The organism is Acidovorax sp. Q11, from assembly GCF_054950075.1.
The window spans coordinates 1-56849 of sequence record NZ_JBUDZG010000005.1; the positions used below are offsets into that span (position 1 = coordinate 1).

At 65.6% G+C, this 56849-nt stretch carries 50 protein-coding genes and 1 pseudogene (1 of these 51 running past the window's edge); 25 read left to right on the plus strand and 26 right to left on the minus strand.

The genetic code is table 11. The annotated features are described in order from the left end of the window. A partial coding sequence (locus ACYZGB_RS05970) for an integrase core domain-containing protein (RefSeq protein WP_462387335.1) occupies positions 1–533 on the plus strand: 533 nt, incomplete at its 5' end. A 759-nt stretch (positions 534–1292) separates the two neighbouring features. On the opposite strand, the gene ACYZGB_RS05975 is transcribed toward ACYZGB_RS05970, so the two are convergent. The 4 genes from ACYZGB_RS05975 to ACYZGB_RS05990 form a co-directional block, all read right to left on the minus strand. After that, the gene (locus ACYZGB_RS05975) at positions 1293–2789 is read right to left on the minus strand and encodes an efflux transporter outer membrane subunit (RefSeq protein ID WP_462387336.1); all 1497 of its coding nucleotides are present in this window, start codon (positions 2787–2789) and stop codon (positions 1293–1295) included. 92 nt (positions 2790–2881) lie between these two features. After that, positions 2882–6115, minus strand: a complete 3234-nt coding sequence (locus ACYZGB_RS05980) for an efflux RND transporter permease subunit (RefSeq protein WP_462387337.1) — start codon at positions 6113–6115, stop codon at positions 2882–2884. 34 nt (positions 6116–6149) lie between these two features. Then, positions 6150–7403 (minus strand): efflux RND transporter periplasmic adaptor subunit, encoded by a 1254-nt coding sequence (locus ACYZGB_RS05985; RefSeq protein ID WP_462387538.1) that lies wholly within the window; start codon positions 7401–7403, stop codon positions 6150–6152. A 491-nt stretch (positions 7404–7894) separates the two neighbouring features. After that, entirely contained in the window at positions 7895–8764 is an 870-nt protein-coding gene (locus ACYZGB_RS05990; protein ID WP_462387338.1) for an alpha/beta hydrolase, read from the minus strand. 460 nt (positions 8765–9224) lie between these two features. Between ACYZGB_RS05990 and ACYZGB_RS05995 the strand changes: the two genes are divergently transcribed. Next, positions 9225–10142, plus strand: coding sequence for a LysR family transcriptional regulator (locus ACYZGB_RS05995; protein WP_462387339.1), 918 nt, complete (start codon positions 9225–9227; stop codon positions 10140–10142). A gap of 138 nt (positions 10143–10280) precedes the next feature. Then, positions 10281–10586, plus strand: a complete 306-nt coding sequence (locus ACYZGB_RS06000) for a VF530 family protein (protein ID WP_462387340.1) — start codon at positions 10281–10283, stop codon at positions 10584–10586. A 36-nt stretch (positions 10587–10622) separates the two neighbouring features. On the opposite strand, the gene ACYZGB_RS06005 is transcribed toward ACYZGB_RS06000, so the two are convergent. The 4 genes and pseudogenes from ACYZGB_RS06005 to ACYZGB_RS06020 all read right to left on the minus strand — a co-directional run bounded on the left by ACYZGB_RS06005 (position 10623) and on the right by ACYZGB_RS06020 (position 15918). Further along, positions 10623–11582, minus strand: a complete 960-nt coding sequence (locus tag ACYZGB_RS06005) for an alpha-E domain-containing protein (protein ID WP_094285797.1) — start codon at positions 11580–11582, stop codon at positions 10623–10625. Between the two features lie 26 nt (positions 11583–11608). Continuing rightward, positions 11609–11722: pseudogene (locus tag ACYZGB_RS06010) on the minus strand (alpha-E domain-containing protein); the annotation flags it as partial. Positions 11723–11724: 2 nt separating this feature from the next. After that, positions 11725–13260 carry a circularly permuted type 2 ATP-grasp protein gene (locus ACYZGB_RS06015; protein ID WP_462387341.1) on the minus strand — a complete coding sequence of 512 codons (1536 nt, stop codon included), beginning with the start codon at positions 13258–13260 and terminating at the stop codon, positions 11725–11727. An 87-nt stretch (positions 13261–13347) separates the two neighbouring features. Beyond that, positions 13348–15918: a DNA internalization-related competence protein ComEC/Rec2 gene (locus ACYZGB_RS06020; protein ID WP_462387342.1), complete on the minus strand. Its 2571-nt coding sequence runs from the start codon at positions 15916–15918 to the stop codon at positions 13348–13350. A 152-nt stretch (positions 15919–16070) separates the two neighbouring features. On the opposite strand from ACYZGB_RS06020, the gene ACYZGB_RS06025 reads away from it, so the two are divergent. Beyond that, positions 16071–16529 carry a RidA family protein gene (locus ACYZGB_RS06025; protein WP_124511912.1) on the plus strand — a complete coding sequence of 153 codons (459 nt, stop codon included), beginning with the start codon at positions 16071–16073 and terminating at the stop codon, positions 16527–16529. A gap of 140 nt (positions 16530–16669) precedes the next feature. Here ACYZGB_RS06025 and ACYZGB_RS06030 read toward each other — a convergent pair whose 3' ends face one another. From ACYZGB_RS06030 to ACYZGB_RS06045, 4 genes are all read right to left on the minus strand, one after another. Beyond that, a complete protein-coding gene (locus ACYZGB_RS06030; protein ID WP_462387343.1) occupies positions 16670–18436 on the minus strand; it encodes a methyl-accepting chemotaxis protein in 1767 nt (588 codons plus the stop codon). A 268-nt stretch (positions 18437–18704) separates the two neighbouring features. Further along, positions 18705–21062 (minus strand): DNA topoisomerase IV subunit A, encoded by a 2358-nt coding sequence (gene parC, locus ACYZGB_RS06035; protein WP_462387344.1) that lies wholly within the window; start codon positions 21060–21062, stop codon positions 18705–18707. Further along, positions 21059–21844, minus strand: coding sequence for a lytic transglycosylase domain-containing protein (locus ACYZGB_RS06040; RefSeq protein WP_462387345.1), 786 nt, complete (start codon positions 21842–21844; stop codon positions 21059–21061). The genes parC and ACYZGB_RS06040 overlap by 4 nt, the downstream gene beginning before the upstream one ends. 103 nt (positions 21845–21947) lie before the next feature. Then, the gene (locus tag ACYZGB_RS06045) at positions 21948–23930 is read right to left on the minus strand and encodes a DNA topoisomerase IV subunit B (RefSeq protein WP_462387346.1); all 1983 of its coding nucleotides are present in this window, start codon (positions 23928–23930) and stop codon (positions 21948–21950) included. 129 nt (positions 23931–24059) lie between these two features. On the opposite strand from ACYZGB_RS06045, the gene ACYZGB_RS06050 reads away from it, so the two are divergent. The 6 genes from ACYZGB_RS06050 to ACYZGB_RS06075 all read left to right on the plus strand — a co-directional run bounded on the left by ACYZGB_RS06050 (position 24060) and on the right by ACYZGB_RS06075 (position 29052). Next, the gene (locus ACYZGB_RS06050; RefSeq protein ID WP_462387347.1) at positions 24060–25277 is read left to right on the plus strand and encodes an MFS transporter; all 1218 of its coding nucleotides are present in this window, start codon (positions 24060–24062) and stop codon (positions 25275–25277) included. 14 nt (positions 25278–25291) lie between these two features. Further along, positions 25292–25447 (plus strand): hypothetical protein, encoded by a 156-nt coding sequence (locus ACYZGB_RS06055; protein WP_462387349.1) that lies wholly within the window; start codon positions 25292–25294, stop codon positions 25445–25447. An 82-nt stretch (positions 25448–25529) separates the two neighbouring features. Then, positions 25530–26084 carry a class I SAM-dependent methyltransferase gene (locus ACYZGB_RS06060; RefSeq protein WP_462387350.1) on the plus strand — a complete coding sequence of 185 codons (555 nt, stop codon included), beginning with the start codon at positions 25530–25532 and terminating at the stop codon, positions 26082–26084. A 30-nt stretch (positions 26085–26114) separates the two neighbouring features. Next, the gene (gene dapA, locus ACYZGB_RS06065) at positions 26115–27014 is read left to right on the plus strand and encodes a 4-hydroxy-tetrahydrodipicolinate synthase (RefSeq protein WP_462387351.1); all 900 of its coding nucleotides are present in this window, start codon (positions 26115–26117) and stop codon (positions 27012–27014) included. A 54-nt stretch (positions 27015–27068) separates the two neighbouring features. Then, complete coding sequence (gene bamC / locus ACYZGB_RS06070; protein ID WP_462387352.1) at positions 27069–28163, plus strand: outer membrane protein assembly factor BamC; 1095 nt, start codon at positions 27069–27071, stop codon at positions 28161–28163. A gap of 91 nt (positions 28164–28254) precedes the next feature. Next, entirely contained in the window at positions 28255–29052 is a 798-nt protein-coding gene (locus ACYZGB_RS06075) for an MBL fold metallo-hydrolase (RefSeq protein WP_462387353.1), read from the plus strand. 114 nt (positions 29053–29166) lie between these two features. Here ACYZGB_RS06075 and ACYZGB_RS06080 read toward each other — a convergent pair whose 3' ends face one another. From ACYZGB_RS06080 to ACYZGB_RS06090, 3 genes are all read right to left on the minus strand, one after another. Next, positions 29167–29448: a hypothetical protein gene (locus tag ACYZGB_RS06080; RefSeq protein WP_462387354.1), complete on the minus strand. Its 282-nt coding sequence runs from the start codon at positions 29446–29448 to the stop codon at positions 29167–29169. A gap of 264 nt (positions 29449–29712) precedes the next feature. Beyond that, entirely contained in the window at positions 29713–30234 is a 522-nt protein-coding gene (locus ACYZGB_RS06085) for a hypothetical protein (RefSeq protein WP_462387355.1), read from the minus strand. Between the two features lie 13 nt (positions 30235–30247). Beyond that, positions 30248–31384, minus strand: coding sequence for a JmjC domain-containing protein (locus tag ACYZGB_RS06090; RefSeq protein WP_462387357.1), 1137 nt, complete (start codon positions 31382–31384; stop codon positions 30248–30250). 53 nt (positions 31385–31437) lie between these two features. Here ACYZGB_RS06090 and ACYZGB_RS06095 point away from each other — a divergent pair, with 53 nt between their 5' ends. Next, positions 31438–31962, plus strand: a complete 525-nt coding sequence (locus ACYZGB_RS06095) for an FKBP-type peptidyl-prolyl cis-trans isomerase (RefSeq protein ID WP_462387358.1) — start codon at positions 31438–31440, stop codon at positions 31960–31962. A gap of 68 nt (positions 31963–32030) precedes the next feature. Here ACYZGB_RS06095 and ACYZGB_RS06100 read toward each other — a convergent pair whose 3' ends face one another. The 4 genes from ACYZGB_RS06100 to coaBC all read right to left on the minus strand — a co-directional run bounded on the left by ACYZGB_RS06100 (position 32031) and on the right by coaBC (position 34909). After that, positions 32031–32537, minus strand: a complete 507-nt coding sequence (locus tag ACYZGB_RS06100) for an outer membrane lipoprotein (RefSeq protein WP_462387359.1) — start codon at positions 32535–32537, stop codon at positions 32031–32033. A gap of 207 nt (positions 32538–32744) precedes the next feature. After that, complete coding sequence (dut, locus tag ACYZGB_RS06105) at positions 32745–33191, minus strand: dUTP diphosphatase (protein ID WP_462387360.1); 447 nt, start codon at positions 33189–33191, stop codon at positions 32745–32747. Positions 33192–33193: 2 nt separating this feature from the next. Then, positions 33194–33664: a hypothetical protein gene (locus tag ACYZGB_RS06110; RefSeq protein ID WP_462387361.1), complete on the minus strand. Its 471-nt coding sequence runs from the start codon at positions 33662–33664 to the stop codon at positions 33194–33196. Positions 33665–33685: 21 nt separating this feature from the next. Next, positions 33686–34909: a bifunctional phosphopantothenoylcysteine decarboxylase/phosphopantothenate--cysteine ligase CoaBC gene (coaBC, locus tag ACYZGB_RS06115; protein ID WP_462387362.1), complete on the minus strand. Its 1224-nt coding sequence runs from the start codon at positions 34907–34909 to the stop codon at positions 33686–33688. A gap of 1117 nt (positions 34910–36026) precedes the next feature. Here coaBC and ltrA point away from each other — a divergent pair. The 7 genes from ltrA (at position 36027) to ACYZGB_RS06150 (ending at position 43216) form a co-directional block, all read left to right on the plus strand. Further along, positions 36027–37721, plus strand: coding sequence for a group II intron reverse transcriptase/maturase (ltrA, locus tag ACYZGB_RS06120; protein ID WP_462387363.1), 1695 nt, complete (start codon positions 36027–36029; stop codon positions 37719–37721). Between the two features lie 170 nt (positions 37722–37891). Continuing rightward, positions 37892–39550, plus strand: coding sequence for a CTP synthase (locus tag ACYZGB_RS06125; protein ID WP_462387364.1), 1659 nt, complete (start codon positions 37892–37894; stop codon positions 39548–39550). Positions 39551–39562: 12 nt separating this feature from the next. Next, positions 39563–40420 carry a 3-deoxy-8-phosphooctulonate synthase gene (gene kdsA / locus ACYZGB_RS06130; protein ID WP_462387365.1) on the plus strand — a complete coding sequence of 286 codons (858 nt, stop codon included), beginning with the start codon at positions 39563–39565 and terminating at the stop codon, positions 40418–40420. Positions 40421–40423: 3 nt separating this feature from the next. After that, positions 40424–40714, plus strand: coding sequence for a DUF1330 domain-containing protein (locus ACYZGB_RS06135; RefSeq protein WP_056173684.1), 291 nt, complete (start codon positions 40424–40426; stop codon positions 40712–40714). A gap of 176 nt (positions 40715–40890) precedes the next feature. Beyond that, entirely contained in the window at positions 40891–42177 is a 1287-nt protein-coding gene (gene eno / locus ACYZGB_RS06140) for a phosphopyruvate hydratase (protein WP_462387366.1), read from the plus strand. Between the two features lie 176 nt (positions 42178–42353). Further along, entirely contained in the window at positions 42354–42632 is a 279-nt protein-coding gene (locus ACYZGB_RS06145; protein ID WP_462387367.1) for a septum formation initiator family protein, read from the plus strand. 80 nt (positions 42633–42712) lie between these two features. After that, entirely contained in the window at positions 42713–43216 is a 504-nt protein-coding gene (locus ACYZGB_RS06150; RefSeq protein ID WP_462387369.1) for a hypothetical protein, read from the plus strand. 4 nt (positions 43217–43220) lie between these two features. Here ACYZGB_RS06150 and ACYZGB_RS06155 read toward each other — a convergent pair whose 3' ends face one another. From ACYZGB_RS06155 to ACYZGB_RS06165, 3 genes are all read right to left on the minus strand, one after another. Then, the gene (locus ACYZGB_RS06155; protein WP_462387370.1) at positions 43221–43733 is read right to left on the minus strand and encodes a CZB domain-containing protein; all 513 of its coding nucleotides are present in this window, start codon (positions 43731–43733) and stop codon (positions 43221–43223) included. A 226-nt stretch (positions 43734–43959) separates the two neighbouring features. Next, positions 43960–44952 carry an Hsp33 family molecular chaperone HslO gene (gene hslO, locus ACYZGB_RS06160; protein WP_462387371.1) on the minus strand — a complete coding sequence of 331 codons (993 nt, stop codon included), beginning with the start codon at positions 44950–44952 and terminating at the stop codon, positions 43960–43962. A 48-nt stretch (positions 44953–45000) separates the two neighbouring features. Further along, on the minus strand, positions 45001–45525 hold the full coding sequence (locus ACYZGB_RS06165; RefSeq protein WP_094285743.1) for a gamma carbonic anhydrase family protein: 525 nt from the start codon (positions 45523–45525) through the stop codon (positions 45001–45003). A 115-nt stretch (positions 45526–45640) separates the two neighbouring features. On the opposite strand from ACYZGB_RS06165, the gene ACYZGB_RS06170 reads away from it, so the two are divergent. From ACYZGB_RS06170 to ACYZGB_RS06180, 3 genes are all read left to right on the plus strand, one after another. Next, positions 45641–46444 carry a ferritin-like domain-containing protein gene (locus tag ACYZGB_RS06170; RefSeq protein WP_462387372.1) on the plus strand — a complete coding sequence of 268 codons (804 nt, stop codon included), beginning with the start codon at positions 45641–45643 and terminating at the stop codon, positions 46442–46444. Positions 46445–46547: 103 nt separating this feature from the next. Then, the gene (locus ACYZGB_RS06175; RefSeq protein WP_462387373.1) at positions 46548–47816 is read left to right on the plus strand and encodes an EAL and HDOD domain-containing protein; all 1269 of its coding nucleotides are present in this window, start codon (positions 46548–46550) and stop codon (positions 47814–47816) included. A 113-nt stretch (positions 47817–47929) separates the two neighbouring features. Next, positions 47930–49210: an EAL and HDOD domain-containing protein gene (locus ACYZGB_RS06180; RefSeq protein WP_462387374.1), complete on the plus strand. Its 1281-nt coding sequence runs from the start codon at positions 47930–47932 to the stop codon at positions 49208–49210. Between the two features lie 93 nt (positions 49211–49303). Here the strand turns inward: ACYZGB_RS06180 and ACYZGB_RS06185 are convergent, their stop codons facing one another. The 3 genes from ACYZGB_RS06185 to ACYZGB_RS06195 all read right to left on the minus strand — a co-directional run bounded on the left by ACYZGB_RS06185 (position 49304) and on the right by ACYZGB_RS06195 (position 52279). After that, positions 49304–50269 carry a Bug family tripartite tricarboxylate transporter substrate binding protein gene (locus tag ACYZGB_RS06185; protein ID WP_462387375.1) on the minus strand — a complete coding sequence of 322 codons (966 nt, stop codon included), beginning with the start codon at positions 50267–50269 and terminating at the stop codon, positions 49304–49306. Positions 50270–50334: 65 nt separating this feature from the next. Next, positions 50335–51234: a site-specific tyrosine recombinase XerD gene (xerD, locus tag ACYZGB_RS06190; RefSeq protein WP_462387376.1), complete on the minus strand. Its 900-nt coding sequence runs from the start codon at positions 51232–51234 to the stop codon at positions 50335–50337. Positions 51235–51313: 79 nt separating this feature from the next. Next, entirely contained in the window at positions 51314–52279 is a 966-nt protein-coding gene (locus ACYZGB_RS06195) for a tripartite tricarboxylate transporter substrate binding protein BugE (protein WP_462387377.1), read from the minus strand. A 126-nt stretch (positions 52280–52405) separates the two neighbouring features. Here ACYZGB_RS06195 and ACYZGB_RS06200 point away from each other — a divergent pair, with 126 nt between their 5' ends. Both ACYZGB_RS06200 and ACYZGB_RS06205 read left to right on the plus strand, forming a co-directional pair. Then, positions 52406–53311 carry an AEC family transporter gene (locus tag ACYZGB_RS06200; RefSeq protein WP_063462097.1) on the plus strand — a complete coding sequence of 302 codons (906 nt, stop codon included), beginning with the start codon at positions 52406–52408 and terminating at the stop codon, positions 53309–53311. Next, positions 53308–53994 carry a GDSL-type esterase/lipase family protein gene (locus ACYZGB_RS06205; RefSeq protein ID WP_462387379.1) on the plus strand — a complete coding sequence of 229 codons (687 nt, stop codon included), beginning with the start codon at positions 53308–53310 and terminating at the stop codon, positions 53992–53994. Before ACYZGB_RS06200 ends, ACYZGB_RS06205 begins: the two co-directional genes overlap by 4 nt. 82 nt (positions 53995–54076) lie before the next feature. Here the strand turns inward: ACYZGB_RS06205 and queG are convergent, their stop codons facing one another. After that, complete coding sequence (gene queG, locus ACYZGB_RS06210; RefSeq protein WP_462387380.1) at positions 54077–55123, minus strand: tRNA epoxyqueuosine(34) reductase QueG; 1047 nt, start codon at positions 55121–55123, stop codon at positions 54077–54079. Between the two features lie 12 nt (positions 55124–55135). On the opposite strand from queG, the gene tsaE reads away from it, so the two are divergent. Further along, a complete protein-coding gene (gene tsaE / locus ACYZGB_RS06215; protein ID WP_462387381.1) occupies positions 55136–55654 on the plus strand; it encodes a tRNA (adenosine(37)-N6)-threonylcarbamoyltransferase complex ATPase subunit type 1 TsaE in 519 nt (172 codons plus the stop codon). Between the two features lie 21 nt (positions 55655–55675). Continuing rightward, positions 55676–56849, plus strand: partial view of an N-acetylmuramoyl-L-alanine amidase gene (locus ACYZGB_RS06220; RefSeq protein WP_462387382.1) — the 5' portion only. Its footprint extends 293 nt past the window's final position; 1174 of the gene's 1467 nt are visible here — the first part of the coding sequence; its start codon is at positions 55676–55678; the stop codon falls past the right edge of the window.

Below are 56849 nucleotides of genomic sequence, written 5' to 3' on the forward strand. Positions count from 1 at the left end.
ACAACGGCTCGCCCTGGGGCTCACCCAGCGCCCCTGGTCACTTGAGTACCCTGGATGTCTGGCTGATCCGCCTGGGCGTGCGCAGCAGCCACAGCAGTCCGTACCATCCGCAGACCAACGGAAAGATCGAGCGCTTTCACCGCTCCTTGAAAGCCGAGGTGCTGCGAGGGCGGACCTTCGACAGCCTGGCCCAGGCGCAGGAGGCGATGCAGCGCTGGCGTGAGATCTACAACCACCACCGGCCTCACGAGGCACTGGCGATGCAGACACCGGTGCAGCACTACCGCATGAGTGCCCGGCCCATGCCAACGACCCTGGCGCCCATCGAGTACGCCGAGCGCGACCATGTGCTCACGGTGGGCTGGAATGGCTTTGTGAAGTTCCGGGGACACAAGCTGCGGTTATCCAGTGCACTGCACAGACTGCCGGTCGCCTTGCGCCCGGACGATCTGCACGACGGGTGCTTTGACCTGTACTTCTGTCACCAGCGATTCATGCGTCTGGACATGAACGCTTTGACGGCTTCCAATTGAGCAGGTGTTACCCATGTCCCCGCACACCTGTTTCCCATGTGACCGGTCTGAACAGCGTCGCCGAAAGAAAGTTACCAAAGAAAGGGCGACCCTACAGGCTGCGTCCCTTCGCTTCGCTGCGGGCAACCTGCGGTGCTCGCGTCCACCGGGGTCTCGCTCGAACTCGCTTCGTTTCACTTCGCTCAAACAATCGCGAGCCCTGATCCGCTGGCCGCTGCGCTCCTCGGCGCATCCTGAAGGGAACCCGGGGTGCGGACATCCACACGGGCCATTGCTGCGCTCGGCCCCCTCTCGCGGGCGCGAGCGCCACGCGCTGCGCAGGCGGGGCCGAGCGAAGCAATGGCCCGTGGGGCTGTTCGGCTGTTGGATGTTCGGCTGTCCACCCCCTGCTGGCTGCGCCTGCGGCGGGGCGGTTGCGGGGTGGCACGCGCGTCGTAGCGCGCGTGCTTCGTGCTCTGACTCGCCGTGGTTGTCCGAGCGGCGCGCGCAGCGCAAAGCGAGTTCCACGGTGCACCCCGCAACCGCCCCGACGCAGGTTTGCCCCACAGCGAAGCGAAGGGGTCGCAGACTGGGGGTCGCCTTTTCTTTGGTGACTTTCTTTTGGCGAAGCAAAAGAAAGTCACTCGCATGCCGGGCGACTCCCGGCCTCCGCCCTCCAAAAAGGCATGCGGCTAAGTCGGCACACGCACTCAAACACTGCAAAATCAATAGCTACCAGCGCATATCCCACTAGCGCAAGCAGGCAAAGTCGCTAGCGAACTACTGCGATGCAGCAGCCATCTTCACAGCAGGTTGATCCCCCCAACCACCACCCAGCGCCCGAATCAACCCCACCGTCGCCACATACTGCGCCGTCCGCACCTGCAGCTCCTGCCGCCGATTGCGCAACTCGCTGCGGCGCGCGTCCAGCAACTCCAGCTGGCTCACCAACCCATTGCGATACCGCACATCCGACAACTGTGTCGCGCGCCGCGCAGCCGTCACCGCCCGCCCCTGCGCCTCAGCCTGGCCAGAGAGCAGACGCAGCGAGGTCAGCTGGTCCTCCACATCACGAAAGGCATTGAGCACCTGCCCCCGGTGGTCCGCCAGCGCAGCCTCCAGGCGCGCCTTCGCCCCCTCGATCTGGGCATTACGCTGGCCGCCGTCAAAGATCGGCAGCGACAGCAGCGCACTCACACCCCAGGCACGGGCCGACCACTTGAACAGATCGCCCAGCTCAGGCGACGCATGCCCCGCATTGCCGGTGAGCGTGACGGCCGGGAACCAGGCCTTCTGCGCCACGCCCACGCGCGCTTGCGCGGCCAGCACGGCCGTCTGGGCGGCCGACACATCGGGACGACGCGCCAGCACCGTGCCGGGCACGCCTGGCGGAATCACCGGCAACGCGGCATCGCCCGTTGCGGGCGGCAACACAAAGCCGCTGGCCACCTCGCCCGCCAGCACGGCCAGCGCGTTGGTCAACAACGCTTGCTGGCGTTGCAGGGCCAATGCTTCGGATTCGGTAGCCGCCACCTCAGCCTGCACACGGGCCACGTCCAGCTCGGCCACATCGCCGGCCTGCAGGCGGCGCTGCGTCAGGCGCAGCGTGTCCTGGTAAGCGGCCAGACTCTCTTGCACCAGCACCTGCTCGGCCTGCACGGCACGCAGCTGCAGATAGGTTTGCGCCACATCGGCTTGCACCATGAGGCGCGTGCTCTGCAGCAAGGCCTCGCGCGCGTCGGCGTCCAGCCGCGCGGCGTCGCTGGTTTGCGAGAGGCGACCGAACAGGTCCAACTCGTACGAGGCGTTGAGCCCCGCCGTGCCCAACGTGGCGGGTGCTGCGCTGCCCGTGGTGGCAGCGCCTGCCTGGCGCGTCACGCCCGCCGATGCGCCTACTTGCACCGAACGGGCAGCGTCGGCAGAGCGCAGCAGCGTGCGAGCCTCAGCCAGCCGCGCAGCGGCCTGCTGGATGCTGGTGTTGGCCTGGCCCGCGCGCTGCACCAGGTCGGCCAGCACCGGGTCTTGAAAGCCCAGCCACCATTCGCCGCGCGGCTGCGCCTCGGCAGGGGCGGCCACCGTCCAGGGGGCTGTTGGCAGCGCGTCGCCGCCTGCGGTGAAGCTGGTGGGCACGGGCACGCCCGCATGCGGCGCGGGGGCCACGGGCTGTGTCATGCAACCGGCCAGCACCAGGGCGGCGGCCAGGGGCGCCAGCAGGCTGCGCTTGCGCGCTGCAAGGGCACCGTCGGTGAAGTTTTTCTTTAATAGCAAATCGGTCATGGTTGGTCTCCTGCCTCAGTCAATGCGCCCACTGCGTTTGGCAGCATGGCTGCGAGCGTCTAGAGCCACAAAGGTCGTCGTTGTCGTGTGCATCACTCGTGCTCCTTGCGGGGAGCGGCCAGCACCGGCTGACCCATGCCACCACCGTGGGGCGCCTGCGAGATGGGCGCCACATGCGCGCCATGCTCCACCAGCGGGCGGTTGCCTGCCAGCTTGCGCAGCAGCACGTAGAAAACGGGCGTGAGGAACAGGCCAAAAGCCGTCACCCCGATCATTCCGGAGAACACCGCCACACCCATGGCGCTGCGCATCTCGGCGCCGGCACCAGTGGAGAGCACCAGGGGCAGCACACCCATGACGAAGGCCAGCGAGGTCATCAGGATGGGGCGCAGCCGCAGGCGGCTGGCCTCGATGGCGGCCTGTATGGGCGTGCGCCCGGCAAACTCCAGCTCGCGCGCAAACTCCACGATCAGGATCGCGTTCTTGGCCGACAGCCCCACCAGCACGATGAGCCCGATCTGCGTGAACACGTTGTTGTCACCGTTGCTCAGCCACACCCCGGTCATGGCCGCCAGGATGCCCATGGGCACGATCAGGATGATGGCAATGGGCAGCGTGAGGCTTTCGTACTGCGCGGCCAGCACCAGGAACACCAGCAGGATGGCCAGCGGGAACACCAGCACGGCAGAGTTGCCGGCCAGGATTTCCTGGTACGTCAGCTCGGTCCATTCGAAGGTGATGCCCTGGGGCAGCGTCTCGGCCGCGATGCGCTCGATGGCTGCCTGCGCCTGGCCCGACGAGAAGCCGGGCGCGGGGCCGCCGTTCACGTCGGCCGCGAGGTACCCGTTGTAGCGCATGGCGCGCTCGGGGCCGAAGCTGGGCTCCATCTTCATCAGCGCCGACAGCGGCACCATCTCGCCGGTGGCAGAGCGTACCTTGAGCAGGCCCACGTCCTCGGCCCGCGCGCGGTAGGCCGCATCGGCCTGCACACGCACGCTGTAGGTACGGCCGAACTGGTTGAAGTCGTTGGCGTACAGGCTGCCCAGGTAGATCTGCAGCGTGTCGAAGATGTCCGTCACGGGCACGCCGAGCTGGCGCGCCTTGGTGCGGTCGATGTTGGCGTACAGCTGCGGCACGTTGACCTGCCAGCTGGTGAACAGGCCAGCAAGCTCCGGCGTCTGGTAGGCCTTGCCCATGAAGGCCTTCACGGCGTTGTCCATGGCTTCGTAGCCCAGCGAGGCGCGGTCTTCGATCTGCAGCTTGAAGCCGCCCGTGGTGCCCAGGCCCGCCACGGGGGGCGGGGGGAACATGGCGATGAACGCGTCCTGGATGCTGCCAAACGCCTGGTTCAGCTGGCCTGCCACAGCACCGCCGCTCTGGTCGGCGCGGGTGCGCTCTGCAAAGGGCTTGAGCGTGGCGAACACGATGCCGGAGTTGGAGCTGTTGGTGAAGCCATTGATCGACAGGCCGGGGAAGGCGATGGCGTCTTCGACGTTCGGGTTCTCCTTCATGATCTCGCCCATGCGGCGGATCACATTCTCGGTGCGGTCCAGCGTTGCGCCGTCGGGCAGCTGCGCAAAGCCGATCAGGTACTGCTTGTCCTGCGCGGGCACAAAGCCGCCGGGCACTATCTTGAACAGGCCCACAGTGGCCCCCACCAGTGCGAGGTAGATCACGAACATCAGCGCCTTGCGGCTGATGACGCGCTTGACGCCGCCACTGTAGGCCTCGGAGCCGCGGTGGAACAGGCGGTTGAAGCCGCGAAACAGGCCACCGAACACCTTGTCCATGCCGCGCGTGAGCGCGTCCTTGGGCTCGTTGTGGCCCTTGAGCAGCAGTGCTGACAGGGCGGGCGACAGGGTCAGCGAGTTGATCGCCGAGATCACCGTGGAGATCGCGATGGTCACCGCGAACTGCTTGTAGAACTGCCCCGTGAGGCCGCTGATGAACGCCAGCGGCACAAACACCGCCACCAGCACCAGCGCAATCGCGATGATGGGGCCGGACACCTCGCGCATGGCGCGGTAGGTGGCCTCGCGCGGGGTCAGGCCCGCCTCGATGTTGCGCTCGACGTTCTCCACCACCACGATGGCATCATCCACCACGATGCCGATGGCCAGCACCAGGCCGAACAGGCTCAGGGCGTTGATCGAAAAGCCCAGCAGGTGCAGCACCGCGAACGTTCCCACCACCGACACCGGCACGGCCAGCAGCGGGATGATGGAGGCACGCCACGTCTGCAGGAACAGGATCACCACCAGCACCACGAGGGCGATGGCTTCGAGCAGCGTGTGGATCACGGACTTGATCGACGCGCGCACGAACTGCGTGGGGTCGTACGCAATCCGGTACTCCACGCCTTCGGGCATGTTCTTCTGGATCTCGTCCATGGTCTTGCGCACGTTGGACGAGATGTCCAGCGCGTTGGAGCCCGGCGCCTGGAACACGCCCATGCCCACGGCCGGATCGTTGTTAAGCAGCGAGCGCAGCGAGTAGTCGGCCGCACCCAGCTCCAGGCGGGCGATGTCGCGCAGGCGTGTCACCGCACCATCAGCACCAGTCTTGACGATGATGTCGCCGAACTCTTCTTCGGTCTGCAGACGGCCCTGGGCGTTGATGGAAAGTTGCAGGTCCACGCCGGGAAGTCCGGGCGATGCACCCACCACCCCGGCAGCGGCCTGCACGTTCTGGCCGCGGATGGCGGTCACCACGTCGCTGGCGGAGAGGCCGCGCTGCGCGACCTTCTGCGGGTCGAGCCAGACACGCATGGAGTAGTCGCCGCCGCCGAAGATCTGCACCTGGCCCACGCCGCCGATGCGGGCGAGACGGTCCTTCACATTGAGCACCGCGTAGTTGCGCAGGTAGTCGATGTCGTAGCGGTTGTTGGGCGAGACCAGGTGGACCACCATGGTCAGGTCCGGCGCGCTCTTGACGGTGGTGACGCCCAGGCGGCGCACTTCCTCGGGCAGGCGCGGCTCGGCCTGCGAGACGCGGTTTTGCACCAGCTGCTGGGCCTTGTCGGGGTCGGTGCCGAGGGCAAAGGTCACCGTCAGCGTCATCACGCCGTCGGTGGTGGCCTGGCTGCCCATGTAGAGCATGCCTTCCACGCCGTTGATGGATTCCTCCAGCGGCGTGGCCACGGTCTCGGCGATGACCTTGGGGTTGGCGCCCGGGTACTGTGCGCGCACCACCACGGAGGGCGGCGCGACTTCAGGGTATTCGGAGATGGGCAGACCGCGCAATGCGATCAGCCCCCCGAGGAAGATGAGCACCGACAGCACCCCGGCGAAGATGGGGCGGTCGATGAAAAAGCGGGATAGATTCATGGATGCAAATTCCTGGTGTCGCTCTGGCCCGTACTCACGCGGCAGGCGACTTGGTGTTGTTCTTGGCTTCCTTGCGATCACCCGCAATCTCGGCCTTGGCGGTCATGGGCACAGGCTGCGGCGCCACCACGGCGCCGGGGCGCACGCGCTGCAGGCCGTTGACGACGATGTTCTCGCCCGCCTTGAGGCCCGACGTGACCACGCGCAGGCCGTCAATCGGCGCGCCCAGAGTGACCTCGCGGTACTCGGCCTTGTTGCCCTCGCCCACCACCATCACAAACTTCTTGTTCTGGTCGGTGCCCACGGCACGTTCGTTGATGAGCAGCGCCTGCGTGTTGCGGGCCTGGCCCATGCGGACGCGGGCAAACTGACCGGGGATGAGCGAGCCGTCTTCGTTGTCGAACACGGCGCGCACGCGCACGGTGCCGCTCTTGGCATCGACCTGGTTGTCGATGAGCTGCAGGCGACCGGCGTGCGGCGTGCCGCCCGTGGTGCCCGTGCCCATCTGCACGGGGATGCGCTCGATGAGCTGGCGGGCGCTGTTGCCGCGCTGGCCGCTTTGCAGATCGGCCAGGGCCTTCACCACGATCTGCTCATCGGTGTCGAAACTCGCGTAGATAGGGCTCACGGACACCAGCGTGGTCAGCACGGGGGCACCCGCACCGGCCGCCACCAGGTTGCCCACGGTGACTTCGATGCGGCCCACGCGGCCCGCCACCGGGGCGCGCACCTGGGTGTAGCCCAGGTTCAGCTTCGCGGTCTGTAGCGCGGCCTGGGCGGCGCGCAGGTTGGCATCGGCCTCGCGCTGTGCGTTCAGGCGTTCGTCGTGCTCGCGCTGGGCAATGGCTTTTTCTTCGAGCAGGCGTGTGGCGCGCTCCAGTTCGCTGCACGTGTACGACACACGGGCTTGCGCGGCCACCACCTGGGCTTCGGCGCGGTCTACCTCGGCGGCGTAGGGGGCTGGGTCCACCGTCACCAGCAGGTCGCCCTGCTTGACCAGCGAGCCTTCGCGGAAGTGCAGGGCCTGCACGGCGCCCGAGACGCGCGGGCGCACGTCCACGCGCTGCACGGCTTCTAGCCGGCCGGAAAACTCGTCCCACAGGGCGATATCTTTCTGCACCACCGCAGCCACCGACACGGGCATGGCAGGCGGCGTTGCGCCTTCGCCATTGGCCTGGGCCGCAGGCGACTGGAAAACAAGGATCAAAGCGGCCACTGCAGCCGTCACGGCGGTGGCAATGGTGGCCAGGCCCAGAGGGCGGTTCTTGAAAAGCGGGTTGGAGTTCATGGTCATTTCAATCAAACGTAGAGGCCGTCTTGGCAGGCAAGCCGATGAAGGTGTTTTTGCTGCCAGACTGCCTCTCCGCAACGGGGTGACAGACGCCAAAGCAGCGGGCGGTGGGGCAGTCTCGGCATTGACACGGTGAGAGAGTCAAGCCCCCTGACCCGACGCCGCCAGTGGGGGCACGCCAGTCTCGGAAAATCAGACGCGGTGGTGCTGCGGGTTGTGACAGCCAAAGCGGCAGGCCCCAGAGAAGCGCAAGGTGTGGTTCATGCTGTTATTTCCTCCATATCGTTGACATCAATGACTCCTGCCCGCCGTCCTGCCCCTCACGGGCACGGCTTGCAGAAAACGCGGGCAAAGCTTCCCCCCTCCGGCACGGCAAGCCGGAAAAATCAGCGTTGAAAACCAGGGGTTGGTAGAGGGGCCGCAGTATCAAACCTCAACCTGCGTTGAGGTCATCCACAGTCAGCGGCCCAAGGGGTTCGAGCCAATGCTCAGGAAGGTACCGGACATCGGGTGGCTTCAAAGAACTGGCGGAACTGCTGTTGCGCACCCGCAGCACAAGGGCATTCGTGCTCTCCGGTCTGCAACAGGGCATCGGGCCACTGCGGGTTCTTGGAGAACACATGGCGGGTGACCGGCAGGCCGGCGGCCTCCAGCCGGGCTGCGTAGGCCAGCGCCTCGTCATGCATGGGGTCGGTGTCGCCCACCAGAACCAGCGTGGGCGGCAACCCCGCCAGGCGCTGTGCACCGGCAGGCACGGCGTAGGGGTGCTCGGCATCGCGTGGGCAGCGCAGAAAATTGCGCCAGCCTTCGGTCCACTTGCAGCCGGTGGAGTCACCCGTGGCTTCGCGCAGCGAGGCGGTGCCCACACAGGGGTCCAGCATGGGTGACAGCAGAATCTGCCCGGCCAATGGCGGGTGCGACTGGTCGCGCGCCATCAGACTCACGGCGGCGGCGAGGTTGCCTCCCGCCTCTTCACCCGCCAGATAGACCAGAGCGCCCTGCCCACCGAGCTTGGTGCGGTTGCGGTGCACCCACTTGAGCACGTCGTACCCCGTGTCCACGGGCTGTGGAAACGGCGTGAGCGGATAGGCCACCGACACCACCACCGCCCCTGCGCCTTCCAGCAACGACGCCACGGTGCAGCCGTTATCCAGATCGCCCGAGGTGAATGCGCCGCCATGAAAATGCACGACCACGGGGGACGCTTGTCCCGCCTTCTTGCGACCATACATGCGCACGGCCACGTCCTGCCCCTTGCCCACCTCAATGGTGGAGTCGGTGCACACAGACTCTGTGGCCTTGGCAGCGGCAGAGGGCTGCGGTGTGGAGGATGGCGAAGAAGAGCGGTCGGGCTGCATGGCAGGTACCCAGTCAGTAGGTGGAGGGTCGGTTGACGATGGATGAAATGTAGTGGCTTGGGCCATTTGGATAAACAGGTCAAACACCACCGCACTGTTTCCAAAAGCTCAACAATCAAACACCGGCTTGCGTGTGAGAATTCCCTGGAGCGTGTTGATGGCCTTTTCATGGTGCCCGTTGCCCCATCACAGTGGCAGGTGCAAGGCGCAGACCGCAGCTGGGCCGGTGGCCCTGCGAGGATCTGCAACGCCGCAAGTGCCACTGTGATGGGGCAACCCTTCGGGCAAAGCGGTAGCAAGCCGCACTCGTTGTTGCGTGCCTTGCCCAGGCCGAAAGCATGGGCTGCGGCACGCGCCTAGATTGCGGCTTGCTACCGCTTTGCGGGCACCATGAAAAGGCCGTCAACACGCTCTTGGCACCCACTGGTGGGTGCTGCAGTTTCAGATTCAAGGAGAAGCCATGGACCAAATACAGGCCATGCGCATATTCGTGCGGGTGGTGGAGGCCGGCACGTTTACCCGGGCAGCGGATTCGCTATCGCTGCCCAAAGCCACCGTGACCAAGCATGTGCAGGCGCTGGAGGAGCGACTGCGCGTGAAGCTGCTCAACCGCACCACCCGCCGGGTAACGGTAACGCCCGACGGCGCGGCCTACTACGACCGCACGGTGCGGCTTCTGACCGACCTGGACGACATCGAGGCCAGCATGACCAACGCGCGCGCCAACCCGCGCGGGCGGCTGCGCATCGATGTAGGCACCTCGGTGGCGCAGTTGCTCATCATTCCGCACCTGGCAGAGTTCCATGCCCGCTACCCAGACATCCAGGTGGACCTGGGCGTGAGCGACCGCACGGTGGACCTGATCGGCGACAACGTGGACTGCGTGATCCGGGGCGGTGAACTGAGCGACCAGTCGCTGGTGGCGCGCCGCATCGGCAACCTGGAGTTCATCACCGTCGCGGCCCCCGACTACCTGGAGCGCAAGGGCACCCCCACGCACCCGCTGGAGATCGAGGAAAAACATGCCAGCGTGATCTATTTCTCGCCGCAGAGCGGACGGCACTACCCGCTGGAGTTTCGACGGGGCGATGAGTCCATTGACGTCACCGGCCCCTACCAGCTGAGCGTGAACGAGGCCAACGCCTACGTCACCTCCATCGTGGCGGGCCTGGGCATTGGCCAGATCACCAGCTGGCAGGCCCAGCGCCACCTCGCCAGCGGCACCCTGGTGCAACTGCTGCACGAGTGGACCCAGCCCCTGCTGCCCGTGTACGTGGTGTACCCGCCCAACCGCCACCTGAGCGCCAAGGTGCGCGCCTTTGTGGACTGGGCGGCCGAGCTTTTTCAGCGGGAAGACCATCTGCAACGCAAAGCCTGACGCCCGCTGAGCCGCTTCGCGTCATTCCCCCGAGGGGGACGCCCCCCGGACCGGCGGGCCCAGACCCACGGCGGTGCGGGTTGGGAAAACACCCGTTGCAGAGAGCGCGGGTGATTTGCAGTCTGTATGCTTCGGGACATGAGCACCCCAGAGACCACGCCACCGGCACCCGCCGATAAAACACCCGACAGCACACCAGCCACCAAACCCGCCCAGCCGCGCAACCCCCTGCACGGCGTGACGCTTGAAGCCATGGTGGTGGGGTTGGCCGAATATTTTGGCTGGGACGAGCTGGGGCGGCAGATTCCCATCCGCTGCTTTCAGATCGACCCCAGCGTGGGATCCAGCCTCAAGTTTTTGCGCAAGACACCCTGGGCGCGCGAGAAGGTCGAGAGCCTCTACCTCTTCATGCTGCGCGACCAGCGGCGCAACGCGCAGGAGTGATCCAGCCCCAGCGCAGCGCCCCGCCCGAGGGGCCTCTCAGTCGCCCGAGGTCACCAGAAAATCGCGGCTGATGCCGCCACCCAGGTCGTTCACCCGGTCCAGGAACTGCGTGAGGAACGCGTGCAGGCCTGTGGCCAGTATCTCGTCGATGCGGCCGTACTGCAGGTCGGCCAGCAGGCGCCCCGCCCTGCGGCTGGTTTCGGCGGACTGCCCGTTGGCCAGCACGGCCAGGTTGTCCACCACCTCGCGCAGGCAGGCGTGCAGCGAGCGCGGCATGTCGCGGCTCAGGATCAGCAGGTCGGCCACGCGGCCGGGCGTGATCACATCGCGGTAGACCTTGCGGTACACCTCGAACGCCGACACGCTGCGCAGGATGGCGCTCCAGTGGTAGAAGTCGCTTTCCTGGTTGCGGTCGCTGGGGCGGCCAAAAAAGTCGTTCTTGACGGCGTGGAACTTCACATCCAGCAGGCGCGCAGTGTTGTCCGCGCGCTCCAGGAAGGTGCCCATGCGCAAAAAGTGAAACGCCTCGTCCTGCAGCATGGTGCCCAGCACCACACCGCGTGAGAGGTGCGAGCGGTACTTCACCCACTCAAAAAACTGACCCGGGTCGCGCTCAAAGGCGCCCCCCTCCAGCTGGCGGTGCAGCTCCAGCCAAGTCTGGTTCTGCGTCTCCCACACCTCGGTGGTCAGCGCCCCGCGCACGGCACGCGCGTTCTCGCGCGCGGCACGCAGGCACGACAGGATGGACGACGGATTGTTGCCATCGCGCACCATGAACTCCAGCACGTTGGCGGGTGTCACTTCGCCGTGTTTGGCTGTGTAGGCAGGGATCAGCTCGCTGATGGACAGCAGGCCCTCCCAGCCTTTCTGCGCCACATCGGCAGCCTGGGGCAACAGGGAAGTCTCGTAGCTCACATTGAGCATTCTTGCTGTGTTCTCTGCCCGCTCTGTATATCGGGACATCCAGAACAGATGATCGGCAGTGCGACTTAGCATTTTTCCTCCCCGGGCAGAGAACCCCGCGCGTGCTGCGCACGCTGGCTGTGTTGTGGTGAAACCCCGCCTTCGGCGGCGTTTTCAGCCCGCTCGGTGTAGCGGGACATCCAGAACAGATGGTCGGCGGTGCGGCTCAGCATGTTCAGAGACTCCCTTGCGATTGACTTTGCGACTGACCTTGCCACTGCGATTGCGACTGGGATTGCACGGCCTTGCGTTGCGCTGCAGGCGTACCCTCGCCCAGCACCCAGGTGTCCTTGGTGCCACCGCCCTGCGATGAATTCACCACCAGCGAGCCCTCTTGCAGCGCCACGCGCGTGAGGCCCCCTGCGGCCATCTGCACTTCGCGCCCGCTGAGCACGAAGGGGCGCAGGTCGATGTGGCGCGGGGCAATGCCGCTTTCTACATAAGTGGGGCAGCTCGACAGGCTGAGCGTGGGCTGGGCGATGTAGCCTGAAGGGTTGGCAATCAGCGCGCGGCGGAAGTCCTCGATCTCGGCCTGTGTGGCTGCGGGGCCGATGAGCATGCCGTAGCCACCCGCGCCGTGCACTTCCTTGACCACCAGGTCCTTCAGGTTGGCCAGCACATGCTGCAGGTCGTCCTGCTTGCGGCACATCCAGGTGGGCACGTTCTTCAGGATGGGCTCCTCGCCCAGGTAGAAGCGGATCATCTCGGGCACGTAGGGGTAGACCGATTTGTCGTCGGCCACGCCGGTGCCCACGGCGTTGCAGATGCCCACGTTGCCCGCGCGGTAGGCCTCCATGAGGCCGTAGCAGCCCAGTGTGGAGTTGGGGCGGAAGACCTGCGGGTCGAGGAAGTCGTCGTCCACGCGGCGGTAGATCACGTCCACCCGCTGCAGGCCACGCGTGGTGCGCATGTACACGAACTTGTCCTTGACGACCAGGTCCTGCCCTTCGACCAGCTCCACACCCATCTGCTGCGCGAGGAAGGCGTGCTCGAAGTACGCGCTGTTGTGCATGCCGGGCGTGAGCACCACCACCGTGGGCTCGTCGGCCGCTGCGGGGGCACTGGCGCGCAGGGTTTCGAGCAGCATGTCGGGGTAATGCGCCACGGGCGCCACCTTGTGCAGGCTGAACAGCTCGGGGAACAGCCGCATCATCATCTTGCGGTTTTCGAGCATGTAGCTCACGCCGCTGGGCACGCGCAGGTTGTCTTCCAGCACGTAGTACTCGCCGTTGCCCTGGGCATCAGGGGCGCGCACGATATCGATGCCGGCGATGTGCGCGTAGATGTTCTGCGGCACGTGCAGCCCGGCCATCTCGGGCCGGTATTGCGCGTTGTTCAGGATCAGGTCGGATGGAACGATGCCGGCGCGGATGATGTCCTGGCCGTGGTACACGTCGTGAATGAAGCGGTTGAGCGCCGTGACCCGCTGCACCAGGCCCTGCTGCATGCTGGCCCACTCGTGGGCGGGGATGATGCGAGGGATCAGGTCGAACGGGATCAGCCGCTCATTGCCTGCACCGCCCTCGTCCTTGGCGCCATACACGGCGAAGGTGATGCCCACGCGCCGGAAGATCATCTCGGCTTCGGCCCGGCGGGCCTGCATCACGTCAGGGGGCTGTTTGCTCAACCACTGCGCATAGCGCTTGTAGTGTTCCCGCACGTCGCTGCCATCAAACGGCAGCATGGCGTACATCTCGTCAAATTTCTGCATGAACGGGCCTCCTGCAAACAGGATAGCAAGTTGTGCGCCCACCCCTCTTGCAACAGCCCCTGGCGCTACTGCGCCATGCTTTCGCAATCAATCGCTCCGTGGCACCATGCTGTGCTGCCAGTACCGGCGGCCGGTGTCGCGTTCACACGCCACCGCATCGGGGGCCGCAGAAACCCAGGTGGCCGCCCCGCAGCGGGACGACTCCACCACGCGAATGTTGCGCTCGCGGTAGCGCTGCAGCACATCGGGCGCCGGGTGCCCGAAGCGGTTGCGGTACCCGGCCTGCACCAAAGCGGTGCGCGGCCGCACAGCCTCCAGCAAGGCGGGCGACGACGATGTCTTGCTGCCATGGTGGGGCACCAGCAGCAGTTCGGCCTGCAGCGCTGCGCCCCGCGCAACCAGGGCCTGCTCTTGCGCGGCCTCGATGTCTCCCACCAGCAAAACCGACGGTGCCTGGGCCCCGGCCGCCACCACGCGCAGCACGCAGCTCAAGGTGTTGGGGCGTGGGGGGCGGGGTGCCGGGGCGTCGTCCCCCGCCAGCGGGTGCAGCACCTCGAAGGCCACACCGTCCCACTCCCAGCGTTGGCCCGCAAGGCAGGGCCTGGCGGGGCGCAGGGCCTGCAAGCCGTGGTCGGCCTCGATGGAGCCGGTGAGTTCGGCCCCCGGCTGCTGCGCCAGCACTGCCGCTGCGCCGCCCGTGTGGTCGGCATCGCGATGGCTGAGCATCAGCACATCCACCCGCTCGCCCAGCGCGCGCAGCAGCGGCACCAGCACACGGTGGCCTGCGTCGCTCTCGCGGCTGAAACGGGGCCCCGCGTCGTACAGCAAACTGTGGGTGGCCGTGCGCACCAGCACCGCGTTGCCCTGGCCGATGTCGGCCGCCAGCAGCTCAAACTGGCCCGGCGCAGGCCGCGCGGGCTGCCACCAGAACACCGGCAACAGCAAAGGCAGCGCCAGCAACCGCAGGCGCCACGGCAGCCGCATGGCCAGCAGTGCACCACCCACCACGGCGGCCACGCCCGCCCACAGGGGCGCGGCAGGCAAAAACAGCACCGCCCCAGGCCACTGCGCCAACCACTGCAGCCACGCGGTGAGGGGCCACAAGCTCCCGGCCGCCAGGCTCCACAGCGGCGCCCACACCACGCCGCCCAGCGCCAGCGGCGTGACCACCAGCGTCACCCACGGGATCGCCACCAGGTTGGCCACCAGCCCCACCACCGACACCTGGCCAAACAGCAGCAGGCTCAGGGGCGTGAGCGCCAGCGTGACCACCCACTGCTCACGAAAAAGTGTATAAAAATGCCCCTTTGCGCCTGTCCCATATGCCTTTCCAGCTATTGGATTAGTAGCAAACAGCACACCCACAGCCACAAAACTCAGCCAGAAACCCGCCTGCGCCAGCGCCCAGGGGTCTGCCAGCACCACGGCGGCACAGGCCAGCAGCCACACCTGGGGCCAGGGCCAGCGCCGCCCGCTCCACTGCAGTAGCGCCACGGTGCCCAGCATGATGACGGTGCGCTGCGCGGGTACGCCCCAGCCGCTGAAAAGCGCATAGGCGCTGGCCAGCACCACCCCGGCCAGCAGCGCCGCCGACGGTGCAGGCACCCACAGGCACAGGCGCGTGGAACGCCGCCACAGCGCCCGCACCACCCCGGCTGCCAGCCAGGCAAACAGCGTGATGTGCAAGCCCGAAATGCTCATGAGGTGGGCCACGCCCGTGGCGCGGAACATGTCCCAGTCCGCACGGTCGATGGCACGCTGGTCGCCCGTCACCAAGGCCGCCACCACGCCCGCAATGCGTGCACGGCCCGGGTCGCTGGCCTCGTCTGCACCCCGGCCCAGGCGGTCCAGGATGGCATCGCGCACGCTTTGGCGCGCCTGCTCCACCGGGTGCTGCCAGGTGGTGGCCTGGCGGCGCGGCGGCTCGTCCTTGGGGCCTGCGCGCACATAGCCGGTGGCCTGCACCCCCTGCTCCCAGGTCCACAGCTCAAAATCAAACCCATGGGGGTTACGCAGGCCGTGGGGCGCCTTCAGCCGCACCGTCACCTCCCAGCGCTCGCCCGCACGCACCGGGGCGGGTTGGCGCTGCAGGTCCACCGCATCGCCCGCATCGCGCACGAAAGCGCCGCCGTACCAGGCGACCTCGATCCGGGGCGGCAACTGCACCGGGTTGCCCTGCAGCCGCGCAGACAACACCTCCAGGCGCAGCCGCGTGCCCGCCTCGTTGGTCTGCGGCATGGCCGACACCACCCCGGTCACGCGGATGTCCTGCCCCTCCAGCGCCGGATCCAGCCCCTGCTGCAGATAGGCCGTGGCCCGCAAACCGCTGACCGCCGCCATGGCCATCGCCCCGGCCAGCAGCACCAGCACCGCCGCCGCCGCAGCGCGCGCCCGGGCATGGCGCACCGCCCCCGGGCGGCGTGGGCGGCTGGCGGCAACCCCGCACCAGCCCACCACCAGCGCGGCGCACAGCAGTGCGGCATAGGCACCAGCGCTCCACAGGCCGGGCTGCTGCAACTGCAGTGCAGCCCCTGCCACCACCCCCAGCAGCAGGGCCGGCAGCCGCCACGGCGCCACGGGCTGCAGCCAGTCGCCCGCCCCGGGCGCACCGTCGGGGCGGGGCAAGGTGGTGGCATTAGAGGCGCTTATGGCGGGCATGGGCTGATGCTAATGCCGCACCGGCACCGGGGCGGCTGGATTCGGCGCGCACGGCTGTGTAACACTCTTCCCCGACCCGGCGCGGGGGCCCGCCCCGCCCTCTTCACTCCCTTCACCATCCCTCCATTACCCACTCCAACCCGAGGAAGACCATGAGCGTTTACGACAAGCTGAAAGAACTCAACATCACCCTGCCCCCCGTGTCGGTGCCCGCCGCCGCCTACGTGCCTTATGTGCAGACCGGCAACCTGGTGTTTCTGAGCGGCCACATCGCCCGCAAGGACGGCAAGCCCTGGGCCGCACAGTTCGGCCGCGACATCGGCACCGAAGAAGGCAAGGCCGCCGCACGCGCCGTGGCCATCGACCTCATGGGCACCCTGCATGCCGCCACCGGCGGTGACCTGAACCGCGTGCAACGCATCGTGAAGGTGATGAGCCTGGTCAACTCCACGGGCGACTTCACCGAGCAGCACCTGGTGACCAACGGCGCCAGCGAGCTGCTGGGCCAGGTGTTTGGCGACAAGGGCGTGCATGCGCGCAGCGCCTTTGGCGTGGCGCAGGTGCCCATGGGTGCCTGTGTGGAGATTGAGCTGATCGCTGAGTTGGCATGACCCCCTGAGTCGCTGCGCGCGTTCCCCCTGAAGGGGGACGCTCACAGCGCACGCAAGTGAAGCGCCGCATCCGCAGCTTGGCGGCCCTTGCGCGGGAGCGCTGGCCTGCGGCGTGCCAGTTTCGACGGCCGCGCTGCGGTTTAGAACGACTCCCAGTCCTCATCCGCGCCCTGGGCCAGTGCAGGCGCCGGGGCCTTGGCCTTGGCAGGCGCAGGTTTGCTGCCCGCCTGGGCAGTCTGGGCGATGCGCTGGGTGGCCGGTTTGCCCGCCACAGCGGCCTTGGCGGGCGCTGAAGGCACGCGCGGGGCCTGGGGCGCTGGCTTGTGCGCCACATGCACGGGCGGCGCCACCCCGCCATAGGCCGCCCCGTTGACCTTGAACACCGACACCACCTGCGCCAGGTATTCGGCCTGCTCGCGCAGGCTCTGGGCGGCGGCGGCGCTTTCCTCCACCAGCGCAGCGTTCTGCTGGGTCATCTGGTCGAGGTTGCCCACGGCCTGGGTGACCTGCGAAATGCCCGCGCTCTGCTCAGACGAAGCGGCCGTTATCTCGCCGATCATGTCCGTCACGCTCTGCACCGAGCGCACGATGTCGTTCATGGTCGTGCCTGCATCGGCCACCAGCCGGGTGCCGGTTTCCACCTTCTCCACCGACGCGCTGATCAGCGTCTTGATCTCCTTGGCCGCCTCGGCGCTGCGCTGCGCCAGACTGCGCACTTCGCTGGCCACCACAGCAAAACCCCGGCCCTGCTCGCCCGCACGGGCAGCCTCCACGGCCGCGTTCAGCGCGAGGATGTTGGTCTGGAAGGCAATGCCGTCAATCACGCCGATGATGTCCGAGATCTTCTTGCTGCTGTGGTTGATGTCCTCCATGGTGGAGACCACCTGCGTCACCACCGTGCCACCGCGTTCAGCCACGCCCGTGGCACTGGCGGCCAGGGTGCTGGCCTGGCGCGCGCTGCTGGCGCTTTGCGAGATGGTGCTGGTGAACTCCTCCATGGCCGCTGCTGTCTGCTGCAGGTTGCTGGAAGTTTGCTCGGTGCGCGCTGAAAGATCGTGGTTGCCCGTGGCGATCTCGGCGCTGGCAATGGCAATGCTGTCGGTGCTCTGGCGCACCTGGTGCACCATGCGCCCGAGTGAATCGCTCATCGCGTACTGCGAGCGCAACAGGTCGCCGAACTCGTCGCCGCGTGTCACGGCACCCTGCTCGCTCAGGTCACCGGCCGCAATCTTGGCAGCCAGGTCGTTGGCCTGCGCCAGCGGGCGCTGGATGCTGCCGATCAGGTAATAGGCCCCGGCGATGATGGCGGCGAGCAATGCAGCCACTGCCACAGCCGCGATCTTCTCGGTGAGCAAGCGGGACGCGGCCATCTCGGCCAGCTTCGTCTGTGCGGTGTTCTGCTGCAATTCCACAAAGTCGCGCAGGGTTTTGAGGTAGGCAGCCACGGCCGGGTTGTAGGTTTGCTTGACCAGAGTCACGGCCTCGTCGGCCTTGCCGTCGGCCTTGAGCTGGCGGGCCTTGCCGCGCAGGTCGATCATGGTCTTGCGCGCATCGGCAATTTTGGCCATCTGCGCCTTGTCGGCGTCAGACAGCGCCATTCCTTCCAGCGACTTCTGCACCTCGGTGATCTGCGCCGAGGTGGCGGCAATCACATCCTTGAACTCGGCCTCAACCGCCGGATCGCTGCTCACAATCATCGCCTGCGTGCGGGCGGCATTGGTTTCGGTCAATCCCGTCCAACGGATCGCAGCCCCAACGCGGTTCTGCATCTCGCGGGACACAGCATCGGCCTCGGCCTGCACCTTGGCCGAGCGGAAGGCAGAGAACCCCACCACCCCGGCCAGCGTTACCACAATAAAAATGACGGCGAGCCACAGTTTTTGGGCAATGCGGATGCGTTTGAACATGATGGTCCTTTAGTTGTGGGGCGGCCTTGACACCTGGATGCCTGCTTGTCTTGCTGGTGAACCTGGACACTGGCGGCCCCATCGCCCCGGATTCAGCCCGCAAGCGCGGGATACGGACGAGCGACCGCAGGCCAGCAAGGATAATCACTTGCATATGGTGCGCCCGTTCCGGCATTTCATCCAATCCGTAGCAACCCGTGGAAAACCACAGTTCATTCAAAAGAACCGCCCCGGGGCAGGTGGCTTTTTTGCCTAGCACTAGGGCGACCTACTCTACCCGCGTAACCACCTGGGGTTTGAAGCCCAGATCGGCAGCCTTGCCCTTGCGGCCGCGTGCGGCACGGGCGTTGTTCAGGCTGCGGATCTCCAATGTCTCATCACGCACCTTGCCACCCCGGCCGATGCCATCGAGGCAAATGCTGCGCGTGTAGGCTGCAGCGCCCGCCAGCTGGTCCTTGTCTTCCAGGTCGATCAGCATCAGGCCCCGGCCGCCGTTGGCCATGGTCTTGAGCTCGGTGATCTCGAAAGTGAGGATGCGCCCGCCAGTGGACGCGCAGGCCACATGCGTGGCGGGCATCACCGGCTTGCTGCCCGTGGTGCCCGCAGCGTGCGACGGCACACACACGGTTTCGCCCTCACCCAGCGTGAGGAAGGCCTTGCCGCCCTTCTGACGCGAAACCATGTTCTCGACCGCTGCCAGAAAGCCGTAGCCGCCCGAGTTGGACAACAACAGCGTGGCGTTGGCGGGCCCCGCAAAGTAGTGCAGCAGCTGCGTGCCCGCTTCCAGTTCGATGAGCGTGGTCACGGGCTGGCCGTCACCGCGCGCACCGGGCAGCAGCGACACGGCCACCGAATACACGCGGCCGTTGCTGCCAAAGGCCAGCAGGGTATCGACCGTGCGGCACTCGAACGTGCCATACAGCCCGTCGCCCGCCTTGAAGGCAAAGCTGGCGGCCTCGTGGCCGTGGCCAGTGCGCGCACGCACCCAGCCTTTTTCCGAGACGACCACCGTCACGGGCTCGTCCACCACCTTCACTTCGGCCACAGCCTTTTTCTCGGCCTGGATGAGGGTGCGGCGCGCATCGGCAAACGTCTTGGCATCCTGCTCGATCTCCTTGACCATGGTGCGGCGCAGCGAGCCAGGGTTGTTCAGGATGTCTTCGAGCTTGCCCTGGCTTTCGCGCAGTTCTTTCAGCTCCTGTTCGATCTTGATGGCTTCGAGCCGCGCGAGCTGGCGAAGGCGGATTTCGAGGATGTCCTCGGCCTGGCGGTCGCTGAGGTTGAAGCGTGCAATCAGCGCGGCCTTGGGCTCCTCCGCCTCGCGGATGATGGCAATCACCTCGTCGATATTGAGCAGAACAATCTGCCGCCCTTCGAGGATATGGATGCGCTCCAGCACCTTGTTCAGGCGGTGCTGGCTGCGGCGCGTGATCGTGGTCTGGCGGAATGCGATCCACTCTTCCAGCATCACACGCAGCGACTTCTGCACGGGCTTGCCGTCCAGGCCCACCATGGTGAGGTTGATGGGCGCCGAGGTCTCCAGGCTGGTGTGTGCCAGCAGCGCGGTGATCAGCTCCTGCTGCGGGGTTTTGCCCGTCTTGGGCTCGAACACCAGGCGCACGGGGGCATCTTTGCTGGACTCATCCCGCACGACATCCAGCACCGCCAGCATGCTGGCCTTGAGCTGCGTCTGGTCTTGCGAGAGCGCCTTCTTGCCCGCCTTGACCTTGGGGTTGGTGATTTCCTCGATCTCTTCCAGCACCTTTTGCGTGCTCACGCCCGGTGGCAGCTCGTTCACCACCAGTTGCCACTGGCCACGCGCCAGTTCCTCGATCTTCCAGCGCGCGCGCACCTTGAGGCTGCCCCGGCCGGTGCGGTAGGCATCGGCAATGTCGCCGGGGCTGCTGATGATCTGGCCACCGCCGGGGTAGTCCGGTCCGGGCACGATGGCCAGCAGCTCGTCCTGGCTGAGCGACGGCGTCTTGATGAGTGCAATGCAGGCGTCGGCGATCTCGCGCAGGTTGTGGCTGGGGATCTCGGTGGCCAGGCCCACAGCGATGCCGCTGGCGCCGTTGAGCAGCGCAAACGGCAGGCGCGCGGGCAGCTGGCGCGGCTCCTCGGTGCTGCCGTCGTAGTTGGGCATGAAATCGACAGTGCCTTCGTCGATTTCATCCAGCAGCAGGCTCGTGATGCGCGATAAGCGCGCCTCGGTGTAGCGCATGGCGGCTGCGCCGTCGCCGTCGCGGCTGCCGAAGTTGCCCTGGCCGTCGATCAGCGGGTAGCGCTGGGCAAAGTCCTGCGCCATGCGCACCAGCGCGTCGTAGGCCGACTGGTCACCGTGCGGGTGGAAGCGGCCCAGCACATCGCCCACCACGCGGGCGCTCTTGACCGGCTTGGCCGCCGCGCTGCGCGTAGGGCCGCTGTAGCCCAGGCCCATGCGGTCCATCGAATACAGAATGCGCCGCTGCACGGGCTTGAGGCCGTCGCACACATCGGGCAGCGCACGGCCCTTGACGACCGACAGCGCGTATTCGAGGTAGGCGCGCTGGGCATAGCCCGCCAGGCCCAGGGAGTCGCCCCCGTCGTCGCCTGCGGTGGTGAAATCAAGAGTGGGTTGGTCGCTCATTCGTTGGGTACAGTTTCTGGGTTCACGTTCTGGGGGGCGCTGCGGGTCTGCGCCACGCTGGTGGGTGGCAGGTTGCCCCGGTTCTGCGCGCCGCCCGAAAGCTCCATGCGCACGCGGCCCGGCACGGCGCGTTGCGCCAGCACCGGGGCTGGCGGCTTGAGCTGGGCATACAGGCCCAGCACGGTGCGCACATAGTTCTGGGTTTCCTTGAAGGCCGGGATCTGGTTGCCCGCCTTTTGCACGGCGCCCTCGCCCGCGTTGTAGGCGGCCACGGCCAGGTCCATGCGGCCAGGAAACAGGTCGAGCAGGTGGCGCAGGTAGCGGGTGCCCGTGGGCACGTTCACGGCCGGGTCGGCCAGTTTTTGCTCCACCGTGCGTTTCTTGTCTGCACTCACGCCAAAACGGCTGGCCGTGGCGGGCATCACCTGCATCAGGCCCACGGCGCCTTTGGGCGACACGGCGGTGGCGTCAAAGCCGGATTCGGCGGCGATCACCGCCTGGAGCAATTCATAGTCCACGCCATGTTGGCTGGATGCCGCACGCAGGTGGTGCTTGACGCGCTTGTAGTCGGGCGCGATGTCAAAAAACGCCAGCAGGCGCGCGCCCGCTGCGGGCAGCGCATAGGGCATGGGCGACGCATTGGCCGGTGCATCGCGGGTGGAGTCGAAGTCGTTGCCGCGAAAAAACAGCTGGTAGCGCGCATCGACCTGCTCGGCGGCAAAGTGCGTCACGCCGCGCTCATCCACATGCGCCCACAGGTCCGCATGGGCGAATTGCCGCATAAAACATAGCAACAAACCCAATACAGATGCGCGGAAAGCACTGTTTTTATTCATATTTTGGCCATTGAGACCCAGCGGGGGGCGCCGGTTCGTTCACACCTTCCTAGATGTCGATCTCGACCGCATCGCCATGCAGCTCCATCAGCTCGCGGCGCGCGGCGGCTTCGCCCTTGCCCATGAGCTTGGTGATGAGGCCTTCGGTGGCGGCAAAGTCCATGTCGCCCAGCTGCACGGGCAGCAGGCGGCGGGTGTCGGGGTTGAGCGTGGTTTCCCACAGCTGCTCGGCGTTCATCTCGCCCAGGCCCTTGAAGCGGCTGATCTGGCACTTCTCTTTCGGCACGCCGTCCTTGGCGCACTTGTCGAGGATGGCCGTCAGCTCGCCATCGTCCAGCGCATACATCTTGGCGGCGGGCTTTTTGCCGCGCGCGGGTACATCCACGCGGAACAGCGGCGGGCGCGCCACGTAGATGTGACCGGTTTCGATGAGCTTGGGAAAGTGGCGGAAGAACAGCGTGAGCAGCAGCACCTGGATGTGCGAGCCGTCCACGTCGGCATCTGACAGGATGCAAACCTTGCCGTAGCGCAGGCCGCTCAGGTCCGGCGTGTCGTTGGGGCCATGCGGGTCCACGCCGATGGCCACCGAAATGTCGTGGATTTCGTTGTTGGCAAACAGGCGGTCGCGCTCGACCTCCCAGGTGTTGAGCACCTTGCCGCGCAGCGGCAAGATGGCCTGGTTTTCCTTGTCGCGGCCCATCTTGGCGCTGCCACCGGCCGAGTCGCCCTCGACCAGAAAGACTTCGTTGTGGGCGATATCCTTGCTTTCGCAATCGGTGAGCTTGCCGGGCAACACGGCCACGCCGGAGCCCTTGCGTTTTTCCACCTTCTGCCCGGCCTTCTGGCGGGTTTGGGCAGCCTTGATGGCCAGCTCGGCAAGCTTCTTGCCGTATTCAACGTGCTGGTTGAGCCACAGCTCCAGCGCGGGGCGCACGAAGCCGCTGACCAGCCGCACCGCATCGCGCGAGTTCAGGCGCTCCTTGATCTGGCCCTGGAACTGCGGGTCCAGCACCTTGGCTGAGAGCACATAGCTGGCGCGCGCAAACACGTCCTCGGGCAGCAGCTTCACACCCTTGGGCAACAGGCTGTGCAGTTCGATAAAGCTCTTGACCGCATTGAACAGGCCGTCGCGCAGGCCGCTTTCGTGCGTGCCGCCCGCGCTGGTGGGAATCAAATTGACGTAGCTCTCGCGCACGGGCTGGCCGTCTTCGGTGAAGGCCACACACCACGATGCACCCTCGCCCTCCGCAAAACTCTCGTTGTTGCGGTCGGCAAAACCCTCGCCTTCAAACAGCGGGATCACCGGGTCGCCGTTGAGCGTCTGCATCAGGTAGTCGCGCAGGCCGCCTTTGTATTGCCAGGTTTGCGTGTCGCGCGTCTTCTCGTTGACGAGCTGCACCGTCACGCCGGGCATCAGCACGGCCTTGCTGCGCAACAGGTGGGTGAGCTCGCCCATGGGCAACGCGCTCGACTCGAAATACTTGGCATCAGGCCATACGCGCACCGACGTGCCCTGCTTGCGCTCGCCCGCCTCCAGCGGCCGGGCCACCAGGGGCTCGATCACATCACCGGCCGAGAACACCAGGCGCGCCACCTTGCCTTCGCGGTAGCTCGTCGCTTCCAACCGCGTCGCCAGGGCGTTGGTCACACTCACGCCCACGCCGTGCAGGCCGCCCGAGAAGCTGTAGGCGCCGCCCTTGCCCTTGTCGAACTTGCCGCCCGCGTGCAGGCGGGTGAACACCAGCTCGATCACCGGGGCGTTTTCCTCGGGGTGCATGCCATAGGGGATGCCCCGGCCATCGTCTTCGACACTGACCGAGCCATCGGCATGCAGCGTGACGCGGATCTTCTTGCCGTGGCCGGCCAGCGCCTCGTCGGCGGCGTTGTCCAGCACTTCCTGGATGATGTGCAGGGGGTTGTCGGTGCGGGTGTACATGCCCGGGCGTTGCTTGACGGGCTCGAGGCCCTTGAGCACGCGGATCGAGCCTTCGGAATATTCGCTGGCGGATGCAGAAGACGGTTTGGCAGACATAGCGGCGGATTGTAGTGCGGCAGGCGCGGCGTAGCTGGATAAAAAACCAGTCATTACCCACCCTGCAGGGCACTGTATTGGTCACGGGTGTATCAGCGCGTTTCACGCAATCTGGCTACATTCCTTCGTATGCATATGAATCCTCCCAAACTGTCCATGTTCCAGGTGCTGGCCTGCGGTGCAGCCATCGTGACCCTGTCCATGGGCATTCGCCACGGTTTTGGCCTGTGGCTGCTGCCCATCACGCAAGAGATGGGCTGGACGCGCCAGTCGTTTGCGCTGGCCATCGCCATCCAGAACCTGTCCTGGGGCCTGATCGGCATTTTTGCGGGCATGGTGGCCGACCGGTTTGGCGCGTTCCGCGTGCTCATGGGCGGCGCGGTGCTGTACGGCCTGGGCCTGGCGGGCATGGCGCTGTCACCTACGCCCACGCTGTTTGCGCTGACGGCGGGCGTGCTGATTGGTGCCGCGCAGGCGGGTACCACCTACGCCGTGATCTATGGCGTGCTGGGGCGGCAGATTGCGCCCGAAAAGCGCTCCTGGGCCATGGGTGTGGCGGCGGCGGCGGGCTCGTTCGGGCAGTTCCTGATGGTGCCGGTCGAAGGCTGGCTCATTGCGGGCCTGGGCTGGCAGCAGGCGCTGCTGGTGCTGTCGATGGCCGTGTTGCTCATCGTGCCCCTGGCCTTTGGCCTGCGCGAGCCGGGCTTCAAGGGAGCGGCCCCCGTGAAACGCGAGCAGACCATCGTGCAGGCGCTGGGCGAGGCCTTCCGCTACCCCAGCTTCAACCTGTTGATGGCGGGTTACTTTGTGTGCGGCTTCCAGGTGGTGTTCATCGGCGTGCACATGCCCAGCTACCTGAAAGACCATGGGCTGTCGCCCCAGGTGGCCAGCTATGCGCTGGCGCTGATCGGGCTGTTCAACGTGTTTGGCACCTACATCGCCGGCACCTTGGGCCAGCGCATGCCCAAACGCTTCATCCTGGCCTTCATCTACTTTGCGCGCGCAGCGGCCATCACCGTGTTCCTGATCGTGCCGCTGTCGCCGCTGTCGGTGTATGTGTTCTCGGCCGTGATGGGCACGCTGTGGCTGTCCACCATCCCACCCACCAACGCGACCATTGCGCAGATTTTTGGCGTGCAGCACCTGTCGATGCTGGGCGGCTTTGTGTTCTTCAGCCACCAGATCGGCAGCTTCCTGGGCGTGTGGCTGGGCGGTTATCTGTATGACGCCACGGGCAACTACGATATCGTCTGGTACATCGCCATCGGCCTGGGCGTGTTTGCCGGGCTGGTGAACCTGCCCGTCAAGGAAAGCCCCATCCAGCGCTCTACCCCGCAGCCTGCCTGACCCTCCCGCCCGCCATGCACACCCCGCCACCGCCCCCAAAACCCAGGCCGCGCGCCCTGCGCTGGCTGAGCGCGGCCGTGGCGGTGCTGCTGTGTCTGGCGGTGTTTGGCCTGTACACCGCGCCCGAGTTCATGGTGATGCTCGCCGACCAGATGTGGGCGTGTTTCTGACGGCTACGGCTGGCAGATTCAAGGTTTTTTGGGCTTCTGCGCGCTCTGAGCAAGCCTTTATAGCTATATATTCAATAGCATCATGCATGGCACTGAAGCCCCCTCCGCATGGGTCCGCCGCTGGGCCCACTTGATTCCCTCCGGCAGCGCGGTGCTGGATGTGGCCTGTGGCGCGGGCCGCCACCTGCGCTGGCTGCGCAGCCAGGGGCACCCGGTGGTGGGCGTGGACCGGTCCGCCGAGGCCCTGGCCGCCTGCGACGGGCTGGGTGAATTGCTGCTGGCTGACATTGAGAGCGGCCCCTGGCCCCTGGCGGGACGCCAGTTTGGCGCCGTGGTGGTCACCAACTACCTGTGGCGGCCGCTGCTGCCCACTATCTTGGACACCGTCGCCCCCGGTGGCGTGCTGATCTACGAGACCTTTGCCCAGGGGAACGAAACCGTGGGGCGCCCCGCGCGGCCCGAGTTCCTGCTCATGCCTGGCGAGCTGCTGGGCGCCTGCCAGAGGCTGCGTGTGGTGGCCTACGAAGACGGGTTCCTGGACGAACCCGCACGTTTTGTGCAACGCGTCACGGCCGTGCGGGAACTCCCGCAGCCTGGCGAGCCTTCCCGGCATCTTTTGTCCATCGCGGCTAGTTAGAATGCCCTTTTACCGTTTTTCACTGCGGACATGACCTCTTCCTCCGTGCCTCTTACCGGCAGCATCGTCGCCCTCGTCACCCCCATGCACGCGGACGGCAGCGTGGACTACCCCGCCCTGCGCAAACTGATCGACTGGCATATCGCCGAAGGCACCGACTGCATCGGCGTGGTGGGCACCACGGGCGAATCGCCCACGGTCAATGTCGAAGAGCACTGCGAGATCATCCGCGTCGCGGTCGAACAATCCGCCAAGCGTGTGCCCATCATGGCCGGCTGCGGCGCCAACTCCACCGCCGAAGCCATCGAGCTGGCCAAGTTCGCCAAGAAGGTCGGCGCCGACAGCCAGCTGCAGGTCGTGCCTTACTACAACAAGCCCACACAAGAGGGCCAGTACCAGCACTTCAAGGCGATTGCCGAAGCCACGGGCGACCTGCCCATCGTGCTGTACAACGTGCCCGGCCGCTCGGTGGCCGATATGCAGCACGACACCGTGCTGCGCCTGGCCCAGGTGCCCGGCATCATCGGTATCAAGGAAGCCACCGGCAACATCGAACGTGCCCAGTGGCTCATCCGTGATGTGCCCCAGGGTTTCGGCGTGTACTCGGGCGACGACCCGACCGCCGTGGCCCTGATGCTGTGCGGCGGCCACGGCAACATCAGCGTGACGGCCAACGTGGCCCCGCGCCTGATGCACGAGCTGTGTGTGGCGGCCCTGGCGGGCGATGCACGCCGCGCCATGGAAATCCAGTTCAAGCTGATGCCCGTGCACAAGAACCTGTTCGTCGAAGCCAACCCCATCCCGGTCAAGTGGGCCATGGCCCGCATGGGCCTGTGTGGTGGCACCATGCGCCTGCCCATGACGCCGCTGGCCAGTGGCAACGAAGCCGTTGTCGAGGCTGCACTGCGCAGCAGCGGCCTGCTGGCCTGATCCAACCCGGGCCACGCCCGGCTCCCTGAGACACTTCTTCCCGAGGATTTCCGCGTGAAAGCTGCTACCACCCGCCTGAGCCTGCTGGCCCTCGCCATGGCCCTGTCCGCCTGCGCCGCCCTCGAAGGCGACAAGATCGACTACAAGAGCGCCGCCAGGGGCTCGACCCTGGAAGTCCCGCCAGACCTGACGCAGTTGTCGCGCGATTCGCGCTATGCCGTGCCAGGTGGCCCGGTATCGGCCGCCGCCATGCAGGCGGGCCAGGCCGCGCAGCCCTCCGGCACGGCCAACGCAGCCGCCCTGCAGTTGGGCGACGTGCGCATCGAACGCGACGGCAACCAGCGCTGGCTGGTGGTCAACCGCCCCGCCGACAAGCTCTGGGAGCCCGTGCGCGACTTCTGGCAGGAAAACGGCTTCAACCTGACCCAGGCCGAGTCCAACGTCGGCATCATGGAAACCGACTGGGCCGAAAACCGCGCCAAGCTGCCTCAGGACTTCATCCGCTCCACACTGGGCAAGATGCTGGACTCGCTGTACTCCACCGGCGAACGCGACAAGTTCCGCACCCGCCTGGAGCGCAATGCCAGTGGCAACACCGAGATCTACATCACCCACCGCGGCATGATCGAGGTCTATGGCACCACCACCAAGGACAACACGGTGTGGCAGCCCCGCCCCTCTGACCCGGAGCTGGAAACCGAATTCCTGCGCCGCTTGATGGTCAAGCTGGGCGTGAGCCAGGAGCAGTCCCGCGCCATTGCGGCCGCCCCGGCGCCACGCACACAGGCAGCGCGCATGGCCACCGTCAACAACCAGCCTGTGGTGCAGCTGGACGAAGGTTTTGACCGTGCATGGCGCCGCGTGGGCCTGGCGCTGGACCGCACCGGCTTCACGGTGGAAGACCGCAACCGCAACGAAGGCACGTACTTCGTGCGTTATGTGGCCCCCAACGCCGACAAGAAGGAGCCCGGCTTCTTCGGCAAGCTGTTCAGCGGCTCCTCGGCCGCCACACCGCCGCTCAAGTACCGCATCGTGGTGCGCAGCCAGGGCGAGTCCACCACGGTGTCTGTGCTCAACGAGGCAGGCGCCCCCGACACCTCGGCCAATGCCGAGCGCATCGTGCGCGTGATCACCGACGACCTGAAGTAACCGCAAAGGCACACCGCTCTTCCCCACCACACCCTGCCCCGGGCTCTAGGCCCTCGGCAGGGTGTGGTGTTTTAAGCGTCCCCCATCCACCATGCTGCGCTTCAAGAATCTGGGCAGCGGCAGCTCAGGCAACGCCACCGTGGTTGAAGGCCGCAGCGGCACGCAGGTGCACCGCCTGCTGATCGACTGCGGGTTTGGCATCCGCCAGCTGCAGGCCCGGCTGGCCCAGGCCCAGCTGCAGCCCGAAGACCTCGACGCCGTTTTCATCACCCACGAGCACTCCGACCACATCGGCTGCGCCCAGGCCCTGGCCGTGCGTTACCGCATTCCGGTGTGGATGAGCGAAGGCACCCACGCGGCCCTGGGCTTCCCGGACTTCGATGGCTTGCAGCATGTGGCGCGTGACATGCAAGCCATCGACCTGGGCAGCTTCCAGGCCCTGCCCTTCACGGTGCCCCACGACGCCCGGGAGCCGCTGCAGCTGCGCTGCTCCGACGGCAATGCCCACCTGGCCGTGCTGACCGACCTGGGGCACGCCAGTGCCCATGTGCTGGAGCAGCTCCAAGGCTGCCACGCCCTCCTGATCGAGGCCAACCACGACCCCGGCATGCTGCAGGCCTCGCGCTATCCACCCTTTCTGAAGCGCCGGGTGGGCGGCCCCCATGGCCACCTGGCCAACGCCGCCACGGCCGAGATCCTGCGCGTGGTGCAGCACGCGGGCTTGGGGCAGGTGGTGGCCGCCCACCTGAGTGCACAGAACAATGTGCCTCGCCTCGCGCAAGAGGCCCTTGCCGCCGCGCTGGGCTGGACGGCCGAGGACATCATCGTGGCCAGCCCCACCCAGGGTACCGACTGGCTGCGCGTCGGCGACAGCGCTCCAAGCCGCTGAACGGGCCTGGCCTGTCCAGGTGCAGGCACGAAAAGACAAAAAAAGGCCCCGAACCTTGCGGTGCGGGGCCGTGGCACAGGCCGACCACGGGGTCAGCCCGGAGCCTGCAGCGATTTACTTGGCTGCGGAAGCGCCGGTAGCGGCGGTGGCAGCAGCGTCAGCAGCGGCCTTGGCAGCGTCGGCAGCAGGAGCAGCGGCGGCGTCAGCAGCAGGAGCGGCGGCAGGGGCTGCAGCAGCATCGGAAGCAGCAGGAGCGGCTGGTTCTGCGGCAGGAGCGGGCGCAGCGGCAGGAGCTTCCACGGGTGCGGGAGCTGCTGGAGCGGGCTCTTCCTTCTTGCCACAAGCGGCGAGTGCAGCAGCAGCGATCAGGGCGGCCAGAACGAGAGAGTTCTTCATTTCGATTTTCCTAGTTGGACAGACAGAATCTTGAAAAGCCACGGCGTCAGGCCCTCGGAAGCCCTGGTACGCATTGGCACAAAGCGTTGATTTGCACCTTTTTGGCGCAACCATTGATTATATTGATTTTTAGTCAATACTGACTAACACTGACGAAAGCTTTACACCCGCTTGACTTCGCGCATGGAACGCGAAGCCGTGGCGACCTTGCCACAAAGCAGCCCACCCCGCCCAACCTTCCTGGGCTGCTTGCAACGCAGAGGTTTACAGGCCCAGCGTGGTCGAGGGAAACCCGGGCGTGCTCTTGCTGCGCACCCATTCGTTGAGCGACTCCCGCAACATCACCCGGCGGTCGGGCTCGTTGCCCGCCACCCCCACGCAGCGTTCCGGATCCAGCCGGTGCATGACCCACTGCGGTGACCACAGGGCGCTGGGCAAGTCCAGGGGGTCGGCCGCCGGGCTGCGGCGGCAGGTGATGATGTGGTCCCAGGTGCCGCGCCAGCGCACAAACCGGGCGTGGCGCCGGATCACGTCGTCGTAGCTGCAGGCCAGCATGGTGAAACGCCGACCGCTGCAGGCCCAGGCCTGCAGGGATTCGACCACGCTGCGCTCGCCCAGCGGCCAGTCGTGAAAATGGGCATCGCTGATCACAATCTCCTGCCAGCCATCCCGCGCCGCCGTGGCGAATGCGTCACGCACCATCTGCTGGAAGGTTTCCCGGCCACTGAACCGCCCGGTGGGCAGGTCGTGCAGAGGCTCGGGCGAAGGGGCTGCCACATCGGTCATGAAGGCCTCCTGGTCAGTGGCTGCCCGTCCAGACATGGGCCCAGCCCGCATCGCACCATGTGGACAACAGCTCCAGCGCATCGTCGCTGGCGCGGGCCAACTCGCGCGCCGTCAGCTGGCGTTCGTCGGCCAGGCGCCGCATCAGCGTGGCATCGCGCCCGGCGGCGCGGTAGCTCTCTCCATTGATGAAGATGTGCTGCGCGTCGTACATCATGCGGCTCTTGCGGTCCAGGCGCACCCCCTCCAGCATCACCCTCGCATCCCCGGGCTCGAACCACACGCTGGGCTTGGGTTCGGTGAGGTATTCGCCGAGCGCGCGCTCCAGCACCAGAGGTTGTGCCAACGCACGAGAAAGCGCTTCACGCGCAAACTCATGCAGCCCGGCCGGAATGTGCGCGGGCTGCGCGACCGCCTCCTGGCCTGCGTCACGGTAGAGCAGAGGCTTGCCCTCATCGGCATCCCCGGCATCTTCCGCCAGGCGCACCAGCAGCTCCTGGGCCAGCTCTGCACGCGCCGGGGCGCGGAAACCGATGGAGTAGGTCATGCACCCGCCCTCGGCAATGCCGTCATGGGCGTAGCGGGGCGGCAGGTACAGCATGTCGCCAGGCTCCAGCACAAACTCTTCTTCCGGTTCGAACTGTGCCAACACCTTCAAGGGAATATCGTCGCGCAGCGTCAGGTCCTTCTGGCGGCCAATGCGCCAGCGCCGCTTGCCATGGGCCTGCAGCAAAAAGACGTCGTAGCTGTCGAAGTGCGGCCCCACGCCACCACCATTGCTGGCGTAGCTGATCATGAGGTCGTCCAGCCGCGCCTCGGGCACAAAACGGAACTGCTGCATCAGCGCATGGACCGCATCGTTGTGCAGATCCACCCCTTGCACGAGCAAGGTCCAGTCAGGTTGCTGCAACGCAGGCAGCGCACGACGGCTGAAGGGGCCGTGGCGCAGCTTCCAGGCGCCCTTGACCAATTGCACCAGGCGCGACTCCACCCCCTCCTGGGCAGCCAGTGCAAACAGCTCGGAGCGCAACACGGGCGGTGCGAACTGTGGAATGGCCTGGCGCACCAGCAGCGGCTTTTTTTGCCAGTGGCGGCGCATGAATTGCGCGGGGGTGAGGCCACCGAGCAGAGAAAGGGGTTGCTGGATATCCATGGGAAAACAGGGCCCCTGGGCGGGGCGGTTGGTCAAACTGCGACAATTCTCCTATGGAAATTACCCAACAATGTGTGGTCGCACTGACCTGGACGCTCAAGGACACGCTGGGCGAAGAATTGGACGTGCTCGATGAGCCCGTGGAGTTTCTGGTCGGCGGCGACGATCTTCTGCCCCGCATCGAAGAGGCCCTGCAAGGCCACGGCCCTGGTGCCAGCCTGGCGCTGCACCTCGAACCCGAGGATGCTTTTGGTGACTTCAACGACCAGCTGCTGTTCCTGGAACCCCGTGCGCTGTTCCCCGCAGAAATCGAGGAAGGCATGACGTTTGACGGGATGGCCCTGCCGGAGGGCTGCAACCCGGATGCCCCCCGCACCGCGCTCTACACCGTGGCCGAGATCTACCCCGAACATGTGGTGCTGGACGGCAACCACCCGCTGGCGGGCATTGCGCTGCGCCTGCAATTGACAGTGCAGGCAGTGCGTGAAGCCACCGAGGAAGAAGTCGGTCGCGGCACCGCAGGCACGGGCTTCTTCCGAATTCAACCCCAGGCCCCCGGCAACTCGTTGCTGCACTGAGCCCCTCCAACGCACAACGGGCGCCCCGAAAAAACCCGGGGCGCCCGTTTTTTGGTCAGTCAGCGAATTCACATACGAGAGATCTGGCCGTTGTACAGACGCACGCGGTCGCCAATACGCAGATCACCCGGGCTGCTCACGTCATACACGCGGTAACCGCCCTGGTCCAGTTGCACGGACAGCCGATATCCCTGCACGTACTCCTGGTTGTTGCGCCCCTCGATGGCATTGCCCGCCACAGCGCCCCCGAGCACGCCCACCGCCGTGGCTGCCGCACGGCCCGAGCCCTTGCCCACCTGGTTGCCCAGGACGCCGCCCACCACGGCACCGAGCACGGCGCCTGCGCCGGAGGTTTGCCCCTGAGAACGCCCCTGCATCACCTCAATGTTCGACACGCGGCCATACTCGGTACCCGCCGGGTTGTTGGGGTAGGCGGGTGCGGTCTGGTAGCCGCTGGAATAGCCCCCCGAATACTGGGGAGCGGGCGCCGGGCGGTTGTGGCCACAGGCGGCCAAAGAGCCTGCCAGGACAACCACACCAGCGATGGCGAGAGGGCGGCGGGTGAATTGCAGCATTTCAATCTCCTGAAGTCATGAGGACCAGTCCGAGGCGAAGGGCCAACGCAAGGCACACAGCAGGCGCCCCAGACACATGGTTGATTGGAACAACGCGGCAGGGTTCTGCCGCGTAGACACATGACCCCACGCCGTGTCGGTAACAGAGACGCATAAAAGTAAGCGCCGTCTTACAAATGCCGCGCCAACCCGGTGGCGCCATGGACTTCAGGCCTTGCCCGTCGAACCGTAGCCGCCCTCACCCCGCTCGGTAGCTTCAAACTCGGTGACAACGTTGAACTGCGCCTGCACCACCGGCACGATGACCAATTGGGCCAGGCGCTCCATGGGCTCCAGCGTGAAGGCCACATTGCTGCGGTTCCAGGCGCTCACCATGAGCTGGCCCTGGTAGTCGCTATCGATCAGGCCCACGAGGTTGCCCAGCACGATGCCGTGTTTGTGACCCAGGCCGGAGCGCGGCAGGATCAGGGCCGCATACCCCGGGTCCTTGATGTAGACGGAAATGCCGGTGGGCACCAGTTGCCATGCGTTGGGCTGCAAGGTGAGCGACGCATCGAGGCAGGCCCGCAGGTCCAGGCCAGCGCTGCCGGGTGTGGCATAGGTGGGCAATTGGTCCGCCATGCGCGGATCCAGAATCTTCACGTCAATCTTCACGGTTATTTCTTCTTTCCAGTTGTGCGCTGCTGGGCCACTTGCCGCAGCCGCTCCTGCAAGGGCTCCACGCCTGACGCGGCCCCGAAGGCTGCGGATGATAGGGCCTTGGGAGCCACGTCGATCAAACGCCCCAACCCCCACCAGATGGCCGCCATGACCGCCAGCCCCGGCAAAGACCCTTGGCTGAACATGAACAGCGCCACCCCGTGCAAGACAATCAACACCAGCAGCACGGCGCGCACCGCACGCACAACGCCCAGCAAAGGCTTCAGAACCAGAGCGAGATCCGGCGGACCGGACTGGGGCGCCGGGCGCACCCCACCCGCCCCAGCGGGCTTCTGGACGGCGGTGGAGCCAGGGGCTGGAGCTTGTACACCTCTGGCAGGTGCAGGCGCGGTCAGCCGTTCCACGTAGCGTGCAAAGTCGCCATCGGGCGGCGTATCCCATTCAGGCTTGGTGGCACCAGTCTTCATACGGCCTCCCGGCAAAGACCTCTAGGAACCCACAGGCGACAACCGCGCCGCAATCTCCCCGATCAGCTGCTGGGCCAGCACCCGTTTGGAAGCCCGGGGCAGCTCGCGGTGCCCTTGGGCGTCCACCAACAGCAGGGCATTGTCATCCTGCCCAAAGGTGGCAGGGCCAATGTTGCCCACCAGCAGCGGCACCCCTTTGCGCGCACGCTTGGCCGTGGCGTGGGCCAGCAGATCATGGCTTTCAGCAGCAAAACCGACACAAAAAAGATCACCCTCCAGGGCATGCGATGACTTCGCTACCGTGGCCAGGATGTCGGGGTTCTCCACAAAACCCAGGGTCGGGGTCTGGCCCGAGCCGTCTTTCTTGATTTTCTGGGAGGACTGGCTGGCGGGCCGCCAGTCCGCCACGGCAGCGGTGGCAACGAACACCGACGCCGCCTGCACATGGCGCTGTACAGCCGCCAGCATCTCCTGGGCCGACTGCACATTCACACGCTGCACCCCACGTGGCGTGGGCACATGCACAGGCCCGGCCACCAAAGTGACTTCGGCACCGGCCTCGCGGGCCGCACGGGCAACGGCAAAACCCATCTTTCCGCTCGAAAGGTTGGTGATGCCACGCACGGGATCGATCGCCTCAAAAGTGGGCCCCGCCGTCACCAGCACCCTGCGCCCTGCCAGGACCTTGGGCGCGAAGAAGGCAATCAACTCTTCCAGCAGCTCCACAGGCTCCAGCATGCGGCCATCGCCAGTCTCGCCACAAGCCTGGTCTCCATTGCCCACACCCAGCACCACCGCGCCATCCTGCGTCACCTGGGCCAGGTTGCGCTGCGTGGCCGGATGGGCCCACATCTCACGGTTCATGGCCGGAGCCAGCAGCAACGGCACCCGCTGCGCAGGGCGGGCCAGGCACAGCAAGCTGAGCAGCTCATCCGCCCTACCCTGCACCAGCCGCGCGATGAAATCAGCGCTGCACGGCGCTATCAGGATCGCGTCGGCCTCACGGCTCAGGTTGATGTGGGGCATGTTGTTGGGCTCGCGCGCATCCCACTGCGAGCCATACACGGGGCGACCGGACAGGGCCTGCATGGTGACCGGCGTGATGAATTGCTCGGCCGCTTCGGTCATGACGACCTGCACGGTGGCCCCCTCCTTGATGAGCTGGCGGCACAGATCAGCCGCCTTGTAGCAAGCCACGCCCCCACTCAGACCCAGAACAATGTGTTTGCCAGCAAGCTCATTCATGAGGCGAATTTAGCAGACGGGGGTGACCCTGCCCCCGGGGGTGTCGCCGGGGTGCCATCTATAATCCCAATTTCCGTGCGACACGTAACGTGTTGCTCTGAGTGAGGTAGCTTGCCTCTAAAAACAAAAAGCAATTAAATCGCCTGTCCTCGGACAGGCTCCAGAGAGCTGGTCGGTAACACGGCCATCTCACAAAGTTCTTCCTTGTGAAGGGCTTTTAATGACGATGCTCGGGCAACCGGTCATCTGAAACGTCGCCCCTCTGGGGTGACTGAAATTGAACGGTAGCAATACCGTTTGTGGCGCTCGCGCACATTGCCGACGAACCGCCACAAGCGGTTTCGCCGTGGATAAATGGTCGCCTCTTCAGGCGATCAACAAATGTGAGCAGCGCATCTGGACCAACTCAGAGTGCTCCGCTCTGATCTGCCTTGTCGCACATCCCTTATGGGGTGCTGCGTCCTCATATACGACTACGAGTAGCCTACGGTGACGTGCCGGACCAGCAATGGACCGGTGCGAAGCTCACCTGACAACGTATCCCCCGCGCAAGCGGTGGTCTGGATCCGCGAGGAGTCAGGCCAGACACTGCCAGCAGAACGGCGGTAGAGGGGCAAGGCTATTTCCGCATGGGCAACGTAAAGTGAATCATCGTTTGAACCTGGGTAAGGATTGATTGGCCAAAGCTGCTGTTAGGCCAAAACCAAAAGGTACGCTGCCGACACTTCTCGTGGAAATTGAGAGTGCGTCGTCAACACTGCAGCCCCAGGAGAGATGAGTCCTAACCGGATAGAGAGAGGTGGTTCACTCCACCGATCTCGGTAGATCAGGGAACGTGGTAAGCCCCACTATCCGCCTGCACACCCCGGTGTGTGGGCAGGGAAGCCGCAAGGCGACCTGTTGGGTGAGGGGGTATGGGATCTTGGAGAAAGCGAACGGCCGCGTGTAACGCGCGGTATACGGGGTGAAACATCCCCCGACGCGAAAGCGGGCTGACTTCCATATGTGGTGCAACCGTCGCGAGACGACTGCATTTGTTTAATCGAAACCCCGAAGGGACGTTTTTCCCCTTCGGGGGAAAGTGCGTCCCCCGAGGGTTCAACTCGAAGGGGAAAGCATGAGAGAACTCACTGGAGACAGTGAATCTGCGTCCTCACGCGAACCGCAAGACTGGCACGCCATTGACTGGCACCGGGTCGAACGGTTCGTGAGAACGACGCAGCAACGTATAGCGAAGGCTACGCAGAAACAGGATTGGCGCAGGGTGAAAGCCCTTCAACGGTCCTTGAATCACTCGTTTTCCGCCAGGGCTCTGGCGGTGAGACGGGTTACTGAAAACCAAGGCAAGCGAACATCAGGTGTTGATCGCCAGCTTTGGGATTCACCTGCCCTGAAACGGGCGGCGATTGGGAAATTGAAGCAGCAACGGGGATATCGACCCCTGCCGTTACGGCGGGTTTACATCCCAAAATCGAACGGAAAGGAGCGCCCACTGGGCATCCCGACTATGTTTGACCGGGCCATGCAGGCACTCCACCTGCTCGGGCTGGAGCCTGTGGCGGAAACCACGAGTGACCCGAACTCATATGGGTTCAGGAAAAATCGCTCTACGGCGGATGCCATGGGCCAGATATTCGTCTGTACATCCAGAAAGGCCTCGGCCCCATGGGTGCTGGAGGCGGATATTCGGAGCTGTTTCGATCACATCAACCACGATTGGCTGGTTCGTCACGTTCCTATAGACAAGACGATCTTGCGCAAGTGGCTGAAAGCCGGGGTGGTCCACCAGGGCCGCCTTTCGCCAACTGAAGAAGGAACGCCGCAAGGCGGAATCATCTCGCCTACCCTGGCGAACATGTGTCTAAACGGGCTGGAAGCGGGCCTGATCGAGCACCTCTGTGCACGATTCGGCAAGACGAAGGCTGCGAAGCTAAAAGTCTATGTGGTTCGGTACGCCGACGATTTCGTGATCACCGGCAGCTCGAAAGATCTGCTGGAAACCGAGGTCAGGCCGTGGATAGAAACCTTCCTCGCACAACGAGGATTGGAGCTATCGCCGGAGAAGACGAAAGTCACACACATCGACGACGGGTTCGATTTCCTGGGATGGAACTTCCGCAAGTACAAAGGGAAGTTGCTCATAAAACCGAGCAAGAAGAACGTGAAAGCGTTCTACAGCAAAGTCCGGGATATCGTGAAAACGCATGTATCGGTGAAGCAGGAGGATCTCATTGCCAAACTGAACCCAGTCCTTCGTGGCTGGGCGCAGTACCACCAGCCGGTGGTGGCGAAAGAAACCTTCAGTCGGATGGATAGCTTGATCCACTGGCGGCTTGTCCGCTGGGCGAGAAGGCGTCATCCGAATAAGTCCCGACCGTGGTGCAAAAGCCGTTACTGGCAGCGCGCCGCAGAGAGGGATGAGTTCGCTGCAACCGTCAAAACAGCAGAAGGTTCAATCGCGGTAAAACTGTTGAAGCTCGCTGATACAGAGATCGTGAGACACGAAAAGATCAAGGGGGACTACAACCCCTTTGACCCGAAATGGGAGCTATATGGCGAAACGTTGAGGACGAAACGCATGCTCAAAGGCATGTCGTACCAGTACGGAACGTCAATGCTGTTCATCTCACAGAACGGGCGTTGTGCACTCTGCACAGAGCCTTTGGACGCACAGGGCGGCTGGCACGACCATCACATTGTTTACAAGGTGGTGGGCGGGTCGGATGCTCTGTCCAACCGGGTATTGTTGCATCCGGTCTGTCACGTCAGACTGCACGCTCTTGGATTGACGGTAGCGAAACCGGCCCGATAAGGGCTTAGCGTCCATGATCGGAAAAGGGGTTGAGAGTAAAATCCTCGGTTCTTCAACCGAACATGGACATGTTGTGCTTGAGCCGGATGCGGTGAAAGTCGCAAGTCCGGTTCTTAGGGGGGGATGGTTCAGCAATGAACTGTCCCTACCCTCCCACCACCAAAAAAGACATGACCAAATTTGTCTTCGTCACCGGCGGTGTGGTGTCTTCCCTCGGTAAGGGAATCGCCTCAGCCTCCCTTGCCGCGATCCTCGAATCGCGGGGACTCAAAGTCACCCTCATCAAGCTTGACCCCTACATCAACGTAGACCCGGGCACCATGTCGCCGTTCCAGCACGGCGAGGTTTTTGTGACCGATGACGGCGCAGAAACCGACCTGGATCTGGGCCACTACGAGCGTTTCATCGAAACGCGCATGAAGAAAACCAACAACTTCACCACGGGCAAGATTTATCAGTCCGTGCTGGAGAAGGAACGCCGTGGCGACTACCTGGGCAAGACCGTGCAGGTCATCCCCCACGTCACCAACGAAATCCAGGAATTCATCAAGCGCGGCGCCGGCATTGGCACGCCCGATGCCGTGGATGTGGCCATCGTCGAAATCGGCGGCACCGTGGGCGACATCGAATCGCTGCCGTTCCTGGAAGCCGTGCGCCAGATGAGCCTGCGCATGGGGCCCAACAACGCGGCCTTCGTGCACCTGACCTACCTGCCCTGGATCGCAGCAGCGGGCGAGCTCAAGACCAAGCCCACCCAGCACACCGTGCAGAAGCTGCGCGAGATCGGCATCCAGGCTGATGCGCTGCTGTGCCGCGCCGACCGCCGCATCCCTGAAGAAGAACGTGCCAAGATCTCGCTGTTCACCAACGTGCCCGAGTGGGGCGTGATCAGCATGTGGGACGTGGACACCATCTACAAGGTGCCGCGCATGCTGCATGAGCAAGGCTTGGACGGCCTGATCTGCGACAAACTGCGTCTGAACACCCCACCCACCAGCCTCAAGCGCTGGGACGACTTGGTGTACGAAACCGAACACCCCCAGGGCGAAGTCACCATCGCCATGGTCGGCAAGTATGTGGATCTGTCGGACAGCTACAAGTCGGTCAACGAGGCCCTGCGCCACGCCGGCATGCGCAACCATGTGCGTGTGAAGATCGACCACGTCGATTCAGAAACCATCGACAGCGCCGACGCCGCCGCCAAGCTGGCCCAGTACGACGCTATCCTGGTGCCCGGCGGCTTCGGCCAGCGCGGTGTGGAAGGCAAGATCGCCACGGCCCAGTTTGCCCGCGAGCGCAAGGTGCCCTACCTGGGCATCTGCCTGGGCATGCAGGTGGCCACCATCGAATACGCCCGCCATGTGGCAGGCCTGGCCAACGCCAACAGCACCGAGTTCGACCCCACCACGCCCCACCCCGTGATCGCACTGATCACCGAGTGGAAGGATGCGGACGGCACCATCAAGAAGCGCGATGAAAACTCGGACCTCGGCGGCACCATGCGCCTGGGTGCGCAAAGCTCCGATGTGTCCAAGGACACGCTGGCGCACAGCATCTACGGCGATGTGGTGACCGAGCGCCACCGCCACCGCTACGAAGCCAACGTGAACTACCTGGACCAGCTGCGCAAGGCGGGCCTGGTGATCTCGGCCCTGACGCAGCGCGAGCAGCTCACCGAGATCGTGGAGCTGCCGCAAAACGTCCACCCCTGGTTCATCGGCGTGCAGTTCCACCCCGAGTTCAAGTCCACGCCCTGGAACGGCCACCCGCTGTTCAACGCCTTCATCAAGGCCGCCGTGGAGCACCAGCAAGCCGCTAAAAAAGCATAAGGGGACTCAACAATGCAGCTGTGCGGATTCAACGTTGGCCTGGACCAGCGCTTCTTCCTGATCGCGGGCACCTGCTCCATTGAAGGCCTGGAGATGTCGCTCGACGTCGCGGGTCAGCTCAAGGAAGCCTGCGCACCGCTGGGCATTCCGCTGATCTACAAGGGCTCATTCGACAAGGCGAACCGCTCTTCAGGCACCAGCAAGCGTGGCGTGGGCATCGACGCCGGGCTGAAGATCCTCGACGAAGTGCGCCGCCAGCTGCAACTGCCCATCCTGACCGATGTGCACGACACCTCGCACGTGGCCGAGGTGGCCAGCGTGGTCGATGTGCTGCAAACGCCTGCCTTCCTGTGCCGCCAGACGGACTTCATCCGCGCCGTGGCACAAAGCGGCAAGCCGGTGAACATCAAGAAGGGCCAGTTCCTGGCGCCCTGGGACATGAAGAACGTCATCGACAAGGCCCGCGCTGCTGCGGCCGAAGTCGGCCTGTCGGAAGACCGCTTCCTCGCCTGCGAGCGCGGCGTGAGCTTTGGCTACAACAACCTCGTGGCAGACATGACCAGCCTGGCCGAGATGCGCAACTCCGGCGCCCCCGTGGTGTTCGACGTGACTCACTCGGTGCAAAAGCCCGGTGGCCTGGGCGCCGTGAGCGGTGGTGCGCGCGACATGGTGCCAGTGCTGGCCCGCGCGGGCGTGGCTGCGGGTGTGGCAGGCCTGTTCATGGAAACCCACCCCCGCCCCGCCGAGGCCTGGTCAGACGGCCCGAACGCCGTGCCTTTGAAGCACATGAAGGCGTTGCTGGAGACGCTGGTGGCCCTGGACGACGTCACCAAGAAAAGTGGATTCCTCGAAAACAACTTTGGAGCCTGAGACATGAGCAGTGGTTACGTCATCGCATCCGTCACCGTCACCAACCCCACGCAGTACGAGGAGTACCGCAAGTGGAGCACGCTGGCCATGCAGGCCCACGGAGCCGAAGTGTGCGTGCGCGGCGGCAAGGTCGAAGTGCTGGAAGGCGACTGGAACCCCGGCCGCACCGTGATCCTCAAGTTCGCAAGCTTCGACGCTGCGCGCGCGTTTTACGACACGCCCGAATACCAGAAGGCCAAGGCGGCCCGCGAAGGCGCGGCCATCATGCGCATGGTGTGTGTCGAGGGCGTCTGAGTACGCGATGACTCGTTCGCGCTGGTCGGGTTGTACCCGGTTCGTACCTGCAGGCTGGTTCACTATCAAATCAGTAGCATAAAATGACCACAGACGCGCCCAAGCGGCCATTTGGCTTCTAACCCACCAAGCCCGTCCGCCCGTCTGAATGAATTTCAAAAACCTCAAGGAAAATCATGAGTGCCATTGTTGACATCGTAGGCCGCGAAGTGCTGGACAGCCGCGGCAACCCCACCGTCGAATGCGACGTGCTGCTGGAGTCGGGCGTGATGAGCCGCGCCGCCGTGCCATCGGGTGCCTCCACCGGCAGCCGCGAAGCCATTGAAATGCGTGACGGCGACAAGAGCCGTTACCTGGGCAAGGGCGTGCTCAAGGCCGTGGAGCACATCAACACCGAAATCTCCGAAGCCGTGCTGGGCCTGGACGCATCCGAGCAGGCCTTCCTGGACAAGACGCTGATCGACCTCGACGGCACCGAGAACAAGAGCCGCCTGGGGGCCAACGCCATGCTGGCTGTGTCGATGGCCGTGGCCCGTGCCGCCGCCGAAGAATCCGGCCTGCCCCTGTACCGCTACCTGGGCGGCATGGGCAGCGTGCAGTTGCCCGTGCCCATGATGAACGTGATCAATGGCGGCGCGCACGCCAACAACAGCCTGGACCTGCAGGAGTTCATGATCATCCCCGTGGGCGCCCCCACCTTCCGCGAAGCCGTGCGCTGGGGCGCCGAAGTGTTCCACGCGCTCAAGAAGATCATCCACGACAAGGGCATGAGCACCGCCGTGGGCGACGAAGGCGGCTTTGCCCCCAGCGTCGAGAACCACGAAGCGGCCATCCGCCTCATCCTGCAAGCCATTGAAGCCGCAGGCTACACGGCCGGCGAGCAGATCGCCCTGGGCCTGGACTGCGCGGCGAGCGAGTTCTACAAGGACGGCCACTATGTGCTGGAAGGCGAAGGCGGCCTGAAGCTCACCGCCCAGCAGTGGACGGACATGCTGGCCGCCTGGGTGGACAAGTACCCGATCATCAGCATCGAAGACGGCATGCACGAAGGCGACTGGGACGGCTGGAAGCATCTGACCGAACGCCTGGGCGACAAGGTGCAGCTGGTGGGTGACGACCTGTTCGTGACCAACACCAAGATCCTCAAGGAAGGCATCGACAAGCGCATTGCGAACTCGATCCTGATCAAGATCAACCAGATCGGTACGCTGACCGAAACCTTCGCTGCGATCGAGATGGCCAAGCGCGCTGGCTACACCGCCGTGATCTCGCACCGCTCGGGCGAAACCGAAGACAGCACCATTGCCGACATCGCTGTGGGCACGAATGCGGGCCAGATCAAGACCGGTTCGCTGAGCCGCTCGGACCGCATCGCCAAGTACAACCAGCTGCTGCGCATCGAAGAAGACCTGGGCGAAATCGCGCACTACCCCGGCCGCGCCGCGTTCTATAACTTGAAATGAAGCTCCCCCTGAGCCGCTTCGCGTCTTCCCCCTCTCCTGCGGGAGGGGGGCGCACCCGGTGGCCCGGCCAAGCCGGTTCCTCGGGTGCACTGGCGTGCGGCGCGCCCAGGACACAGGCATGGCCCGGTGCTGTCGGCCTGGTGGCGCGGCATCCGGCACTGGACTGAACCGCCGCCATGGTCTCCCGCATCGTCCCCGTCATCCTGCTGGCCTTGCTGGGGGCGCTGCACGCCCAGCTCTGGCTGGGGCGGGGCAGTGTGCCGCGCGTCAACGAGATGCAGCGGCAGATCGATGCCCAGAAGGCGGCCAATGACCAAGCCCGCCAGATCAATGCCCGCCTGACCTCCGAGGTGCACGACCTCAAGGAAGGGCTGGACATGGTGGAAGAAAAAGCACGCAGCGAGCTGGGCATGGTCCGGCCCAACGAGGTCTACGTGCAGTTCACGCCCCGCTAAGCGGCTGAACCGCCCGTTGCCCTGTGCGGCCCTGGCCGCTACGCCCTCTCCCGCGCTCCGTGCTCCCGCTCCCTGATCCCTTGCCCTCAATTGCCTTGCTGGGCGCTCCACACACGGGCGCCGAGGCACTGGCCCGGGCACTGCGGGCGCACATCCCCCCCGAATCGGCGCAGATTGTGGTGGCACCAGCCCTGCTGGCAGCCCCGCCACAGACACAATCCACGCCTGCCCTCCCCGCCGCCACACTGACCTTGCTCATGGGCCTGGACCTGCCCTGCCCTGCCGAAGAGCGCGCCTCCCAGGAAGCCCTCGACGCGCAGCTGCGCGTGGCGCTGCAGGGAGCGGGTGTGACATACCGGGTGATCTACGGGCAGGGCGACACGCGCGTAGCGAATACACTGAATGCTATTAAATCAATAGCAATAAACACTTACCCAACAGGCGGTAACGAGGTATTTAACCTTGAAAGCGGGATGCACAACCAGCGGCTGCGCGCCTGGAACTGCGAAAAATGCAGCGACCCCGTCTGCGAACACCGCCTTTTCACCTCCCTGGTGGACAAACGGCAGACGGGCCTGGACTGAACCTTCACCGGGCGTTGATCCCGTCCTCTGCCAATGACCGCACCAGCCCACGCTGCAGTTCCTTCATCAGCAGCACCACCTGGCTGGAGCCATAGCGGTAACCGCCGTTGAGCACCTGCACCGCGCGGTCCCATTCGCCTTGCTGGGCCAGCTCGACCAGGATAGCGGCCTGCTCATGGAAGTACTGGTAGCGCGCCACCAGCAACGGAAACGCCGGTTGGTCGCCCAGCACCTCGCCCCCCACGCCATGCAGCCAGCGGCCCAGCACGCTGTGGTCCACACGGCGAATCAGGGCCGGGTCCAGCCCGACGGTGGTGCGGCCCTCCAAGTAGTCCATCAGGCGGGCTTTCCAGCGTTCATGGGCGTTGATGGCGGCGTCGATGTCCAGGGTGGCCAGCAGGCTGTCGCCACGGCGCGAGTCGAGAACGGCGGTGCTGTCGAACAGCACCTGGGCGGGTGCAGCTGCAACAGCCGGATCGGCACGGCGGACTCCCAGAACGCGACGCAGTAACTCCATGACACCCTCGGAACAGGTTTTCTCAGATCCATCAGCGGCGATATGCCGCTGCCACGGCGCACGCGGCGCCCCAGCCCCGCGCTGCGGCCGAGCCGGAAGCCGCGCGATGGCCCATGAATCTTAGGCGGGGATGGAGAAATCGAATGTCAACGATGGTCAGCCGTGCAGGGGCCCTGCAGGCGACCAATGCACCCTTGCAGAAGGCTGCTCGACCGGCCCCCGGGGCCTACTGGATGCCCGTGGGCCCCGGCGGCTGGCTGGCGGAGGGCGAGACAAAAATCTGCGCTGCATCCACGGCATCAAACCGGTACTGCTGGCCGCAGAACTCGCAGCCCACCTCAATGTCATCTCGCTCGGCGAGGATGCTTTCGGCCTCTTCGGCGCCCAGGTTGCGCAGCATGTTGCTCACGCGCTCGCGGCTGCAGGTACAGGCAAAACGCGGGCCGCTGGCGCCCTGCTGCGGCTCGAAGCGCAGCAGCTTTTCTTCCCAGAACAAGCGGCGCAGGATGGTGTCCACATCCAGCGTCAGCAGCTCTTCGCGCGTGAGGCTGGAGGCCAGGTGCGCAATGCGGTTGTAGTCCTCGTTGTGGCCGATCTGGTCTTCGTTCTCGCGGTGCGTGAGACCCGCAGCCAGGTTGCCCTCGCCCTTGATGGGCATGCGCTGGATCAAGAGGCCCGCCGCCACCTGGTCGTTGGCGCCCAGCACCAGGATGGTGTCGAGCTGCTCGGACTGCAGCATGTAGTGCTGCAGCACGTCCGACAGGCGTTCCAGCTTTTCATGGTGGTCGCCGTGCAGCGGCACCACGCCCTGGTAGGGCTGCTGGCCGGGGTGGCGGTCCTTGGGGTCGAGCGTGATGGCGCAGCGGCCGCCACCGCCCACATTGAGCATCTGGCTCAGCTTCGCGTCCGATGGCACTTCACCATTCACGGTGGCCGTGGCACGCAGGCTCAGGTCGGATTGCACTTCGGTCACGGCCAGCTTCACGGGGCCGTCGCCAAACACCTGCAGCACCAGCGCACCGTTGAACTTGATGTTGGACTGCATGAGCACACCGGCCGCCGCCATCTCGCCCAGCAGCTCGCTCACCGGCGCGGGGTAGGCGCCCGTGCTGGTGTTGCTGGCGCGGCGGCGCAGGATTTCGGTCCAGGCATCGGTCAGGCGCACGATCATGCCGCGCACGGGCAGGCCATCAAAAAGAAACTTGTGGAGTTCAGACACGCAGGGGTTCCAGGAAAAGTAAGGTGGCAGGCAACGGCGATGCCGCGCTCAGCCGATCTTGCGCAGGCCGCGTTGGAAGCGGCGCGCGTTGTCGATGTAGTGTTGGGCGCTTTGGCGCAGGCCTTCGATCTGCTCGGGCGTGAGTTCGCGCACGGCCTTGGCAGGGCTGCCAATGATCATGGAGCCATCGGGGAACTCCTTGCCCTCGGTCACCAGCGCACCCGCGCCCACCAGGCAGTTTTTACCGATCTTGGCGCCGTTGAGCACCACGGCGCCGATACCGATCAACGACTCGTCGCCAATGGTGCAGCCATGCAGCATGACCTGGTGGCCCACTGTCACGCGTTCTCCCACCACCAGGGGCTTGCCGATATCGGCGTGCAGCACGCTCGCATCCTGGATGTTGGAGCCCGCGCCGATGGTGATGCTCTCGGTGTCGCCCCGGATCACCGTGCCAAACCACACGCTGGCGTCTTCGCCCAGCACCACGTTGCCCATCACCTGCGCGCTGTCGGCCACCCAGGCCGATGCGGGCACCTGGGGCGCCACGCCATCGAGTTCATAAATCGCCATGCAAAAGTCTCCGTGGGGGCAGGCATCGGGGGCCTGCGTTTTGGAATGGGGAACGCGCCAACCGGTGGCACTCCGCAGCTGCGGGCACCGTTGGCAACGGCCTAGAATTGTAAGGATGGAGCTTCGCCAACGTGCACTGCAGGTCTTGTGCCTCGCAGACCCTGAACAAAAAGCGGCCGCTGCGCTGGACCTGTATGCCCAAGCAGCTACGCTTTCAATAGCAGAAAACACCCCCACTCCGCCCGAGGGCGCCACGGATCTGCCCGGCCGCCCCGCGCGGCCGGAACTGCGGCGCCACACGGACGTGGCCCGGCGCTCCCCCGCCACGCCCGAAGGCCGCGCCATCCTGATCCACGCGATTGCCCACATCGAGTTCAACGCCATCAACCTGGCACTGGATGCCGTCTGGCGCTTTGGCGGCATGCCACGCGAGTACTACCTCGACTGGATGCTGGTCGCGGCCGAAGAGGCGCAGCATTTCCGCCTGCTGCGTGACCACCTGCGCAGCCAGGGGCATGACTACGGCGATTTCCCGGCCCACCAGGGCCTGTGGACCATGTGCGAGAAAACCAGCCACGACATCCTGGCCCGCATGGCCCTGGTGCCGCGCACGCTGGAGGCCCGGGGGCTGGACGCCACGCCCCAGATCCAGGCCAAGCTGCGCCAGGTGGGCACGCCCGATGCGCTCGCCGCCGTGGCCATTCTGGACACCATCCTGCGCGACGAGGTCGGCCATGTGGCCATCGGCAACCACTGGTACCGCTGGCTGTGCGAACGTGCGGGGCACGACCCCGAAACCCACTACGGCACCCTGGTCGCACAATACGAGGCTCCGCGCCTGAAGCCCCCGTTCAATGAAACCGCCCGCCGCAAGGCCGGTTTTACCGACAACGAACTGCGCTGGCTGCAGCAGCTCTGATCTTCTAGTTAAAGCCGACCTGGCACGGGCTTCTAAAATTCGCTGTGCAGGCCGCCACAGGCCACCGCTGACACCGGCCCCCTCTTTCTTCCATACTCCCACCATGACTTCACCCACCACACCCGGGCTCTCCCTCACGCCCCCGCCCCCCGGCAACCAGTCTTCGGTCGCCATGATTGCGCGGCAGGCCATCGTGAACGCGCAGCAGGTGGTGGTGGGCTACGAGCTGTTCAACCGATCGCGCAGCGGCGCGGCGCACACGGCGGCCACCGACGTGATCCTGGTCTTCACGGCGCTCTCGCATGCGGGCACCGAAGAGCTGGTGGGCAAGAAGCTCATCTTTGTGAACTGCACGCACGAAAGCCTCTCGGGTGGCCATCTGGAGCTGATGGACCCCGACAAGGTGGTGCTGGAGATCCCGCCCCTGGGCCATGCCGCTGCCGAAGAAGTCGCCACCCGCATGCCCATCCTGGCCGGGCTGCGCAACAGGGGCTTTCACCTGGCGTTCAACCACACGGTGCTGCAGTCGGCCTATGCGCCCTGGCTGCCGCTGGCCGACTACATCAAGCTGGACCTGTCCGTGCTGGCCCCGGACCAGCTGTCGGTGCTCATCAGCTACGCGGGGCGCAATTCCCAGGCTGAGCTGATCGCCGAAAAGGTCGAGACCGCCCAGCAGTACGACATGGTGTCGAGCCAGGGCGTGCAGATGTTCCAGGGTTACTGGTTTGCGCGCCCCTCGCTGGTCGAGGCCAAGCTGCTCGCCCCCTCGCAGGCCAGCATCATCGAACTCATCAACCAGGTGCGCAAACAGGCGAGCACCGACGACATCGAGGAAACCCTCAAGAAGGACGCGGGCCTGGCTTTCAACCTCATGCGCCTGATCAACTCGGCGGGCTTTGGCCTGTCGCGCGAGGTCACCTCCTTCCGCCAGGCGGTGATGCTCATGGGCCTGAAAAAGCTGTTCCGCTGGGCGGCGCTGCTGCTCACGGCCTCGCGCGCCGGGGGCACGCCCTCGTCCGTGGGCCAGACAGCTGTGGTGCGGGGCCGACTCATGGAGCTGCTGGCGCTGGAGACCCTGCCCGCCGAAGAAGCCGACCAGGCCTTTGTGGTGGGCATCTTCTCGCTGCTCGATGTGATGCTGTCCATGCCCATGGAATCAGCCCTGGGCCTGCTGAACGTGCCCGAGCCTGTGGCGGCGGCCCTGCTGCGCCGCGAAGGCTTCCTGGGCGACCTGCTCACCCTGGCCGAGGCTTGCGAGTCGAGCGACGATGCCGTCTTCGACCGCACGGCCGGGCTGCTGCACCTGACCAGCCAGCAAATCAACTTTGCCCACCTGCAGGCACTGGCCTGGGCAGACCATCTGGGAGACTGAGTCCCCAGAGGCTGTAGTTCAGACCTGAAGCCCCTGCTGCCAACCATTGGTTCGCGGCAAGGCCACGGGGGTCTAGAATCGCCAGGAATTCGCCTTTCATTACAGCAGACCCCATGTCGAGCACACCTGAACAAGACACCCCGGACGCTGCATCCCCAGCGGTGGAGCCGGTGGACGAGAACCTCGCCATCATCGCCCGCCAGGCCATCGTGGACGAAAGCCGCGCGGTTTATGGCTATGAGCTGTTCGACCGCTCCACGGCCTCCGACTCGCACACCGCTGCCAGCGACGCCGCCCTGCTGTTCAACGCCCTGTCGTACGCAGGCACCGAGGCCCTGGTGGGCAAAAAGACGGTGTTCATCAACTGCACCCATGACAGCCTCTCGGGCGGCCACCTCGAGCTGATCCACCCCGAAAAGGTGGTGCTCGAAATCCCTCCCCTGCCCGATGGCGCCACGCCGGAAGAAATCGAAGGCCGCCTGCCCACGCTGGAGGCGCTGCGCACGCGCGGTTTCCGCCTGGCGTTTGACCAGCAAGCCCTCAAGCGCGCCTATACCAGCTGGCTGCCCCTGGCGGCCTTTATCAAGCTGGACATGCAGGCTTTCAAGCCGGAACTGGCCGCGCCGCTGGTCAAATTTGCCACCACCCACAGCAAGGCCACCCTGGTGGCTGAAAAGGTCGAGACTGCCGAGCAGTACGAGCTGATGAAGGGCCTGGGCGTGAAGCTCTTCCAGGGCTACTGGTTCGCCCTTCCCTCGCTGGTCAAGGCCACCACCATCCGGCCCTCGCAGGCCACCATCATCCAGCTCATCAACCTGGTGCGCAAACAGGCCAGCACGGCCGAAATCGAAGACCTGCTAAAAAAAGACCCCACGTTGTCTTTCAACCTGCTGCGCTTCATCAACTCGTCGGGTTTTGGCCTGTCGTGCGAAATCACCTCGTTCCGCCATGCGGTGATGATCCTGGGCCTGAAGAAGCTGTTCCGCTGGGCAGCCCTCTTGATGACCACCTCTCGCGCGGGCGGCGCGCCACCGGCCGTGGGCCAGACCGCCGTGGTGCGCGGCCGCCTGATGGAATTGCTGGCGGCCGAGCTGCTGCCACCTGAAGAATGCGACAACGCCTTTGTGGTGGGCGTGTTCTCGCTGCTGGACACCATGCTGAGCGTGCCGCTCGAAAAGGCCCTCGAATCCGTGGCATTGCCCGAGCCCGTGATGGACGCCCTGCTGCGCCGCACCGGTGTGTTCGCCCCCTTCCTGGAGCTGACCATTGCCTGCGAGAGCGGCGACGAAGTGGCTTTTGCCAAGAACGCCGATGCGCTGCACCTGTCCAACCGCCAGGTCAACTGGGCCCACCTGCAGGCACTGACCTGGGCCGAAAGCCTCAACGAGGAGTGACACCCCCGCCTGCAGCGCGTTTTTGCCGCTGCCCCAAAAGCAAAAGGGCCCTGGTCATCCAGGGCCCTTTTTTCGTTCACGAGGGAGCGTATGTCAGTTGCTGGCCTGGATCCCCGCCGCACGGATGATGCGCGCATTGTTCTCCGACTCCTGCGCGATCTGGCGTGCAAATTCTGCCGCCGTGCCGCCGGTGGGTACGTTGTCAGTGGCTTCGAGCTTGCTGCGGATGTCGGGCAGGGCCAGCGCCTTGTTCACCTCGGCATTGATGCGGGTGAGCACCGCCGCAGGCGTCTGCGCTGGCGCATAGATGCCAAACAGCGATGACAGGTTGGCGGCGGGCTGGCCCAGCTCGGCCAGCGTGGGCACCTGGGGCAGCGAATCAAGCCGCGCGGGCGCGCCCACCGCCAGCGGCTTGAGCTTGCCCGCCTTGATGTGCTGCAGCACGGCCGGGCCTGCATTGGTGGACAGCACCTCGTACTGCCCGCCCAGCGCGTCATTCATCTGCTGGCCACCGCCCTTGTAGGGCACATGCGTGATCTGCACCTGGCTTTTGCCCGCGATCTGCTCCAGCATGATGTGGCCCAGCGACGCCTGCCCCGAGGTCGCCCAGCGCACAGCCCCGGGCTTCGCCTGCGCGGTGGCCAGCAAGTCCTTGAAATCCGCAGCCTTGCTGGCAGAGGTGCCCAGCAACAGCACGGGCGAATACATCACGCTCACCACTGGGGCGATGTCTTTTTGCGGGTCGAAAGGCGACTTGCCCAGGTGCGGGTTCAGCGCCAGCGGGCTCACTGCTGCAAAGCCCAGGGTGTAGCCATCGGGCGCCGCCTTGGCGACAGCATCCACGCCCAGGCTGCCACTCGCACCCGCCTTGTTCTCGATGACCACCGGCGTGCCCAGCTGCACGGCCAGCTTGTCGGCCAGGGCGCGCGCCACGTTGTCGCTCACGCCACCGGCCGGGTAGGCCACCACGATGCGGATGGGTTTGGCCGTGGGCCAGGTCTGTGCCAGGGCCAGGGTGGGGACGCTCAGCAGCAGGACGCCAGCAAACAGTTTTTTCATGGGAGTTTCCTTGGGTGAATGGGGTGAGTCGAATCACCAACGAGCGCCAGGGCAACCCACCCACGCTATCCGCGCGGGTGGTGTTGCGCATGCAACGACTTGAGCCGCTCGCGCGCTACGTGGGTGTAGATGGTGGTCGTGGAAATATCAGCGTGCCCCAGCAGCAGCTGCACCACCCGCAGGTCGGCGCCATGGTTGAGCAGGTGGGTGGCAAACGCATGCCGCAGCGTGTGGGGCGACAGCGGCACGGTGATGCCCGCCACCTGCGCCCATTTTTTGACGATCACCCAGAACATCGCCCGCGTCATGCCACTGCCGCGCTGGGTCACGAACAGGTCATCAGTCTGCTGCCCGCCCAGGATGGCGCCGCGCGCCTCTTGCAGGTAGCGCTCCAGCCAGGCGCGCGCTTCGTCGCCAAACGGCACCAGGCGCTCCTTGCGGCCCTTGCCCATCACGCGCAGCACGCCCTCGTTCAGCCCCAGCTGAAAGGTCTTGAGGGTGACCAGCTCCGTCACGCGCAGGCCGCTGGCATACATCAGCTCCAGCATGGTGCGGTCGCGCAGGGCCAGGGGGTTGCCCAGGTCGGGCGCATTGAGCAAGGCTTCCACCTGCGCCTGCGACAAGGTCTTGGGCACCCGCAGGGGCTGGCGCGCGGCCTGCAGACGCAGCGTGGGGTCGGCCGTGATGCGCCGCTCGCGCAGCGCCCAGTGGAAGTAGCGGCGCAGCACCGTGAGCCGCCGGTTGGCCGAGGTGGCACGCGTTTGCGCATGGCGGGCCGCAAAGTAGGCGTTGAGGTTCAGCTCGGCCGTGTCGTCCAGCGCCAGCGCAGGCTCCTGGGCCGCGAGCCACTGCGCATAGAGCGTCAGGTCGCGCCGGTAGGCCGCCAGCGTGTTGCGCGAAAGGCCGTCCTCCAGCCACAGGGCGTCCACAAAGGCATCGATCGCGTTCAGGCTAGCAGCAAGCATGCAAAAACGATAGCACGTAAAAAAAGCCGCCCTGGCGAAGGGGCGGCTTTTTCGAAGTGACGGATGGAATGTTCTGCGCTTATTCGAGCGTCAGCTTCTGCTTGGCCACCACATCCTTGTAGACCGCGAACTCGGCCTTGATCTGCTCGGCAAACTGCTCGGGCGTGTTGCCCAGCACGATGGAGCCAGTGTCTTCGATGCGCTTTTTCACGGCCGGGTCTTGCAGTGCCGTGCGCACGGCGGCGTTGATCTTGTCCACCACGTCCTTGGGCAGGCCCTTGGGGCCCACGATGCCGTAGTAGGCCATGCGGTTCACCGGCTCCAGGCCCAGTTCCCTGAACGTGGGCACATTGGGCAGGGCCGCCACGCGCTGGGGTGCAGCCACCACGATGGGCACCAGGCGGTTTTCCTTGATGAAAGGCAGGGCCGAGGGCAGGTTGTCAAAAATCATGGGCACCTGGCCCGCCACCGTATCGTTGAGGGCCGGGCCCGCGCCGCGGTAGGGGATGTGGGTCACGAAGGTGCCCGAGAGGTTCTTGTACAACTCCATCTGCAGGTGGCCGATGCCGCCCGTGCCCGAGGACGAGTACGAATACTTGCCCGGCGACTTCTTGATCTCGGCCACGAAGGCCTTGTAGTCCTTGGCCGGGAAGCTGGGGTGCACCGCAATGATGTTGGGGGTGGCCGCGATGTTGATGATGGGCGTGAAGTCCGTCAGCGGGTTGTACGGCGTCTTGGGGTTGATGGCGGGGTTGGCAGCCGTGGTGGACACGGTCGCCACGCCCAGCGTGTAGCCGTCAGGGGCCGAACGGGCGGTTTCGGACGCACCCACGATGCCACCGCCACCGGCTTTGTTCTCCACGATCACGCTCTGGCCCAGGGCCTTGCCCAGCGGGTCGGCGATCACGCGCGCAATGATGTCGGTGGTGCCACCGGGTGCAAACGGCACCTGCAGCTTGATCACCTTGTTGGGATAGCCTTGGGCGGCAGCGGTGCCTGCTGCGGCAGCCAGTACGGTCAGCGCAAACCATTGACGACGATGCATGGAGTTCTCCTTCGTGCGGGTAACAAACAGCGCCGATGGTATGCGCAACCGCCGCGTTGGCGCCCTGCGGATTCCACATAAGGGCTAACCCCAAGGCCTCGCCGCGCATCAAGTATTCTCGGCAACGTGAACTACGCCCAGCTCCTGCTCCCCGACTTCTCCCTCATCCTCTGCGGCTACCTCATCTGCCGCTACACCGCCCTCAACCGCTCGGTCTGGCAGCCGGTGGAAAGCCTGGTGTACTACCTGCTTTTCCCGGTGCTTCTGTTCCAGTCCATCGTCAAGAGCCCGGTGGACATCAGCGCCGCCTCGGGGCTGATCGGCGCGGGCATGCTCTCGGGCGTGATCGGCATTGCGCTGGCCTACAGCCTGCCGCACTGGCCGTGGCTGGGCAAACGCATTGATGCGCGCGACCACGCCGCCAGCGCGCAGGTGGCGTTCCGCTTCAATTCCTTCATCGGCCTGGCGATTGCCGAGCGCCTGGCGGGCACGCAGGGCCTGTTGATGATTGCCGTGCTGATTGGCGTGTGTGTGCCGCTGTTCAACGTGGCGGCCGTGTGGCCCATGGCACGGCAGGGCCAGCACAGTTTTGCGCGCGAGCTGGTGCGCAACCCGCTGATCATTGCCACGGGGTCGGGCCTGGCGGCCAACCTGCTGGGCTTTCAGATCCCCGAGTGGGCCGTGCCCACGGTCAGCCGCATCAGTGCCGCATCGCTGGCCCTCGGGCTGATGGCCGCTGGCGCCGGACTGCAGTTTGGCCTGCTCACACGCGGCAAGGCGCTGAGCGTGGCGGTGCTGTCCATCCGCCACCTGGTGCAGCCCCTGCTGGCCTTCGCGCTGGCCCGGCTGTTTGGGCTGGACCCGGTGCAGACCACCGTGCTGCTGGCCTTCTCGGCCCTGCCCACGGCATCGACCTGTTATGTGCTGGCCGCCCGCATGGGCTACAACGGGCCCTATGTGGCGGGGCTGGTGACGTTGTCCACGCTGCTGGGCGTGGTGAGCTTGCCGTTTGCCCTGGGGTTTCTGCGATGACCGATCTTCTGAATCTCGACCCGCGCTCCACCCACACAGACTTGGCACGGCGCCGCACACTGGTGGCGAGCCTGGCGGCCATCGCCCTTGTGCCGCTGGCCGCCTGCGGGCGCAAGCCACCCCGGGCGCAGGCGCTGCCCGCTGGGGCCACGGTGCTGGCGCTGGGCGACTCGCTGACCTCGGGCGTGGGCGCATCGGCCGACACCGCCTACCCCGCCGTGCTGCAGCGCCTGACGGGCTGGAAAGTGGTCAACGGCGGTGTGTCGGGCGACACCTCAGCCCAGGCACTCGACCGCCTGCCCGGCCTGCTGCAAAAACACAACCCCGCGCTGGTGATCGTGAGCATCGGCGGCAATGACTTTCTGCGCCGCCAGAGCAGCGCCACCACCCGCACCAACGTGCAGCGCATCTGCGCCGACGCGCGCGCCAGCGGCGCCCAGGTGCTGCTGGTCGCCGTGCCCGAGCTGTCACTGATGGCCGCTGTGGGCAAACTCAGTGACCACGCGCTGTACCAAGAGGTGGCCGAGGAGTTGAAGATTCCCCTGCACAGCAAGGGCTGGTCGGGTGTGCTGGCGCAAGAGCGGCTGCGGTCCGACCAGATCCATGCCAATGCGGCGGGCTACGAGCAGTTTGCGCAAGGGCTGGTGGAGACACTCACAACCACTGGGTTGCTGGCGCGGTGAGGCTGCGGACGATCAAGCCGCAATTACTATTGTTTTTATAGCAACAAAAGCCTAACCATCGCGCGCAGAGGCCATTTTCCAATCAAATTTCCAGTGCCCAGGTCACATGCTCGCGCACCAGGGCGCTCTCGTCCTGCGCGCGCGACTGCAGCGCCGTGCGCAGCGTGGCATCGCCCGTGACGCGCAGCGCATTGCCCAGTGCCACCGCCACATTGCGCAGCCAGCGCTCATGCCCGATGCGGCGGATGGGGCCACCCTCGGTCATGCGCAAAAAGGTGGCTTCGTCCCACGCAAACAAATGCACCAGCTGCTGGCCCGACAGGCCCTTGCGCTCGTCAAAGTCGGGCAGGCGGCTGACCTGCGCAAACTTGTTCCAGGGGCAGATGAGCTGGCAGTCGTCACAGCCATAAATGCGGTTGCCCAACAGCGGCCGCAGCTCCAGCGGGATCGGCCCCGCATGCTCGATGGTGAGGTAGGAGATGCAGCGCCGCGCGTCGATGCGGTGCGGCGCGATGATGGCCTGTGTGGGGCAGATGTCGATGCATGCGCTGCAGCTGCCGCAGTGCGCGGTGACGGGCGCGCTCTCGGGCAGCGCCATGTCCACATAGATCTCGCCCAGAAAGAACGTCGACCCCGCCTCACGGTTGAGCACCAGCGTGTGCTTGCCGCGCCAGCCCTGGCCGCTGCGTGCGGCCAGCTCGGCCTCCAGCACCGGGGCCGAGTCGGTGAACACGCGGTGGCCAAACGGGCCAATGGCCTCGGCAATGCGGTCGCTGAGTTTTTGCAGCCGCGCGCGCAGCACCTTGTGATAGTCCCGCCCCCGGGCGTAGACCGAGACGATGCCCTCCTGCGGGCGGGTGAGACGCGACAGCTCGTGGGCCTGCCAGCCCTGGGCCGCGCCGTTGCCGGTATCGCGCGGCAAATAATCCATGCGCGCCGTGATCACGCTCACGGTGCCGGGCACCAGCTCGGCCGGGCGCGCGCGCTTCATGCCGTGGGACGCCATGTAATGCATCTCGCCATGGAATCCCTGCGCCAGCCAGGCCGAAAGCCCGGGCTCTGCGGCGGACAAGTCCACCCCCGCCACGCCGATTTGGGAAAATCCCAGCTCGCGGGCCCACTCCTGCATTTGAGGAACGAGTTGACTGTTGCACCACATACCGGCCAGATTGTAGAAAGCGGCGCCGATGCCCCTGCCGAAGCTACACGCCATTTCATCTGGCACAGCGAGGCCGACACCGAGGCCTTCGCACGCCAGCTGGCAGCGCAGCCGCTGCTGGCCAACGCCTTCCTCACCCTGCATGGCGACCTGGGCGCAGGCAAAACCACCCTGGTGCGCCACCTGCTGCGCGCTTTGGGCGTGCAGGGTCGCATCAAGAGCCCCACCTATGCCGTGGTGGAGCCCCACGAGGTGCCAAACCTCTCGATCTGGCACTTCGACTTCTACCGCTTCGACGACCCGCGCGAGTGGGAAGACGCGGGTTTCAGGGACATTTTTGCCAACCCGGGCCTCAAGGTGGCAGAATGGCCGGAAAAGGCTGCAGCGCTTACCCCGCCTGCGGATCTTGCTATCCACATTGAAGCAATCGATGACACCGAAAGGAAGGTCACTCTGCACGCCCCCACACCTGCCGGGCGCGCCATGCTGCAAGGACTCTGATACACCGTGAACCAGCCCCACATGCCCACCCCCTCCGCAAAGCAGCCCTCGCGTCGCGCTGTGCTGCAGATGGGCTCCCTGGTGTTGCTGCTGGGCACGCAGCAGATTGCGCGTGGCGCCACCATCCTGGCCGTGCGCGTGTGGCCTGCCCCGGAGTATTCGCGTGTGACCATCGAATCCGATGGTGCACTGGTGGCCAAGCAGTTTTTTGTGACCACACCACCGCGCCTGGCCGTGGACATCGAAGGCATCGACCTGAGCCCCGCGCTGCGCGAACTGGTGGCCAAGGTCAAGCCCGACGACCCCAACATCGCAGGCATCCGCGTGGGCCAGAACGCGCCCGGCGTGGTGCGCCTGGTGGTGGACCTGAAGCAGGCCGCCCTGCCCCAGGTCTTCACCCTGCCGCCCGTGGCCGCCTACCAGCACCGGCTGGTGTTCGACCTGTACCCCGCTGCGCCGGTGGACCCGCTGGAAGCGCTGATTGCCGAGCGCCTGCGCGATGCGCCCTCTGCAGACAAGCCTGCCCCCCTGGCCCCCATCCCCACGGCCACCACACGCCCCGGCGCGCCCGCTGCAGCCGCCAACCCGTCGGCCGAACACGACCCCCTGGGTGACCTGATCGCCCAGCGGGCCCAGCGCCCCGGACCGGCACCTGCACCTGCACCGGCAGACGCGCCCCCGCCAGCGGTGGCTGCAGCACCTGCAATGCCCCCCGCACCGGTCGAGCCGCCCCGCACCGGCAACCGCGCCACCGCCACCCACACCGACCGCCTCATCATCGTGGCACTGGACCCGGGCCATGGCGGCGAAGACCCCGGCGCCATCGGCCCCGCAGGCACGCGCGAAAAAGACGTGGTGCTGCGCGTGGCCTACCTGCTGCGCGACCGCATCAACGCCACCACCGTGGGCGGCAACCCCATGCGGGCCTACCTCACGCGCGACGGCGACTATTTTGTGCCCCTGGGCACCCGCGTGCAGAAGGCGCGGCGCGTGCAGGCCGACCTGTTTGTCTCCATCCACGCCGACGCCTTCACCACCCCCGCCGCCCGGGGCGCCAGCGTGTTTGCGCTGAGCCAGGGCGGCGCCTCCAGCACGGCCGCGCGCTGGCTGGCCAACAAGGAAAATCAGGCCGACCTGGTGGGTGGCATCAACGTGCAGTCCAAAGACCAGCATGTGCAGCGCGCGCTGCTGGACA

What these genes read in the sequence shown, in the direction of transcription:
- ACYZGB_RS06050 (WP_462387347.1), top strand. Translation starts at nt 24,060, where the DNA reads ATGCATATGAATCCTCCCAAACTGTCCATGTTCCAGGTGCTGGCCTGC.
- parC (WP_462387344.1), bottom strand. Translation starts at nt 21,062, where the DNA reads ATGAGCGACCAACCCACTCTTGATTTCACCACCGCAGGCGACGACGGG.
- ACYZGB_RS06165 (WP_094285743.1), bottom strand. Translation starts at nt 45,525, where the DNA reads ATGGCGATTTATGAACTCGATGGCGTGGCGCCCCAGGTGCCCGCATCG.
- ACYZGB_RS06175 (WP_462387373.1), top strand. Translation starts at nt 46,548, where the DNA reads ATGACTTCACCCACCACACCCGGGCTCTCCCTCACGCCCCCGCCCCCC.
- ACYZGB_RS05990 (WP_462387338.1), bottom strand. Translation starts at nt 8,764, where the DNA reads ATGCAGCCCGACCGCTCTTCTTCGCCATCCTCCACACCGCAGCCCTCT.
- ACYZGB_RS06025 (WP_124511912.1), top strand. Translation starts at nt 16,071, where the DNA reads ATGAGCGTTTACGACAAGCTGAAAGAACTCAACATCACCCTGCCCCCC.
- ACYZGB_RS06195 (WP_462387377.1), bottom strand. Translation starts at nt 52,279, where the DNA reads ATGCATCGTCGTCAATGGTTTGCGCTGACCGTACTGGCTGCCGCAGCA.
- ACYZGB_RS06125 (WP_462387364.1), top strand. Translation starts at nt 37,892, where the DNA reads ATGACCAAATTTGTCTTCGTCACCGGCGGTGTGGTGTCTTCCCTCGGT.
- dapA (WP_462387351.1), top strand. Translation starts at nt 26,115, where the DNA reads ATGACCTCTTCCTCCGTGCCTCTTACCGGCAGCATCGTCGCCCTCGTC.
- ACYZGB_RS05975 (WP_462387336.1), bottom strand. Translation starts at nt 2,789, where the DNA reads ATGACCGATTTGCTATTAAAGAAAAACTTCACCGACGGTGCCCTTGCA.
- ACYZGB_RS06205 (WP_462387379.1), top strand. Translation starts at nt 53,308, where the DNA reads ATGACCGATCTTCTGAATCTCGACCCGCGCTCCACCCACACAGACTTG.
- ACYZGB_RS05980 (WP_462387337.1), bottom strand. Translation starts at nt 6,115, where the DNA reads ATGAATCTATCCCGCTTTTTCATCGACCGCCCCATCTTCGCCGGGGTG.
- ACYZGB_RS06060 (WP_462387350.1), top strand. Translation starts at nt 25,530, where the DNA reads ATGCATGGCACTGAAGCCCCCTCCGCATGGGTCCGCCGCTGGGCCCAC.
- ACYZGB_RS06180 (WP_462387374.1), top strand. Translation starts at nt 47,930, where the DNA reads ATGTCGAGCACACCTGAACAAGACACCCCGGACGCTGCATCCCCAGCG.
- ACYZGB_RS06075 (WP_462387353.1), top strand. Translation starts at nt 28,255, where the DNA reads ATGCTGCGCTTCAAGAATCTGGGCAGCGGCAGCTCAGGCAACGCCACC.
- ACYZGB_RS06020 (WP_462387342.1), bottom strand. Translation starts at nt 15,918, where the DNA reads ATGCCCGCCATAAGCGCCTCTAATGCCACCACCTTGCCCCGCCCCGAC.
- ACYZGB_RS06145 (WP_462387367.1), top strand. Translation starts at nt 42,354, where the DNA reads ATGGTCTCCCGCATCGTCCCCGTCATCCTGCTGGCCTTGCTGGGGGCG.
- ACYZGB_RS06090 (WP_462387357.1), bottom strand. Translation starts at nt 31,384, where the DNA reads ATGGATATCCAGCAACCCCTTTCTCTGCTCGGTGGCCTCACCCCCGCG.
- ACYZGB_RS06000 (WP_462387340.1), top strand. Translation starts at nt 10,281, where the DNA reads ATGAGCACCCCAGAGACCACGCCACCGGCACCCGCCGATAAAACACCC.
- ACYZGB_RS06085 (WP_462387355.1), bottom strand. Translation starts at nt 30,234, where the DNA reads ATGACCGATGTGGCAGCCCCTTCGCCCGAGCCTCTGCACGACCTGCCC.
- ACYZGB_RS06155 (WP_462387370.1), bottom strand. Translation starts at nt 43,733, where the DNA reads ATGGAGTTACTGCGTCGCGTTCTGGGAGTCCGCCGTGCCGATCCGGCT.
- kdsA (WP_462387365.1), top strand. Translation starts at nt 39,563, where the DNA reads ATGCAGCTGTGCGGATTCAACGTTGGCCTGGACCAGCGCTTCTTCCTG.
- ACYZGB_RS06055 (WP_462387349.1), top strand. Translation starts at nt 25,292, where the DNA reads ATGCACACCCCGCCACCGCCCCCAAAACCCAGGCCGCGCGCCCTGCGC.
- ACYZGB_RS06170 (WP_462387372.1), top strand. Translation starts at nt 45,641, where the DNA reads ATGGAGCTTCGCCAACGTGCACTGCAGGTCTTGTGCCTCGCAGACCCT.
- queG (WP_462387380.1), bottom strand. Translation starts at nt 55,123, where the DNA reads ATGCAGGAGTGGGCCCGCGAGCTGGGATTTTCCCAAATCGGCGTGGCG.
- ACYZGB_RS06030 (WP_462387343.1), bottom strand. Translation starts at nt 18,436, where the DNA reads ATGTTCAAACGCATCCGCATTGCCCAAAAACTGTGGCTCGCCGTCATT.
- ACYZGB_RS06100 (WP_462387359.1), bottom strand. Translation starts at nt 32,537, where the DNA reads ATGCTGCAATTCACCCGCCGCCCTCTCGCCATCGCTGGTGTGGTTGTC.
- ACYZGB_RS06135 (WP_056173684.1), top strand. Translation starts at nt 40,424, where the DNA reads ATGAGCAGTGGTTACGTCATCGCATCCGTCACCGTCACCAACCCCACG.
- ACYZGB_RS06045 (WP_462387346.1), bottom strand. Translation starts at nt 23,930, where the DNA reads ATGTCTGCCAAACCGTCTTCTGCATCCGCCAGCGAATATTCCGAAGGC.
- ltrA (WP_462387363.1), top strand. Translation starts at nt 36,027, where the DNA reads ATGAGAGAACTCACTGGAGACAGTGAATCTGCGTCCTCACGCGAACCG.
- ACYZGB_RS05995 (WP_462387339.1), top strand. Translation starts at nt 9,225, where the DNA reads ATGGACCAAATACAGGCCATGCGCATATTCGTGCGGGTGGTGGAGGCC.
- ACYZGB_RS06095 (WP_462387358.1), top strand. Translation starts at nt 31,438, where the DNA reads ATGGAAATTACCCAACAATGTGTGGTCGCACTGACCTGGACGCTCAAG.
- coaBC (WP_462387362.1), bottom strand. Translation starts at nt 34,909, where the DNA reads ATGAATGAGCTTGCTGGCAAACACATTGTTCTGGGTCTGAGTGGGGGC.
- ACYZGB_RS05985 (WP_462387538.1), bottom strand. Translation starts at nt 7,403, where the DNA reads ATGAACTCCAACCCGCTTTTCAAGAACCGCCCTCTGGGCCTGGCCACC.
- ACYZGB_RS06080 (WP_462387354.1), bottom strand. Translation starts at nt 29,448, where the DNA reads ATGAAGAACTCTCTCGTTCTGGCCGCCCTGATCGCTGCTGCTGCACTC.
- ACYZGB_RS06110 (WP_462387361.1), bottom strand. Translation starts at nt 33,664, where the DNA reads ATGAAGACTGGTGCCACCAAGCCTGAATGGGATACGCCGCCCGATGGC.
- ACYZGB_RS06185 (WP_462387375.1), bottom strand. Translation starts at nt 50,269, where the DNA reads ATGAAAAAACTGTTTGCTGGCGTCCTGCTGCTGAGCGTCCCCACCCTG.
- ACYZGB_RS06015 (WP_462387341.1), bottom strand. Translation starts at nt 13,260, where the DNA reads ATGCAGAAATTTGACGAGATGTACGCCATGCTGCCGTTTGATGGCAGC.
- ACYZGB_RS06005 (WP_094285797.1), bottom strand. Translation starts at nt 11,582, where the DNA reads ATGCTAAGTCGCACTGCCGATCATCTGTTCTGGATGTCCCGATATACA.
- eno (WP_462387366.1), top strand. Translation starts at nt 40,891, where the DNA reads ATGAGTGCCATTGTTGACATCGTAGGCCGCGAAGTGCTGGACAGCCGC.
- xerD (WP_462387376.1), bottom strand. Translation starts at nt 51,234, where the DNA reads ATGCTTGCTGCTAGCCTGAACGCGATCGATGCCTTTGTGGACGCCCTG.
- ACYZGB_RS06040 (WP_462387345.1), bottom strand. Translation starts at nt 21,844, where the DNA reads ATGCGGCAATTCGCCCATGCGGACCTGTGGGCGCATGTGGATGAGCGC.